This window comes from Aureimonas flava (assembly GCF_003583935.1).
Lineage (GTDB): Bacteria > Pseudomonadota > Alphaproteobacteria > Rhizobiales > Rhizobiaceae > Aureimonas > Aureimonas flava.
On the sequence record NZ_QYRN01000001.1, the window covers coordinates 223301 to 279422 of the forward strand.

General features: G+C 69.4%; 53 protein-coding genes, 2 tRNA genes and 1 pseudogene (2 of these 56 cut by a window edge). 40 read left to right on the top strand and 16 right to left on the bottom strand.

What is annotated here, in order from left to right; translation table 11 throughout:
• The 6 genes from D3218_RS01110 to rnhA form a co-directional block, all read left to right on the top strand.
• Positions 1–27, top strand: partial view of a cytochrome c oxidase assembly protein gene (locus D3218_RS01110; protein WP_119538053.1) — the 3' portion only. 585 nt of this gene lie to the left of the window's left edge; the window shows 27 of its 612 coding nt (coding positions 586–612); the start codon falls outside the window, past its left edge; its stop codon occupies positions 25–27.
• 110 nt (positions 28–137) lie between these two features.
• The gene (locus D3218_RS01115) at positions 138–1016 is read left to right on the top strand and encodes a cytochrome c oxidase subunit 3 (protein WP_119538054.1); all 879 of its coding nucleotides are present in this window, start codon (positions 138–140) and stop codon (positions 1014–1016) included.
• Between the two features lie 72 nt (positions 1017–1088).
• Positions 1089–1898 (top strand): SURF1 family protein, encoded by an 810-nt coding sequence (locus D3218_RS01120; RefSeq protein ID WP_245414870.1) that lies wholly within the window; start codon positions 1089–1091, stop codon positions 1896–1898.
• The gene (gene ispH, locus D3218_RS01125) at positions 1861–2994 is read left to right on the top strand and encodes a 4-hydroxy-3-methylbut-2-enyl diphosphate reductase (RefSeq protein ID WP_119538056.1); all 1134 of its coding nucleotides are present in this window, start codon (positions 1861–1863) and stop codon (positions 2992–2994) included. The genes D3218_RS01120 and ispH overlap by 38 nt, the downstream gene beginning before the upstream one ends.
• A gap of 1 nt (position 2995) precedes the next feature.
• Positions 2996–3976 (top strand): homoserine kinase, encoded by a 981-nt coding sequence (locus D3218_RS01130; RefSeq protein WP_119538057.1) that lies wholly within the window; start codon positions 2996–2998, stop codon positions 3974–3976.
• The gene (gene rnhA / locus D3218_RS01135) at positions 3973–4440 is read left to right on the top strand and encodes a ribonuclease HI (RefSeq protein ID WP_119538058.1); all 468 of its coding nucleotides are present in this window, start codon (positions 3973–3975) and stop codon (positions 4438–4440) included. The genes D3218_RS01130 and rnhA overlap by 4 nt, the downstream gene beginning before the upstream one ends.
• Positions 4441–4443: 3 nt before the next feature.
• Here the strand turns inward: rnhA and D3218_RS01140 are convergent, their stop codons facing one another.
• Both D3218_RS01140 and D3218_RS01145 read right to left on the bottom strand, forming a co-directional pair.
• Complete coding sequence (locus D3218_RS01140; protein WP_119538059.1) at positions 4444–4929, bottom strand: peroxiredoxin; 486 nt, start codon at positions 4927–4929, stop codon at positions 4444–4446.
• 43 nt (positions 4930–4972) lie between these two features.
• Positions 4973–5755 (bottom strand): protein-disulfide reductase DsbD domain-containing protein, encoded by a 783-nt coding sequence (locus D3218_RS01145; RefSeq protein ID WP_168990378.1) that lies wholly within the window; start codon positions 5753–5755, stop codon positions 4973–4975.
• An 87-nt stretch (positions 5756–5842) separates the two neighbouring features.
• On the opposite strand from D3218_RS01145, the gene D3218_RS01150 reads away from it, so the two are divergent.
• Positions 5843–6439 (top strand): YqgE/AlgH family protein, encoded by a 597-nt coding sequence (locus D3218_RS01150; protein ID WP_245414872.1) that lies wholly within the window; start codon positions 5843–5845, stop codon positions 6437–6439.
• 19 nt (positions 6440–6458) lie between these two features.
• Here the strand turns inward: D3218_RS01150 and D3218_RS01155 are convergent, their stop codons facing one another.
• The 4 genes from D3218_RS01155 to thrC are packed head-to-tail and all read right to left on the bottom strand — an operon-like array spanning position 6459 to position 12724.
• A complete protein-coding gene (locus D3218_RS01155) occupies positions 6459–9350 on the bottom strand; it encodes an EAL domain-containing protein (protein WP_119538061.1) in 2892 nt (963 codons plus the stop codon).
• A 38-nt stretch (positions 9351–9388) separates the two neighbouring features.
• The gene (locus tag D3218_RS01160; protein WP_119538062.1) at positions 9389–9997 is read right to left on the bottom strand and encodes a GNAT family N-acetyltransferase; all 609 of its coding nucleotides are present in this window, start codon (positions 9995–9997) and stop codon (positions 9389–9391) included.
• 16 nt (positions 9998–10013) lie between these two features.
• Positions 10014–11318: a M16 family metallopeptidase gene (locus D3218_RS01165; RefSeq protein WP_119538063.1), complete on the bottom strand. Its 1305-nt coding sequence runs from the start codon at positions 11316–11318 to the stop codon at positions 10014–10016.
• Positions 11315–12724 (bottom strand): threonine synthase, encoded by a 1410-nt coding sequence (thrC, locus tag D3218_RS01170; protein ID WP_119538459.1) that lies wholly within the window; start codon positions 12722–12724, stop codon positions 11315–11317. The genes D3218_RS01165 and thrC overlap by 4 nt, the downstream gene beginning before the upstream one ends.
• A gap of 122 nt (positions 12725–12846) precedes the next feature.
• On the opposite strand from thrC, the gene D3218_RS01175 reads away from it, so the two are divergent.
• Positions 12847–13404: a hypothetical protein gene (locus tag D3218_RS01175; RefSeq protein ID WP_119538064.1), complete on the top strand. Its 558-nt coding sequence runs from the start codon at positions 12847–12849 to the stop codon at positions 13402–13404.
• A gap of 4 nt (positions 13405–13408) precedes the next feature.
• On the opposite strand, the gene D3218_RS01180 is transcribed toward D3218_RS01175, so the two are convergent.
• Complete coding sequence (locus tag D3218_RS01180; protein WP_119538460.1) at positions 13409–14098, bottom strand: HAD family hydrolase; 690 nt, start codon at positions 14096–14098, stop codon at positions 13409–13411.
• Between the two features lie 158 nt (positions 14099–14256).
• On the opposite strand from D3218_RS01180, the gene D3218_RS01185 reads away from it, so the two are divergent.
• Complete coding sequence (locus D3218_RS01185; protein WP_119538065.1) at positions 14257–15402, top strand: site-specific DNA-methyltransferase; 1146 nt, start codon at positions 14257–14259, stop codon at positions 15400–15402.
• Here D3218_RS01185 and mutY read toward each other — a convergent pair.
• Positions 15378–16559, bottom strand: a complete 1182-nt coding sequence (gene mutY, locus D3218_RS01190) for an A/G-specific adenine glycosylase (protein ID WP_245414873.1) — start codon at positions 16557–16559, stop codon at positions 15378–15380. The genes D3218_RS01185 and mutY overlap by 25 nt on opposite strands.
• On the opposite strand from mutY, the gene D3218_RS01195 reads away from it, so the two are divergent.
• The 6 genes from D3218_RS01195 (at position 16543) to D3218_RS01220 (ending at position 23666) form a co-directional block, all read left to right on the top strand.
• Positions 16543–17286 carry a glycosyltransferase family 25 protein gene (locus D3218_RS01195; protein WP_119538066.1) on the top strand — a complete coding sequence of 248 codons (744 nt, stop codon included), beginning with the start codon at positions 16543–16545 and terminating at the stop codon, positions 17284–17286. The genes mutY and D3218_RS01195 overlap by 17 nt on opposite strands.
• Entirely contained in the window at positions 17283–18509 is a 1227-nt protein-coding gene (locus D3218_RS01200; protein WP_119538067.1) for an O-antigen ligase family protein, read from the top strand. The genes D3218_RS01195 and D3218_RS01200 overlap by 4 nt, the downstream gene beginning before the upstream one ends.
• Positions 18506–19060, top strand: a complete 555-nt coding sequence (locus D3218_RS01205) for a DUF721 domain-containing protein (RefSeq protein ID WP_119538068.1) — start codon at positions 18506–18508, stop codon at positions 19058–19060. The genes D3218_RS01200 and D3218_RS01205 overlap by 4 nt, the downstream gene beginning before the upstream one ends.
• Positions 19061–19182: 122 nt before the next feature.
• A complete protein-coding gene (locus tag D3218_RS01210; RefSeq protein WP_119538069.1) occupies positions 19183–19926 on the top strand; it encodes a DsbA family protein in 744 nt (247 codons plus the stop codon).
• Positions 19927–20062: 136 nt separating this feature from the next.
• Entirely contained in the window at positions 20063–22741 is a 2679-nt protein-coding gene (gene ppdK / locus D3218_RS01215; RefSeq protein WP_119538070.1) for a pyruvate, phosphate dikinase, read from the top strand.
• 79 nt (positions 22742–22820) lie between these two features.
• On the top strand, positions 22821–23666 hold the full coding sequence (locus D3218_RS01220; RefSeq protein WP_136625029.1) for a DUF1499 domain-containing protein: 846 nt from the start codon (positions 22821–22823) through the stop codon (positions 23664–23666).
• A gap of 7 nt (positions 23667–23673) precedes the next feature.
• Here D3218_RS01220 and D3218_RS01225 read toward each other — a convergent pair whose 3' ends face one another.
• Positions 23674–24579 carry an MBL fold metallo-hydrolase gene (locus D3218_RS01225; protein WP_119538072.1) on the bottom strand — a complete coding sequence of 302 codons (906 nt, stop codon included), beginning with the start codon at positions 24577–24579 and terminating at the stop codon, positions 23674–23676.
• A gap of 78 nt (positions 24580–24657) precedes the next feature.
• On the opposite strand from D3218_RS01225, the pseudogene trhO reads away from it, so the two are divergent.
• Together trhO and D3218_RS01235 are read left to right on the top strand one after the other, a co-directional pair.
• Positions 24658–25290, top strand: a pseudogene (gene trhO, locus D3218_RS01230) (oxygen-dependent tRNA uridine(34) hydroxylase TrhO); the annotation flags it as partial.
• Positions 25291–25630: 340 nt separating this feature from the next.
• Positions 25631–26029, top strand: coding sequence for a hypothetical protein (locus D3218_RS01235; protein WP_136625030.1), 399 nt, complete (start codon positions 25631–25633; stop codon positions 26027–26029).
• A gap of 79 nt (positions 26030–26108) precedes the next feature.
• Here the strand turns inward: D3218_RS01235 and D3218_RS01240 are convergent, their stop codons facing one another.
• Together D3218_RS01240 and D3218_RS01245 are read right to left on the bottom strand one after the other, a co-directional pair.
• Complete coding sequence (locus D3218_RS01240) at positions 26109–27905, bottom strand: DEAD/DEAH box helicase (RefSeq protein ID WP_119538075.1); 1797 nt, start codon at positions 27903–27905, stop codon at positions 26109–26111.
• 197 nt (positions 27906–28102) lie between these two features.
• Positions 28103–28408: a hypothetical protein gene (locus D3218_RS01245; protein ID WP_245414874.1), complete on the bottom strand. Its 306-nt coding sequence runs from the start codon at positions 28406–28408 to the stop codon at positions 28103–28105.
• A 166-nt stretch (positions 28409–28574) separates the two neighbouring features.
• On the opposite strand from D3218_RS01245, the gene D3218_RS01250 reads away from it, so the two are divergent.
• Positions 28575–28649 (top strand) — tRNA-Asn (locus D3218_RS01250).
• 132 nt (positions 28650–28781) lie between these two features.
• On the opposite strand, the gene D3218_RS01255 is transcribed toward D3218_RS01250, so the two are convergent.
• Positions 28782–28940 (bottom strand): DUF3563 family protein, encoded by a 159-nt coding sequence (locus tag D3218_RS01255; RefSeq protein WP_119538076.1) that lies wholly within the window; start codon positions 28938–28940, stop codon positions 28782–28784.
• 249 nt (positions 28941–29189) lie between these two features.
• Between D3218_RS01255 and D3218_RS20215 the strand changes: the two genes are divergently transcribed.
• The gene (locus D3218_RS20215) at positions 29190–29312 is read left to right on the top strand and encodes a hypothetical protein (RefSeq protein ID WP_280959952.1); all 123 of its coding nucleotides are present in this window, start codon (positions 29190–29192) and stop codon (positions 29310–29312) included.
• Positions 29313–29322: 10 nt separating this feature from the next.
• Here D3218_RS20215 and D3218_RS01260 read toward each other — a convergent pair whose 3' ends face one another.
• Complete coding sequence (locus tag D3218_RS01260; protein WP_168990379.1) at positions 29323–29706, bottom strand: response regulator; 384 nt, start codon at positions 29704–29706, stop codon at positions 29323–29325.
• Positions 29707–29878: 172 nt separating this feature from the next.
• On the opposite strand from D3218_RS01260, the gene D3218_RS01265 reads away from it, so the two are divergent.
• From D3218_RS01265 to D3218_RS01295, 7 genes are all read left to right on the top strand, one after another.
• Positions 29879–29952, top strand: a tRNA-Cys gene (locus tag D3218_RS01265).
• 138 nt (positions 29953–30090) lie between these two features.
• Positions 30091–30741, top strand: a complete 651-nt coding sequence (locus D3218_RS01270; protein WP_119538078.1) for a protein-L-isoaspartate O-methyltransferase family protein — start codon at positions 30091–30093, stop codon at positions 30739–30741.
• 293 nt (positions 30742–31034) lie between these two features.
• Complete coding sequence (locus D3218_RS01275) at positions 31035–32405, top strand: TolC family outer membrane protein (RefSeq protein ID WP_119538463.1); 1371 nt, start codon at positions 31035–31037, stop codon at positions 32403–32405.
• Positions 32406–32559: 154 nt separating this feature from the next.
• A complete protein-coding gene (locus D3218_RS01280; RefSeq protein WP_119538079.1) occupies positions 32560–33408 on the top strand; it encodes a PopZ family protein in 849 nt (282 codons plus the stop codon).
• A 173-nt stretch (positions 33409–33581) separates the two neighbouring features.
• Positions 33582–36353 carry a valine--tRNA ligase gene (locus tag D3218_RS01285; RefSeq protein ID WP_119538080.1) on the top strand — a complete coding sequence of 924 codons (2772 nt, stop codon included), beginning with the start codon at positions 33582–33584 and terminating at the stop codon, positions 36351–36353.
• A 303-nt stretch (positions 36354–36656) separates the two neighbouring features.
• Positions 36657–38009: a long-chain fatty acid transporter gene (locus tag D3218_RS01290; protein ID WP_119538081.1), complete on the top strand. Its 1353-nt coding sequence runs from the start codon at positions 36657–36659 to the stop codon at positions 38007–38009.
• A 359-nt stretch (positions 38010–38368) separates the two neighbouring features.
• Entirely contained in the window at positions 38369–39181 is an 813-nt protein-coding gene (locus D3218_RS01295; protein WP_119538082.1) for a tetratricopeptide repeat protein, read from the top strand.
• A gap of 3 nt (positions 39182–39184) precedes the next feature.
• Here D3218_RS01295 and xth read toward each other — a convergent pair whose 3' ends face one another.
• Positions 39185–39979 carry an exodeoxyribonuclease III gene (gene xth, locus D3218_RS01300; RefSeq protein WP_119538083.1) on the bottom strand — a complete coding sequence of 265 codons (795 nt, stop codon included), beginning with the start codon at positions 39977–39979 and terminating at the stop codon, positions 39185–39187.
• 58 nt (positions 39980–40037) lie between these two features.
• Positions 40038–40379 (bottom strand): iron-sulfur cluster insertion protein ErpA, encoded by a 342-nt coding sequence (erpA, locus tag D3218_RS01305; protein ID WP_119538084.1) that lies wholly within the window; start codon positions 40377–40379, stop codon positions 40038–40040.
• A 137-nt stretch (positions 40380–40516) separates the two neighbouring features.
• On the opposite strand from erpA, the gene D3218_RS01310 reads away from it, so the two are divergent.
• The 12 genes from D3218_RS01310 (at position 40517) to D3218_RS01365 (ending at position 53255) form a co-directional block, all read left to right on the top strand.
• Positions 40517–41731, top strand: a complete 1215-nt coding sequence (locus D3218_RS01310; protein WP_119538085.1) for a deoxyguanosinetriphosphate triphosphohydrolase — start codon at positions 40517–40519, stop codon at positions 41729–41731.
• Between the two features lie 90 nt (positions 41732–41821).
• Positions 41822–43573 carry an arginine--tRNA ligase gene (argS, locus tag D3218_RS01315; protein ID WP_119538086.1) on the top strand — a complete coding sequence of 584 codons (1752 nt, stop codon included), beginning with the start codon at positions 41822–41824 and terminating at the stop codon, positions 43571–43573.
• 97 nt (positions 43574–43670) lie between these two features.
• A complete protein-coding gene (locus D3218_RS01320; protein WP_119538087.1) occupies positions 43671–45191 on the top strand; it encodes an SPOR domain-containing protein in 1521 nt (506 codons plus the stop codon).
• 110 nt (positions 45192–45301) lie between these two features.
• Complete coding sequence (gene nagZ, locus D3218_RS01325) at positions 45302–46327, top strand: beta-N-acetylhexosaminidase (protein ID WP_119538088.1); 1026 nt, start codon at positions 45302–45304, stop codon at positions 46325–46327.
• A gap of 73 nt (positions 46328–46400) precedes the next feature.
• On the top strand, positions 46401–47519 hold the full coding sequence (locus tag D3218_RS01330; protein WP_425359278.1) for an ABC transporter ATP-binding protein: 1119 nt from the start codon (positions 46401–46403) through the stop codon (positions 47517–47519).
• Between the two features lie 38 nt (positions 47520–47557).
• Positions 47558–47788: a twin-arginine translocase TatA/TatE family subunit gene (locus tag D3218_RS01335; RefSeq protein WP_119538090.1), complete on the top strand. Its 231-nt coding sequence runs from the start codon at positions 47558–47560 to the stop codon at positions 47786–47788.
• 47 nt (positions 47789–47835) lie between these two features.
• Positions 47836–48357 (top strand): Sec-independent protein translocase protein TatB, encoded by a 522-nt coding sequence (tatB, locus tag D3218_RS01340; protein WP_119538091.1) that lies wholly within the window; start codon positions 47836–47838, stop codon positions 48355–48357.
• The gene (gene tatC, locus D3218_RS01345; protein WP_119538092.1) at positions 48354–49166 is read left to right on the top strand and encodes a twin-arginine translocase subunit TatC; all 813 of its coding nucleotides are present in this window, start codon (positions 48354–48356) and stop codon (positions 49164–49166) included. Before tatB ends, tatC begins: the two co-directional genes overlap by 4 nt.
• A gap of 39 nt (positions 49167–49205) precedes the next feature.
• Positions 49206–50489: a serine--tRNA ligase gene (serS, locus tag D3218_RS01350; RefSeq protein WP_119538093.1), complete on the top strand. Its 1284-nt coding sequence runs from the start codon at positions 49206–49208 to the stop codon at positions 50487–50489.
• A gap of 4 nt (positions 50490–50493) precedes the next feature.
• Complete coding sequence (gene surE, locus D3218_RS01355) at positions 50494–51255, top strand: 5'/3'-nucleotidase SurE (RefSeq protein ID WP_119538094.1); 762 nt, start codon at positions 50494–50496, stop codon at positions 51253–51255.
• A 13-nt stretch (positions 51256–51268) separates the two neighbouring features.
• Entirely contained in the window at positions 51269–51910 is a 642-nt protein-coding gene (locus tag D3218_RS01360) for a protein-L-isoaspartate(D-aspartate) O-methyltransferase (protein WP_168990380.1), read from the top strand.
• 154 nt (positions 51911–52064) lie between these two features.
• A complete protein-coding gene (locus D3218_RS01365; protein WP_245414875.1) occupies positions 52065–53255 on the top strand; it encodes a M23 family metallopeptidase in 1191 nt (396 codons plus the stop codon).
• Positions 53256–53322: 67 nt separating this feature from the next.
• On the opposite strand, the gene D3218_RS01370 is transcribed toward D3218_RS01365, so the two are convergent.
• The gene (locus D3218_RS01370) at positions 53323–54132 is read right to left on the bottom strand and encodes an ATP-binding protein (RefSeq protein ID WP_119538464.1); all 810 of its coding nucleotides are present in this window, start codon (positions 54130–54132) and stop codon (positions 53323–53325) included.
• A 207-nt stretch (positions 54133–54339) separates the two neighbouring features.
• On the opposite strand from D3218_RS01370, the gene yajC reads away from it, so the two are divergent.
• Positions 54340–54681 (top strand): preprotein translocase subunit YajC, encoded by a 342-nt coding sequence (gene yajC / locus D3218_RS01375; protein ID WP_119538097.1) that lies wholly within the window; start codon positions 54340–54342, stop codon positions 54679–54681.
• 121 nt (positions 54682–54802) lie between these two features.
• Positions 54803–56122, top strand: partial view of a protein translocase subunit SecD gene (secD, locus tag D3218_RS01380; RefSeq protein ID WP_119538098.1) — the 5' portion only. The gene runs 1269 nt beyond the window's last position; 1320 of the gene's 2589 nt are visible here — the first part of the coding sequence; the start codon lies at positions 54803–54805; the stop codon falls past the right edge of the window.

Sequence of the window (56122 nt, forward strand, 5' to 3'; positions counted from 1 at the left end):
GACGCGGGCGCGGCGCAGGGGCTATGACGAAACCGCCGGAACGTCGGGGGACGGAACGGCGGCGGACAACGGGAATTTGACATCCAGCCGCATAGGCTGCCCAAATCCGGGGCGATGCGGGACAAGTGGGACGGACCATGGCTGACACGCATATCAAGCATCACGACTACCACGTCATCGAGCCCAGCCCTTGGCCGTTCGTCGCCTCCGTCGGCGCGTTCTTCCTCCTGTTCGGCGCGGTGGGCCTGTTCCGCTTCGTGGCGGGAACGCCGTTCAACATCTTCGGCATGAATCTCGCGACGCCGTGGATCTTCGCGATCGGTCTCGCCATCGTCCTCTACACGATGTTCGCCTGGTGGTCGGACACGATCAAGGAAAGCCACGAGGGGCACCACACGCCCGTCGTGTCGCTGCACCTGCGCTACGGCATGATCATGTTCATCGCCTCCGAGGTGATGTTCTTCGTGGCGTGGTTCTGGGCCTTCTTCGACGCCAGCCTGTTCCCGCACGAGGCGGTGCAGGCGGCTCGCGTCCAGGCGCTGGGCGGCCAGTGGCCGCCGGTCGGCATCGCGGTGATCGACCCGCTGCACCTGCCGCTCTTCAACACGATCACGCTGCTCCTGTCCGGCACAACCGCGACCTGGGCGCACCATGCGATGCTGGAGAACGACCGCAAGTCGCTGATCACCGGGCTCGCGCTGACCGTCGCCCTCGGCGCGATCTTCTCCTACGTCCAGTTCTATGAATACGCCCATGCCCCGTTCGCCTTCTCCGGGTCGATCTACGGCGCGACCTTCTTCATGGCGACGGGCTTCCACGGCTTCCACGTCTTCGTCGGCGTAATCTTCCTCGCCGTCTGCCTGCTGCGCGCGATCCGGGGCCATTTCACCCCGTCCAAGCACTTCGGCTTCGAGGCTGCCGCCTGGTACTGGCATTTCGTCGACGTGGTGTGGCTCTTCCTGTTCTTCGCCGTCTACGTGTGGGGCGGCTGGGGCGCCGAGATCCACCACGGCTGACGCGCCGTCGGGACGGAAACCGAAAAGCGGCCGCGACCCGGCCGCTTTTTTCGTTGAAGGGGACATGCACGGGTGGACAAAACGGCGATGGGCGCGGGCGAGGCGGCGGACGGAGATGAAGGCGGAGCGGCCCGCCCGCTGACGCGCGGCCGCATCGCGGCCGTGGTCGTCCTGTGCCTCGCAGGCATCGCGATCCTCGTGTCGCTCGGCACCTGGCAGGTCGAGCGGCTGTTCTGGAAGCGCGACCTGATCGCCACCATCGACGCGCGCATTCACGCGGCCCCCGTCGACGTGTCCGACCTCGCACGACGCGCGGCCGCCGGCGAGGACATCGACTACGTGCCGGTGCGCGCCACGGGGCGGTTCCTGCACGACGGCGAGCGCTACTTCCTCGCCACGCGAGAGGGCGAGGCCGGCTGGCACGTCCTGACGCCGCTTGCGCTCGAGGACGGCTCCGTCGTCTTCGTGAACCGCGGCTTCGTGCCCTACGAGCGCAAGGACAAGGCGACGCGCGCGGGCGGCAATCCGCCCGGCGACGTCACGGTGGCGGGGCTCGCACGGGCGGCCCCGACCGCCAAGCCGAACTGGTTCGTGCCCGACAACGACCCGGCGAAGAACGCGTTCTTCTGGCGCAGCGTGCCCGAGATGGCGCAAGGGCTCGACCTCCCGGCCGGCAGCCGTCTCCTGCCGTTCCTGATCGACGCGGGCGAGGGGCAGGTCGGGCCCGAGGCGCCGATCGGCGGCACCACCGTGATCGACATTCCCAACAGCCATCTGGAATACGCGATCACCTGGTTCAGCCTGGCCTTCGCCCTTCTGGTGATCTTCGTCCTCTTCCTGGTTCATGTCTTCCGGCTGCGGGGTGCGGGGCGCCAGGGGTGAGGCGCCAGGGTTGACAGGGGCCCCCCCGATCCCTTCATTCGCGCCGAATGCTTCCCTGGAGACGACGTTGACAGCGATCGAGGACAAGCCGCCCCTCACGATCCGCCTGTGCGAGCCGCGCGGCTTCTGCGCCGGCGTCGACCGCGCGATCCAGATCGTGGTGCTGGCGCTGAAGCGCTACGGCGCGCCGGTCTATGTCCGCCACGAGATCGTGCACAACAAATTCGTGGTGGACGGGCTTCGGGACATGGGCGCGGTCTTCGTGAAGGAACTCGACGCCATCCCGGACGACGGCCAGCCGGTCGTGTTCTCCGCCCATGGCGTGCCGAAGACCGTGCCGGCCGAGGCCGAGCGGCGCGAGTTGCTCTATCTCGATGCGACCTGTCCGCTGGTCTCCAAGGTCCACAAGCAGGCTCTCCGCCACATGCGGCTCGGACGGCAGGTGCTGCTGATCGGCCATCGCGGCCATCCCGAGGTCGTCGGGACGATGGGCCAGCTTCCCGAGGGCGCCGTGACGCTGATCGAGACGGAGGAGGACGTCGCCGCCTTCGATCCGCCCGATCCCGCCGCGCTCGGCTTCGTGACCCAGACAACGCTTTCGGTCGAGGACACGGCGGGCATCATCGAGGCGCTGCAGCTGAAGTTCCCGGCGATGCAGGCCCCGTCCTCGGAATCGATCTGCTACGCCACCACCAACCGTCAGGACGCCGTGAAGGCCTCGGCGTCCGGCGCCGACCTCTTCCTGATCGTCGGCGCGCCCAACTCCTCCAACTCCCGCAGGCTGGTGGAGGTCGCCGAGCGCGCCGGCGCTCGCCGCGCGCTGTTGGTGCAGGGGCGACAGGACGTCCCGATCGATACGATCGCGCCGGGATCGGTGATCGGCATGTCGGCCGGTGCCTCGGCGCCCGAGGTGCTGACCGACGAGATCATCGCCGCGCTGCGAGAGCGCTTCGCGGTGCGCATCGAGCTGGTCCAGACCGCGATCGAGAACGAGAACTTCCCCGTGATGCGCGCCCTGCGCGACGTGCCGCTGACCTCGGCCGACATGGCCTTCGTCAATGGCGACCGGCCGCTCCCCAACGTGAGGCAGGGCTGAGATGGCCGTATACACCGACGTCCTCGAGGGCGATCTCGCCGCGTTCCTGTCGCGCTACGACGTGGGGCGTCTCCTCAGCTACAAGGGCATCGCCGAGGGGGTCGAGAACTCCAACTTCCTCGTGCGCACCGAGGGCGGCACCTTCATCCTGACGCTATACGAGAAGCGCGTGGACCGCGCCGATCTGCCGTTCTTCATCGGGCTTCTGGAACACTTGGCCGCACGCGGCCTGTCCTGCCCGCTTCCCGTGCAGCCGCGCGACGGGCGCACGCTCGGCGAGCTCGCCGGGCGACCGGCCGCGCTCTTCACCTTCCTGGAGGGCATGTGGACCCGGCGGCCCGCGGCCGACCACTGCCGCGACGTCGGTCGCGCGCTCGCCGACCTCCACGCCAAGTCGGCGGATTTCGCCATGTCGCGCGCCAACGCGCTGTCGGTCGCGGGCTGGCGTCCGCTGTTCCGGGGCTGCGGCGCCGAGGCGGACAAGGTGTCCGACGGGCTGAACGCGGAGATCGCCGCCGAACTCGCCCATCTGGAGGCGAACTGGCCGTCGGATCTGCCGCGCGGCGTCATCCACGCCGATCTCTTCCCGGACAACGTCTTCTTCCTGAGGGGCGAGCTGTCCGGGCTGATCGACTTCTATTTCGCCTGCAACGACATCCTCGTTTACGACCTCGCGATCTGCCTGTGCGCCTGGTGCTTCGAGCTGGACGGGGCGTTCAACGTGACCAAGGGGCGCGCGATGATCGAGGGTTACGACGGCGCGCGGCCGCTGTCCGACGCCGAGCTGGCGGCCTTGCCGCTCCTGGCGCGGGGTGCCTCGCTGCGCTTCCTGCTGACGCGGCTCTACGACTGGATCCACATCCCCGACACGTCCTTCGTGACCAAGAAGGACCCGCGCGAGTATCTGCGGAAGAACCGCTTCCATCGCGGGGTGGCCTCGGTGGCGGACTACGGCTTCCAGAAGCGCGGGGCGGCGGCATGAGCGAGGCGACGAAGGTCGACATCTTCACGGACGGCGCCTGTTCGGGCAATCCCGGCCCGGGCGGCTGGGGCGCCATCCTGCGCTTCGGCGAGACGGAGAAGGAGCTGTCCGGCGGGGAGGCGATGACGACCAACAACCGGATGGAGCTACTGGCGGCGATCGAGGGCCTCGGCGCGCTCAAGCGCGGCTGCTCGGTGCATCTGCATTCGGACTCGCAGTACCTGCGCGACGGGATCACCAAATGGATCCACGGCTGGAAGCGCAACGGCTGGCGCACGGCGGACAAGAAGCCCGTGAAGAACGCCGAGCTGTGGCAGCGGCTCGACGCGGAGCGGCAGCGCCACGAGGTGACGTTCCATTGGGTGCGCGGCCATGCCGGCCACGTGGAGAACGAGCGGGCCGACGCGCTGGCGCGCGCCGGCATGGAGCCCTTCAAGCGAGCGCGCCGGCCGGTCGCCGGCTGAGGCTCAGAGCTGCGCGAGCAGGGCCTCGGCCGACGACGCGTCGGCCTGGCCCGGCGCGGCCTCGACGTTGAGCTGGCGCACCACGCCGTCCTCCACCAGCATCGAGTAGCGCTTGGAGCGCAGGCCGAGGCCTCCGGCCGACAGGTCGGCATCGAGGCCGACGGCCTTCGCGAACTCGCCGTTTCCGTCGGACAGGAACAGGATGCGGTCGCCCGCCTCGGTGGCTTTCTTCCAGGCCTTCATGACGTGGACGTCGTTGACCGCGACCACGGCGATCGTATCGACGCCCTTGGCGCGTAGCGCCTCGTTGTTTTCCAGAAAACCCGGCAGGTGGTTCATCGTGCAGGTGGGCGTGAAGGCGCCCGGCACGGCGAACAGAACCACGCGCTTGCCCGAGAAGACGTCGCCCGTGGTGGCGGTGGTCGGGCCGTCCTCGCCGGGCACGCGGAAGGAGGCGTCCGGCAGGCGCTCGCCGATGGAGATGGTCATGGGGCAATCCCTTCTTGTCGGGACCGATGGCGCCGGCTGCGACTCAGCGCGGCGCGACCGGTACGGCGCGGGATAGTTGCGCGCTCTCGCCCGCCGTCAACAGGATATCGACGCGCGCGGCGTCCGGCGCGTTCGGTGGGCGGGAGAGGACGGGAAGGGAAAGCTCCTCCGCCCCGTCGCTCCCCTCCGTCACCGGCGGTCCGAACGCCCAACCGTCGCCCGCCGAAACGAAGGCATCGAGCGGGACGCCGCCGGCCCCGTGGGCGAGAGCGAAGCGGAGCGAGCCGCCGTCTGCGCTCCAGCGCGCGGCCGTCGGAGCAAGCAGCCCGGTTTCCGCGGGCGCGGTGCTCTCGGCGCGCGCCACCAACGCCCGGTCCGACAGCCGGTCGCTCGGCAGCGCCTCGAGCACCGCCTGGAGCGGCACGCACAGCTCCCGGCATATGCCGAGGAACGCGTCGAGCCGCAGCGTCGGGGCGGGGGTGTCCGCCCGGGCATGGATCGCGAACTCCACCGGCGCGTCGTAGCCGACGCTCTGCGCCTCGCCCTCCGCGAAGCGGATGGGCACGGGAAACGAAACGGTGGGGTCCGACACGCCCTCGCTGGCGGAGAAGTCCAGTCGCGGCGCAAGCCCGACCGGTCCGGGCGCGATCCAGTAGGTCTTCCAACCCGGATCGAGATCGAGGGCGAGCGCCGCCCGCATCCGGCCGTCCGCGTCCGGCAGCAGCGCCACGAGACGCAGCGTCACCCCGTCTGCGACGAACGTGTCCGTTCCCGCGAGGGCGGCGGGCGGAGGCGCGACGACCGCCGCAAGCGCGGCGGCAACCATCAACGCACGTCGGCCGGCGGCTCGAACGCCGACGCAGGTGCAAATCCGCCGTGACATGTCTATCTTCCTCCTATGGACCTGAAAAACATGCGTAGCCAATCCGACGACGACGCGCCCTCGCTGGAAGGGCATTTCCTGATCGCGATGCCGGGCATGCACGACGAGCGCTTCGCTCGTAGCGTGGTCTACGTCTGCGCGCATTCGCCGAACGGGGCGATGGGGTTCATCATCAACAAGGCGCAGCCCCTGAGCTTCGCCACGCTTCTCAAGCAGCTCGAGATCGTGGAGGACACCGACGAGATACGGCTCCCGCAGAAGGGGCGCGAGGTCTCGGTGTGCAACGGCGGGCCGGTGGAGCAGGGGCGGGGCTTCGTTCTCCATTCCGACGACTACGATTCGGACTCCACGGTCGAGGTGGACGACGGCATCTCGCTGACCCCGACGCTCGACATCCTCAAGGCCATCTCGCGGGGCGAAGGTCCTTCGAGCGCGATCATGGTGCTCGGCTATGCCGGATGGAGCGCCGGACAGCTCGAATCGGAAATCGCCGCCAACGGGTGGCTCACCTGCGCGGCGGACCTCGAGATCGTCTTCGCCAACGAACTCGATGCCAAGTACTCGCGCGCGCTGGCGATCCTCGGCGTCGATCCCGCGTTCCTGGCCACCGACGCCGGCCACGCCTGAACGGACGCGCGGCGCGCCGTCAGGCGGAGCCGCGCTTTCCCGCCCGCTCCTGAAGCCGGCGGCGCGCTTCTTCGGCGGTCAGCGGCTGCCCGTACATGAAGCTCTGGGCATATTCGCAGTTGAGCTTGCGCAGTTGCGCCGCGTCGGTGTCGTTGTCGACGCCTTCCGCCACCACGGCCAGCCCCAGCTCGTGCGCCATGGTCACGATCGAATGCACCAGGATGGAACGCTGCGGCACCTGGTCGCCGCGCAGGAACGACTGGTCGATCTTCAGCGTGTCGAACGGGAAGCGCATCAGGTAGGAGAGGGACGAATAGCCCGTCCCGAAGTCGTCCAGCGACAAGCCGACGCCCATCTCCTTCAGCCGCTCCAGAAGCTTGGCGGACCGCTCCGGGTTGTCCATGACGAGCGATTCCGTCAGCTCCAGCTTCAGCGTCTCCGGCGCGAGATGGTATCGCTTCAGGATCTGCCGCACGTCGTTGAGGAGATCCTGACGGATCAACTGCCGGCTGGAGATGTTGACCGAACAGAACAGCTTGGACTGGCCGGGCAGGCGCTGCCAGTCGGCAAGGCGGCGCGCCGCCTCGTCGAGCGCGAACTGGCCGAGCTGGACGATCAGGCCGGTGCTTTCCGCGAGCGGGATGAACTCGGTCGGCGAGACGAAGCCGCGCTTGGCGTGATTCCACCGCATCAGAGCCTCGAAGCCGGCGATCTCGCCGGTCGCGAGCTTCACGATGGGCTGGAACACCAGCGACAGCTCGTTGCGTCCGAAGGCGCGCCGCAGATCGGATTCCAGCTCCACGCGCCCGGAGCTGTAGGTTTTGAAGGCCGAGCGGAAGGGCTCGATGCGGTCGCCGCCCATCCGCTTGGCCTGGTACATGGCGAGCTCGGCCTCGCGCAGCACCTCGTCCGCACCCGCGCCCTCGGTCCAGCCGGTGAGGCCGACCGACGCCGTCAGGATGATGTCCTGGTTCGCGAAGGTGATCGGCGCGCGCACGGCGTCGCGCAGCGTCTCGGCGAAGGCGGCGACGGCCGCCACATCGCTTTCCGACATCAGGATCACGCCGAACTGGTCGCTCGACAGGCGGGCGAGCGAATCCTGCGGCCGCAGCACGCGCTTGAGCCGACGCCCGACGGTCAGGAGGATCGTGTCGCCCGTGGCCATGCCGAAATCGTCGTTGACCTGCTTGAACCGGTCGATATCCACCATGAACAGCGTCGGGCGCACGTCCTGCCGCGTCGCGGCGAGGCAGGAGATCGAGTCCAGCCGGTCGATGAAGAGCTCGCGGTTGGGCAGGCCCGTGAGCTGGTCGTGGAGCGCGTCGTGCAGGAGGCGCTCCTCGGCCTTCTTGCGCTCGGTCACGTCCTTGAGCGTGCCGACGCAGCGCACGACCTCGCCGTTGCTGCCGAGGACGGGGCGCGCCTGAAGGCTCATCCAGTGGTAATGGCCGTCGCCGCCCCGCACGCGGAAGTCCTGCGCGATGCGGCCCCGGCGATGCTCCAGGATCGTGTCGAGCGTGATCTTGAACCGGTCCCGGTCGTCGGGATGGAGGATCGGCAGCCAGTCGCGCGCCGGTCCGTTCATCGCCGACACGGGCATGCCGTCGAGCCCTTCCGTGTCGCAGCCGGCGAAGATGCGGTCGCGCGTCACGTCCCAGTCCCAGATCGCGTCGCCGGTTCCGGCCAGCGCCAGCGAGCGCCGCTCCATGTCCGACAGAAGGCCGCCGGCGAAGGATCCGCCCGCGAAGGCGTGCTGCATCACGGTGAAGCCGATCAGGAGCACGATCAGGACGAGACCGCCGCCCAGCGCGGGCTGGATGATGTCGTTGTCGATCCGTCCGGTGACGGTGAGCCAGCCGGCCGCGATCCAGACCACGATCAGCAGCCATGTCGGGATCAGCATGATGGCGCGGTCGAAGCGCATGGCCGACAGGTAGAGGATCAGGATCAGCCCGAAGCCCGCCGCGGCCGTCATCGACATGCGCGCGATGCCCGCCGCCATCGGCGGATCAAAGGCCGCCAGGACGCCGAGCGCACCCAGGCCCATGAGCCAGATCGCCGTAAAGGCCGACAGGATGCCGTGCCACCGGTTGAGGTTTAGGTAGGCGTAGAGGAACACCACGAGCGTGAAGGCGAGGGCGACCTCCGTGCCCGCGCGCCAGATCCGCTCCTGGCCCGGCACGATGGGCACGAGCTTCTGCCAGAAGTCGAAGTCGATGCAGATATAGGCCAGCACGGCCCAGGCGAGGGCGGCGGTGGCGGGAAACATCGGCGATCCCTTCACCACGAAGAGGATCGTCAGGAACACGGCCAGAAGGCCCGCGATGCCCAGAACGATGCCTCGATACAGGGTGAAGGCGTTGACCGTGTCCTTGTAGGCGTTCGGCTCCCACAGGCGAATCTCGGGCAGGCGGTCCGACGAGAGCTCAGCCACGAAGGTGATGATCGCGCCGGGATCGAGCGTGACCAGGAAGACGTCGGCTTCCGGGCTGTCCTGCCGGTCCAGCGCGAAACCCTCGGATGGGGTGATCGCCGCGATCCGCTGCGATCCGAGGTCCGGCCACAGGAAGCCGGAATTGGCGAGCCGGAAGTGCGGCGCCACGACGATGCGGTCGATCTGTTCGTCGGTGTTGTTGGCGAGCGCGAAGACGGCCCAGTCGCCCGACGGCTGCGGCGCGGTCGATTCGACCTCGATGCGCCGGACGATCCCGTCCGCGCCCGGCACGGTGGAGACCTGGAAGTTCTTGCCCCGGTCGCGGAAGATCTCCACCGCCGGCTCCAGGTCGATGGCGATGTCCTCGCGCCCGATCGAGACCGGCGAGAGCGCGTAGCCCGGCGTCGCCGCCAGCGATCCGATCAGGACGGCCAGCAGGAACAGGACTTGGCGTGCGAGGCGGAGACTGTGCGGCATCGAGCGCGTTCGGGCCTTTGTTCGCGGACGGTGGTCGGTCAGGTGGCGGACGGTGGGGCGCGGCCCGGCGCCCGATCCTCGGCCAGAAGCGAGTAGAGCAGGTGATCCTCCCAGACACCGGCGATTTTGAGGTACTGGCGAAGGTGACCTTCGCGCGAGAAGCCGGACTTCTCCAGAAGGCGGATCGAAGCCGCATTGCGCGGCAGGCATGCGGCCTCCAGACGGTGGAGGCGCAGCACGTCGAAGGCGAAACCCGAGACGGCGTGCACCGCCTGCGACATCACCCCGCGTCCGGCGAAGGGCTGGCCCATCCAGTAGCCCATCGTCCCGGTCTGGGCGACGCCCCGTTGGATGCGACCGAGCGTGAGCCCTCCCATCAGCACCGCCCCCTCCCGATCGAAGACGAAGTAGGTGTAGCCGGTCCTCTGCCGCGCATCCAGTCGGTAGCGGCGCAACCGGAGGCGGTAGGACGGGCGGCCGAGCTCGTCGTCGTTCCAGCTCGGCTCCCAGGGCGTCAGGAAGGCGCGGCTGCGCCCTCGCAGCTCCCGCCAGGCCTCGTAGTCCACGCCGCGCGGCGCGCGAAGAAGGATGCCAGGACCCGTCAGGACAGGCTGGGTCGAGGGCTGAACCCAGTCGAGGAACGCCATGGAGGCCCAGTCGTCCTCAGGACGAAACCAACGTGCGGGGAGGCGGCGGCACGCTCGCGCCGGAGGCGCGGGAGGCGATCTCGCCCACGTCGGGAAGGCGGGAGATCGGGCCGATCGCCGCGAGCGTCGGCGTGGTGCCGAGGAAGGTCCTGCCGGCAAGGTCGGTGAGGCGGTCCGCGTCGATGGCCGCCAGCCGGTCCAGGAGTTCGCCGTTCTCCAGCACGGAGCCCTTGAACATGAGCTGGCGGGCGATCTGTCCGGCGCGCGACGCGGGGCTCTCCTGGCTCATCAGGAGGCTGGAGCGCATCTGCGCGCGGGCGCGGTTCACCTCCTTCTCGGTGATGCCCTCGGTCGCGCGCACCAGCTCGGAGACGATCACCGGCGCGAGCTCGGCCATCTCCTCCTCGCCGGTCGCGGCGTGGACGCCGAAGATGCCGGTGTCCGAGAAGCTCCAGTGGAAGGCGGAGATCGCGTAGCACAGGCCGCGCGTCTCGCGGATCTCCTGGAAGAGGCGCGAGGACATGCCGCCGCCCAGGATGATCGACAGGACCTGCGCGGCGTAGAAGTCGCGCTGGTAGTAGGGGCGGCCGGGAAAGCCGAGCACCATCTGCGCGTCGGCGAGATCGCGGTCCTCGCGGAACTCGCCGCCGGTGTAGACGGCCGGCTCGCGCCGATGCACGGATTCCGGTGCCGAGGCGGAGCCGAAGGCAACCTCGACCCGGCGGACGATATCCTCGTGCGACACGGCGCCGGCGGCCGAAACCACCATCTGTTCGGGCGCGTAGTGCCGCCTCAGGTAGTCGCGGATCTGCCCGGGCGTGAAGCTGCTGACGCTCTCGCGCGTGCCGAGGATCGGACGGCCGAGAATCTGGTCCCGGTAGGCCGCGCCCTGGAAATGGTCGAAGACGATGTCGTCCGGCGTATCCTCGGCGGCGCCGATCTCCTGGAGGATGACGTGCTGCTCGCGCGCGAGTTCCTCCTCGTCGAACCGCGAGTCGATCAGGATGTCGGTCAGGATGTCGAGCGCGAGCGGAACGTCGTCCTTCATCACCCGCGCGTAGTAGGCGGTCGTCTCGACGCTGGTGGAGGCGTTCAGCTCGCCCCCCACGTCCTCGATCTCCTCGGCGATCCGGCGTGCGCTTCGCCGGTTCGTGCCCTTGAAGGCCATGTGCTCGAGAAGATGGGCGATGCCGTGTTCGCCCTCCGCCTCGTCGCGGGCCCCCGCCTTGACCCAGACGCCGAGCGCCGCGCTTTCCAGCGTCGGCATGTTCTCGGTGGCGATGGTCAGCCCGTTGGAAAGCCGGGTGATCTCAACGCTCATGCAGCGGCCCCGAGACGCACGGCGCGGCTGCGCTCGCGGATGAAGGCCTGGAGCGCGCCGAGATCGTTCGGCAGGATGTCGAAGCGCTCGCCCTTGGTCATCAGGTCGGCATGGCTCGGGGGCAGGGCCGGCTCGGTGCCGCAGGCGGCCTTCACGGCGGCCGGAAACTTGGCCGGATGCGCGGTGCCCAGCGAGATCATCGCCACGTCTCCGAGCCGCTTCTCGGCCACCGAGACGGCCACGGCCGTATGCGGGTCGAGAAGATAGGCGGTGGTGGCGAGCTGGTCGCGGATCGTCTCGGCGGTCTCGCTCTCGCCGGTGCGTCCCGCGTCGAACTCGGCACGGATCGCCTGCAGGATGTCGTCCGGCAGGGTGAAGGCGCGCGACTGCTGGAGCTGCTGCATCAACCGGCGGATCACGTCGGCGTCGCGCCCGCCCGCCTCGAACAGGAGGCGCTCGAAGTTGGACGAGATCTCGATATCCATCGACGGCGACATGGTGGCGTGGACGCCCTCCATCTCGTAGCGCCCGGTGCGCAGCGTTCGCTCCAGGATGTCGTTCTCGTTGGTCGCCACGATCAGGCGCTCGATCGGCAAGCCCATGCGCTTGGCCGCGAAGCCGGCGAAGATATCGCCGAAATTGCCGGTGGGCACGGTGAAGGACACCGCGCGCCCCGGCGCGCCGACGCTCGCGGCGGCGGTGAAGTAGTAGACGATCTGGGCCATGATGCGGGCCCAGTTGATGGAGTTGACGCCCGACAGCGCGCTCTCGCGCCGGAACGCGGCGTCGTTGAACATCGCCTTCACCAGCGCCTGGCAGTCGTCGAACGTGCCCTCGACGGCGACGGCGTGGACGTTGGGCGAACCGGCCGTGGTCATCTGCCGCTGCTGGACGGGCGAGACGCGGCCCTTCGGGAACAGAATGAACATGTCCGTCCGGTCGCTGGCGGCGAAGGCGGCGATCGCCGCGCCGCCGGTGTCGCCGGACGTCGCGCCGACCACCGTCGCGCGCTGGCCGCGCTGCGCCAGAACATGGTCCATCAGCCGCGCCAGGAGCTGCATCGCCACGTCCTTGAAGGCGAGCGTCGGTCCGTGGAACAGCTCCAGCACGAAATGCCGCTCGCCGATCTGCACCAGCGGGGCCACGGCCGGATGGCGGAACGTCGCATAGGCGTCGCGCACCATGCGCTCCAGCGCCTCGGGGGCGATCTCGTCGCCTACGAAGGGCTTCAGAATCTCGAGCGCGACCTCGGCATAGGGGCGCCCGGCGAATGCGGCGATGGTCTCGGGCGGGATCTGCGGCCAGGTCTCGGGAACATAGAGGCCGCCGTCGCTGGCAAGTCCGGCGAGGAGAACGTCGGCGAACCCGAGGATCGGGGCTTCGCCCCGCGTACTGACATATCTCACGACCACTCCCAACGGTTCGGTCCGGCGACCCGTGGGCGGAGCGTTTTCGCGGCCCGCCCGGTCGAAACCCGCGTAGGGGCCTGATATAGAACGGCTCGACACGGTATGGGAAGAACCGCCGCATGCATATGTCCAAGCAGACCTTCGCCCGCAACGCCGCCGGCATCGTCCTCGCGGCCCTGGCGCTCGGCGCCTGCAGCACCTCCGGCGGGGGCGGCACCGTCCCCGCGCCGTCGCCCGCGCAGCAGGCCGCCAGCGCGGGGACGGTGCCCGACTACTGCCCGCAGGTGAGCCTACGCGAGGGCACCGCGATCCTGCGCCGGGGCTCGGGCGACGCCCTCCAGTACATCGCCTCGATCGCCTCCACCACGCGCTCCTGCCGCGTGCGCGACAGGCAGCTCTACATGGAGGTCGGTATCGCCGGGCGCGTGGTTCCCGGCCCGGCGGCGCGGCCCGGTTCGGTCCAGCTTCCGATCCGCGTGGCGATCCTGGACTCGGGCAAGCTGGTCTACAGCCAGCTCGGCCAGCAGCCGGTCTCGACCGATCCGGCGGGCGGGCCCAAGGAATTCCGCTATGTCGACCGGGCGATCCGCATCGCCGTGCCGCAGGGCCGCTCGCTGGTGGTCTATGCCGGGTTCGACGAGGGGCCGCAGGGCGGCAAGAGCCGCCCCGGCTCCTGAGCGCTCAGGCGCGTTCCCACTCGGCGAGGGCCTCGACCACCGCCGGAAACTCCGACAGGCGCCGGATCACCGTTTCGGCGCCTGCCTCGGTCAGCGAGTTGGCATGGCCGGGATAGGTATGCCCCCCGCCCACGAAGCCGACGACGCGGCACCCCGCAGCCACCGCCGCTGCGACGCCGTGGACCGAATCCTCAAGGACGACCGTCTCGCCCGGCGCGGCATCCAGCTCGCGGCAGCCGTGCAGGTAGACGTCCGGGGCCGGCTTGGTCCTGCCGCTGCCGACCTCGCGCGCCGAGAACACATAGGGACGGAACCGGTCCCAGAGCTTCACGCGCTCCAGCGTGAGCATCAGCTTCAACCGGTCCGTGCTGGAGTTGGAACAGATCGCACGCGGCAGGTCGATGCGGTCCAGCATCTCGTGGACGCCCGCGATCGGCTCCAGCTCGGCGGCGAGGCGCTGGTCGAGCGCCACCCTCTGGCGGGCGTTGTAGTCCTCCGGCAGGCGGATGCCGGCTTCTTCCTGCAGCAGTTCGGCGATCCGGTCCTGCGTCAGCCCGGCGAACCGTTCGGCGATCTCGGTCGGCGAGATGTCGTAGCCGACCTCCTTCAGCATGGTCGAATCGACCTTGGCCGAGATGATCTCGGAATCCACGAGGACGCCGTCGCAATCGAACAGCACGAGGGAAAGAGGCATGGAGCTGTCCTCCGGCAGAAGGAAACGGAAGGAATAGGAGAGACGGCGACCGGGTAGCACGCGGCCGATGCGCTGACCACCCGCACGGACTTCACCGATCATTAAGCTCGTTCGGTAACCATGAAGGTCGTATCCGAGTAGCGAGTTCAGGTGGCCCGATGTCGAAACTGCAGACCGTTCGTCGTCTTCCCGTCGAGCAGGACCGGTCGCCCGTTGCGCCCGAGTGGTTAAACACCATCATCAAGGGAGACTGCGTTTCGCGCATGGCCGCGCTGCCGGAGAAGTCGGTGGACGCGATCTTCGCCGACCCGCCCTACAACCTTCAGCTCGGTGGCGACCTCCATCGGCCCGACCAGTCGAAGGTCGACGCCGTCGATGACGCGTGGGACCAGTTCGAGAGCTTCGCGGCCTACGACGCCTTCACGCGCGCCTGGCTGCTCGCGGCGCGGCGGCTGCTCAAGCCCAACGGCACGATCTGGGTGATCGGCTCCTACCACAACATCTTCCGCGTCGGCGCGATCATGCAGGATCTCGGGTTCTGGATCCTCAACGACGTCGTGTGGCGCAAGACCAACCCGATGCCGAACTTCCGGGGCCGCCGCTTCCAGAACGCCCACGAGACCATGATCTGGGCTTCCAAGAGCGCCGATGCCAAGGCCTACACGTTCAATTACGACGCGATGAAGGCCGCCAACGACGACACGCAGATGCGCTCCGACTGGCTGTTTCCGATCTGCTCGGGCGGCGAGCGGCTGAAGGACGGCGAGGGGCAGAAGGTCCATCCGACCCAGAAGCCCGAGGCGTTGCTCGCCCGCGTGGTCATGTCCTCCACGCGGCCGGGCGACACGATCCTCGATCCGTTCTTCGGCACCGGTACCACGGGCGCCGTGGCCAAGCGGCTCGGCCGCAACTTCGTCGGCATCGAGCGGCAGGACGACTACATCGAGGCCGCGACCGACCGCATCCTGTCCGTGGAGCCGCTCGACGCGGACGTGCTGCGCATCTCCGCCGGCAAGCGGGCGGAGCCGCGCGTGCCCTTCGCCACCCTTGTGGAGGCGGGGCTCGTGGCGCCCGGCGCCGAGCTCACCGACGCCAAGGGACGCTGGCAGGCCAGCGTGCGCGCCGACGGCACGATCGCCTTCGGCGGCGAGGCGGCCTCGATCCATCGGATCGGCGCAAAGGTCCAGGGGCTCGAGGCCTGCAACGGCTGGACATTCTGGCACGTGCGCGAGAACGGCCGGCTGCGGGTGATCGACGAGCTGCGCCAGATCGTGCGCGATCAGATGGCCGCCGCGCCCGCCTGATCGGCCGCGGCGCGTTCCAGCACCTTGCGCATGAGCGTCGGCAGGGCTTCGCCGTCCAGCGTGGACGGCGAAGCCCACCATCCGTCGATGCCCGGATCGGCGCCGGCTTCCGCGGTCCAGACCTCCAGGGTCAGGTCGAAATGCGTGAAGCCGTGGCGCACGAAACCGACGAGGCGCCAGTCGGCCGCCACGGGCGCGGCCTCCGCGCCCGTGGCGCCGTCGGCGCGCGAACTCCAGTCTGTGGTCGGCGGCTCGCTCATGCCGCCCAGCATGCCCGACGGGGGGCGCCTTCGCAGCCAGACCGCCCCGTCGCCCGTCCGCCGCAGCACGAAGGCGGCGCCCTCGCGGGCGGGCTTCGCGCCCTTGGCCGCCTTCACCGGAAAGAGTTCCTGTCGCCCCTGCCGGCGCGCCTTGCAACCCTCCCCGACAGGACAGAGCACGCAAGCGGGCCGTCGCGGCGTGCAGATCGTGGCGCCCAGATCCATCATCGCCTGCGCGAAGTCGCCCGGACGCTTGGCGGGCGTCAGGTCCTGAACCAGCGCGCGGATCGGGCGGCGGGCGGCGGGCAGGGGCGTCTCGATGCAGGCGATGCGCGTGGCGATGCGTTCGATGTTGCCGTCCACCACGGCCACCGGCTCGTCGAAGGCGATCGCCGCGATGGCGGCCGAGGTGTATTCGCCGACGCCGGGAAGGCTCCTCAGCTCGGCGGCGGTCTCCGGGAAGCGGCCGCCGCGTTGCGAAGCGACGTCGCGGGCGCAGGCCAGGAGGTTCCGCGCGCGGGCGTAGTAGCCGAGGCCAGCCCAGGCGCCCATCACCTCCGCGTCGGCCGCGCCGGCCAGCGCCTCCACCGTCGGCCACCTCTCGGTGAATGATGCGAAATACCCCTTCACCGCCGCCACGGTAGTCTGCTGGAGCATGATCTCCGACATCCACACGCGATAGGGATCGGGCCGGATACCGGCCGCGAGATCGGCGGGGGACACGCGCCAGGGCAGGACGCGCGCGTGTCGGTCGTACCAGGCCAGCAGCGCCTCGGCGAAGCGTCCGTCCGACCGTTCGGGTTGACTTCCCTCCGGGCCGCGTCCATCCAACCGCCCTTCCGGGCCTTCGGCGCCCCTGGTTCGGGCCGGCATCGTGCGCATGGATTTCTTCGTCATCAATCTCGACCGGTCGCCGGAGCGTCTGGCGGACATCCGTGCCGACATGGCCGCCGAGGGCATCGACCTGATACGGATCGCGGGCGTCGATGGGAAGACGATCCCGGAGGACGAGCGTCCGTTGCTCGACCTTCCGGCCTTCCTCCGACGCCATGGCAAGCGTCCGGTGCCGGGTGAATACGGCTGCTACCTGAGCCACCTCCAGGCCATCGAGGCGATCGCGGCGGGCGGGGCCGAGATGGGCGTCGTGTTCGAGGACGACGTCCGCCCCCGGCCCGGCATGGCGGCCGTGCTGCGGGCGCTCGCCGAGCGCGACGACTGGGACGTGGTGCGTTTCGCCCATCACCGACGGCCTTGGCGGCGCCGGCTTCGCGCCTTGCCCGAAGGGCGTCGCCTTTCCGCCGCTCTCTTCGGGCCGACAGGCAGCGCGGCGGCCTACATGGTGCGTCGATCCGCCGCCGCGAAGCTGGCGAGGGCGCTGCGTCCGATGTCCCTCCCGTTCGACGTCGCGCTGGAGCGCGGCTGGGCCAACGAGGTGCGCACCCTCGACGTCTGGCCCGATCTCGTCGCCTTCGCGGCCCGGTCGAAGACCAGCCAGATCGAGGTCGGCGGGCGCTACGGGGCCCGCAAGCTCAAGCCCTGGCGCCGGCTTCCGACCCTTCTGTTCCGCACGTCCGAACTCGTGCGTCGCGTCACCTATGCGCTTGGCGCGGGACGCCGGCGATGACGGTGCTCGGCCTGCTGCTGCGCCGCCGCCGCTGGGATCCCGCGATCCTCGGGGCGGGCACCTTGTGCCTGTCGCTGCTCGTCTCGGCGGGCAAGGCGGCCTTCCTGCTGTTCGCCGTCTGCGGGCTCTATCTCGCGATCACCCGCCCCCGCACCCTGCGCGGCGCGCCTGTCGTCTTCATGGGCGTCCTGGCGGGATGGGCGCTCTGGCAGATCGGACTCAGCCTCGCGCGCGGCGAGCCGATGGACGGAAACCGTGTCCTGTCCTACGCGGCCCTGGAGTTCGCCTGCGCCCTCTTGCCGCTCGGCCTAGGGCTGGTGCGTCATCCGGCGCGGGCGCTCGCGTTGGGCGGGCGCGTCGGGATGCTCGCGCTGGTCGTCCTGTCCACGGCCGAATACGCGGTGACGGGCGCGCGGGTCGGCCTCGGCAAGAACGAGGCGATCTTCGCCTTCGTGGTCGGGGCCATCGCCATCCTCGCGCGTCTTCCGACCGGCGGCGGTCCGCGCTTTCTGCCGGACGGGCGCTTCTGGACCTACCTTGCGGCTGTGCCGATCGCCCTCAGCGGCACGCGCGCCGCCATGCTGCTCTTCGTCATCACCGCGATCCTCGACCTGCGGGGCGCGCTGCCGCACCTTCGCGCTCGCAAGGGGCGTGTGGCGGTCGCCGTGGTCGGCGGGCTCGTGGCCGCGATGCTGGCGGCGGTGCCTGTGGGCGGCTTCCTGGCCGATCGGATGGAAGCGGGCGTCGCGGAGATGGAGGCCTACGAGGCGACGGGCCTCGCGGTCGGCTCGGTGGACATACGGCTGGCCATGTGGTCGTCGGCGCTGCGCGTCCTCGCCGAGCACCCGTTCATAGGCGTCGGCGGCATGGAGCGCATGGCGCGGGTCGCCGACGAGGCTGGGCCCAATGCGGGCGAGGTCCTACGCTACCAGCACCTGCACAACCTCGTCCTGGACGAGGCGCTGTCGAGTGGCCTGATCGGCCTCGCCCTCATGGGCGGCGCGATGGCGGCCTTCCTCGCAGGCGCGCTCGGCCGTTCGGTCGATCCGCTGGTGCGCGATGCGTCCCTGGCCCTGGTGCTCTTCACCTTCGTGTTCGGCCTGTTTCACGGCGTGCTGTTGAACGAGTGGATGGTGCTCGTCATCTTCTCCGGCATGGGCATCATCCTCGTGGAGCTGCGGCGTTCGCGCCCGTTCGGAGAACGGTCCGGAGGCGCGACGTGACATCGCCGACCGGCAAGCCCCCTGCTGGGAAGCCGGCCGGCAGGCCGCCGAGGCGCGCGGCCCGTCCGATCGGCGATCTCGTGTCGCGGCTGGTGGAGCCCGTGGTGGCCCGCAAGGCCGGCATGTCGCTCGACCTCCTCGGGGCCTGGCCCGAGATCGTCGGGCCGAGGCTGGAGGAGGGGTGCCGGCCCGAGAAGCTGGTCTGGCCCAAGGGATACGGCGACGAGACGTCGGAGCCCGCGACGCTGGTGATCGCCTGCGAGGGCGCCTTCGCCCTCCGGCTCCAGCACGAGGTCCAGACGATCCTCTCGCGCGTCAACGACTTCTTCGGCTATCGCGCCGTGTCGAAGGTCAAGATCGTGCAACGGGCGGTGCGCATCGTGCGCCCGAGCCGAAAGCCGGCCGTCGCGCCGCTGGACGCCACGCATCGCGAGACCATCCGGGACGCCACGTCCCGGATCGAGAGCGACCGGCTCCGCGAGGCGCTGGAGCGGCTTGGCGAAACCGTGATCGGCCGCAACGCCGCCGCCCGCGACCCGCGGCGGCGCTGAGGCGGCTCCGCGGGGCGATCGCCGCGTCCAACCTCCATCCTGCCCGTTGGATCGCCACATTTCCTCGCCTACGTGGCATAAGCGAACGCGAATCGTGGCTTCTGCGAAAGGCTGATCTCTTCATGCTCGTTCCTTCGAACCGGTCCCGTATCCTTCCTCGAGGCGCCCGCGCGCTGGTCGCCGGCCTGTTGACGGCGGGGATCGCGCTCGGCGGCGCGGCGCCCGCCTTCGCCCAGGCCGAGACCGCCGCCCCCGCCGCCGCGGCGCCCGCGGCCGCGCAGACCAACCCTTCCGCCGCCACCGCGCCGGCCCCCGAGGGCACGGTGGACGTGTCGAAGCTGATGGCGCCGCAGGCGCTTCCCGACATCATCGTCGGCAACGCCGACGCGCCGGTGACGATCGTGGAATACGCGTCGATGACGTGCAGCCACTGCCGCGACTTCCATTCGGAGACCTATCCGAAGATCAAGGCCGACTACATCGACACCGGCAAGGCGAAGCTCATCCTGCGCGAGTTCCCGTTCGATCCGCGCGCGCTGGGCGCCTTCATGCTGGCGCGCTGCGCAGGCGACGACAAGCGCACCGCGATGGTCGACGTGCTGTTCGACCAGCAGCGCGAATGGGCCGCCGCGGAAAACGCGTCCGCCGCGCTCCTGAAGATCGCGCAGCTCGCCGGAATGACTCAGGACCAGTTCGCCGCCTGCCTCAAGGACACCGAGCTCCAGGGCAAGGTGGTCGCGGTGCAGACCGCCGGCCAGAACGATTTCGGCGTGAACGCGACGCCCACCTTCTTCGTCAACGGGGACAAGTATTCCGGCGCCCTGTCGGCCGACGAAATGGCGGCGGTGATCGAGAAGCATCTGTAATCGCTCGCATTGGGGCGCGGGACATACCCGCCCCGCGCCCCGAAGTTTTGCGCCGCAGCAATTGGCGCAGGCGCAACAATGACATATGTCTGGCGCGATCGGTTCTTCGCTTCCAGCCCAACGGCGCCCGTTTCCCATGGCCAAGAGACTGTTCACGTTCATGCGTGGCGCTGCGGATCGCACGGCGGACCCGGCGGAGGCGCTTGGCCTGAAGGGCTCGAACCTCGCACTCCTCGCCTCGCTGGACCTGCCGGTGCCGCCGGGCTTCACCATCTCGACCTCGGCCTGGCGCGAGGCGGAGAGCGCCGAGGGGCTCCCGGCCGCGCTGCGCAACGAGGTGCTGGCCGCCATCGAATGGCTGGAAGGGGTGACCGGGCGCACGCTGGACGGCGCGCAGAAGCCGCTTCTCCTCGCCGTTCGCGCCAGCGCCCGCTCGGTGATGCCGGGCCTTGCCGACACAGTGCTCGACCTCGGCCTCAATAGCCGGACGGTGGAACTCCTGGCGCGCGAGCTCGGCGACGTCGGCTTCGCCTTCCGGGCCTATCGGCGCTTCATCGAGAGCTACTGCAGCCTGATCCACGCCGTCGATTCCGTGGATTTCGAGGAGCTGGCGGAGACCGAGCGCGCCCGCGCGGGCTGGCAGGGCGACGAGCCCCATTCGCTGGTGGACTGGCGCGCGCTCATCGCCGCCTACCTCCGCTTCATCGAGGACGAGGTCGGCAGCCCGATGCCGCAGACGCCCCTGGAGCAGCTCTACCAAGTGATCGAGGCGAGCTTCGCAAGCTGGCGCGGCCCGGTGGCGCGTGCCTTCCGCCTGGCGCACGGCATCGCCGAGAATGCCGGCGTCGCGATCACGGTGCATTCCATGATCTTCAACGAGCGCGGCGAGAAGTCCGGCACGGGTCGTGCGCTGTCGCGCGACCTGAAGACCGGCCGTCCGCGCCTGACCGGCGAGTTCGTGTTCGGCAACCGGGACGGGGCGGGACCGGCCGGCGTCACCGAGCCGCTGAACCTCGAACGCGTCGAGGCGGAACCCGACCTCTTTCCCGCCGATCCCGCGGCGCTGACCGAATACGTGCGCCGGATCGAGGCGCATATGGGCGACGCCACGGAGGTCGACTTCATGGTCGGCGACGGGGAGCTCTTCTTCCTCCAGTCGCGCATCGCCCGGCGCAACGTGGCCGAGGCGATCCGCGTCGCGGTGGAGATGGTCCGCGAGGGACAGATCGCCGAGGAGGACGCGCTGCTTCGCATCGAGCCGTCCTCGCTCGACCAGCTCCTCCACCCGACCATCGAGCGCGGCGAGGAGGTGCTGGTCGTCGCCAAGGGCATGCCGGCATCGCCGGGGGCGGCCAGCGGCGAGATCGTGTTCTCGTCCGAGCGGGCGATCGCCGTCGCCGCCGAGGGGCGCAAGACGATCCTGGTGCGCAACGAGACGCTGCCGGAGGACGTCCACGGAATGCACGTGACCGAGGGGGTGCTGACCGTGCGCGGCGGCACCACCAGCCACGCGGCCGTGGTGGCGCGCGGCATCGGCAAGCCCTGCGTGACCGGCGCCAGCGCGATCCGCATCAACCAGGAGGCCGGCACCGTGACGGCCATGGGGCGGACGCTGCGGGCCGGCGACCAGATCACCATCGACGGCACGTCGGGGGAGGTCATCCTCGGCTCGCCCAAGCTCAAGCGACCCTCGCTGACCGGCGACTTCGCCACGCTGATGGCCTTCGCCGACCGGGCTCGGCGCATGGAGGTGCGCACCAACGCCGAGACGCCGGCCGAGGCGCGTGCCGCCCGCGCGTTCGGCGCCGAGGGCATCGGCCTGTGCCGCACCGAGCATATGTTCTTCGAGGGCGAGCGCATCTCGATGATGCGCGAGATGATCCTCGCCTCCGACGAGGCGGGACGCCGGGCGGCGCTGGAACGCCTCCTGCCGATCCAGCGGTCGGACTTCGTCGAGCTGTTCGAGATCATGGCCGGCATGCCTGTGACCATCCGATTGCTCGACCCGCCGCTGCACGAGTTCCTGCCGAAAGGCGAGCAGGAGATCGCCGAAACGGCCGTGATGCTCAGCATGAGCCCGGCCGTGGTGGCGGAACGGATCGAGGCGCTGCACGAGTTCAACCCGATGCTCGGCCATCGCGGCTGCCGGCTCGCCATCTCGCATCCCGAGATCGTGGAGATGCAGGCGCGCGCGATCTTCGAGGCGGCGATCGAGGCCGGCGAGCGCAAGGGCAAGGCCGTGGTCCCGGAGATCATGGTGCCGCTGGTCGGTCTGCGCCGCGAGCTCGACTTCGTGAAGGCGCGCGTCGAGCGCATCGCCGACCTCGTGAAGCAGGAGCGCGGCAAGAGCGTCGACTATCTGGTGGGCACGATGATCGAGCTGCCGCGCGCCATCGTGCGCGCCGACACGATCGCCGAGGTCGCCGATTTCTTCTCCTTCGGCACAAACGACCTGACGCAGACCGTCTACGGCATCTCGCGCGACGACGCGGCGAACTTCCTGTCCAATTACGAGCGCCAGGGCATCATCGAGCGCGACCCGTTCCAGTCGCTGGACATCGAGGGCGTGGGCGAGCTGATCGCGATGGGCGTCGAGAAGGCGCGGCGCACCCGGCCCGACATCTCGCTCGGCGTCTGCGGCGAGCAAGGCGGCGATCCCAATTCCATCGCCTTCTTCGAGCGCACGGGCCTCGACTACGTCTCGTGCTCGCCGTACCGCGTGCCCATCGCGCGGCTGGCCGCCGCGCAGGCGGCGATCCGCTTCGAGCGGGCCCTGCGCGCCGCCGCCGCGCCCAAGACACGCGGGCGCCACTGAGCGAGCAGCGTCGGCCTATGTCGCCGGCGCTCGGCTCGCGCTATCCTCGGGGCGCAGAAAGAAGCGGGAGCGAAACGCGTTGGCCGGACACTACATCAGGACGCGGGCACATTCGGCCGGTTTCGCCTGGAGCATGGCGGCCTTCTCGCTGGTCCTCATCCCGGTCGGCGTCGCGCTGTTTCGGCTCAAGCTGCTCGACCTCGACGACCTGTCCTGGACGCTCGTCCTGGCGGGCGGGCTGGCGTCGTTGGCGCTGCTCCTGGCGCTGGCGGCGATCGCCGAGGTCTGGCGCAGGGGAGCGATCGGCGGCGGACGGGCTGTCGCGGCGTTCGTGGTGGCCGCCGTCGTGCTCCTTCCCTTCGCGGGCGCCGCCTATCTCTACCGATCGTTTCCCGATGGCGCGAGCGCGCAGACCGCCGGGCTGGCGGATGCCGCCCTCGGGCCCATGGCGCCCGCGACCGGCGCGACCGACCCCGTGGTGCCCGGCCGCGACTACCAGGCCACGGCCTCCATGGTCTACGACGCGGCCCGCGCGACGCTCGAGCAGCAGGGCATCGAGATCACCGGCGTCCAGAGCAGCCTGACCCCGCCGCGCGACAGCGACGATCTCGGCGTCAGCGGCACGGTGCTCGTCCCAATCCCGACGCTGCGCGGCAGCACGGCCTCCGAGCCGCCGGACAGGTTCGCCATGAAGGACGCGCGCGAATACACCATCCAGGCCATCGCCTACGCGCCGGTCTTCGGCTTCCCGAGCGACGTGACCATCCGCATCACGGAGGAGGGGGCGCAGACCTTCATCGACATGCGCTCCGCCTCGCGCGATCTCGATCGCGACCTCGGCCAGAACCGGCGCATCATCGTCGCCTTCCTGAACGGCGTGGACGAGGCGATGCGGGCCGCCGAGGGGATCGTGCCCGACGAGTGAGTGGCCGTCAGATCGGGGCGAAGCGACCGGCAAGGCCGAACGTACCCTCGACCGCCACCAGCCGGCGTTCCACGAGGCTTTCCAGATGCGCCAGGACGGACAGGCCGGCCGCGCCGTGCAGCCGCCGGTCCGTCGTGTGGTAGATTGACGCGACGATCTCGGGCACGGTCGACAGGCCTGAGCGGACCTTTTCCAGGATCGCGCTTTCGCGCATGCGCCGATGGGCGCGCAGGGCCCTGACGAAGGTCGCCGGGGTCTCGACCGAGCCGCCGTGGCCGGGCAGGTAGCGCCGGTCGGAGCGAGCGGCGAGGCGGTCGAGCGAGCGCAGATAGTCGGCCATCGACCCGTCCGGCGGTGCCACGACGCTGGTGGCCCAGGCCATCACGTGGTCGCCCGAGAACAGGATGCCCCGGTCCTCCAGGGCGAAGGCCATGTGGTTGAAGGTGTGGCCGGGCGTGTGGATGCCGCGCAGCACGGTTTCGCCCAGCCGCAGTTCCGCGCCGTCGTCTAGCACGATGTCCGGCCGGAAGGCGAAGTCCGATGCCGCGTCCAGCGGGTTGACCTCGCCCTCAGCGAGCGGGCGCGAGATGCGATGCGGCCCCTGCGCCACGAGCGGCGCCGCGGTTTCCCGCGCAAGGCGCGGCGCCAGTGCGGAATGGTCGAGATGGGTATGCGTGACCAGGACAGCGTCGACCGGCCGCCCGCCGACGGCGGACAGGATGGCGGCCAGATGCGACGCCGTCTCCGGCCCCGGATCGATCACCACGAGCCGGTCGTGCCCGACGAGATACGTGTTGGTTCCGTGGAAGGTCATCGGCCCGGCGTTGGGCGCGGTGAGGCGGAGGATCCCCGGTTCGACCGGCACGGCTTCGCCGTGATGCGGCGCGAATCGCTTGTCGAAGTCGAGGCTCATCGTGGGTTCCGTTCCAGAGCGGGCCGGCACGCCGGCGCGGCTTGGCCATCCGTCCGGCTTCGCGATATAGCGGCGTCCATGACCTGGACCATTGCCGCACTCTACCGCTTCGTGTCCATCGCCGATCCGGCAGCCCTGCGCTCGGCTCTGCTGGACCTCTGCACGCGCGAGCGCGTGGTCGGCACGATCCTGATCGCAACGGAGGGCGTCAACGGCACGATCGCGGGACCGGCCGAAGGGATCGAGGCGGTGCTGGACCATCTGGACCGCGACCTCGCGATCCGTCTCGGCGAGGTGAAGTTCTCGGAAGCCGCCGAGCGGCCGTTCGCGCGGCTGCGGATCCGGGTGCGGCCTGAAATCATCACCATGCGCGCGCCGGAAGCCGATCCCACCCGCCTCGTCGGCACCTATGTCGAGCCGGCGGACTGGAACGCGTTGATCCGCGACCCGGACACGCTCGTCCTCGATACGCGCAACGGCTACGAGACGCGGGTTGGAACCTTCGCCGGCGCGGTGGATCCGGGCATCGACACGTTCACCGAGTTCAAGGACTTCGCGGAGCGCGAGCTCGACCCCGCCCGCCATCGGCGCATCGCGATGTTCTGTACCGGCGGCATCCGATGCGAGAAGGCGTCGAGCTACCTTCTGGCGAGCGGCTTCGAGGACGTACGCCACCTCAGGGGCGGCATCCTGAAGTATCTCGAAACCGTCCCGCCGGAGCAGAGCCTATGGGAGGGCGACTGCTACGTCTTCGACAATCGCACCGCCGTCGGAGCCTCGGTGCGACCCGCGAACTGGACGGCCTGTTTCGGCTGCGGCAGTCCGCTGTCGGCGGAGGAGCGCGAGGACACGCGTTTCGAGGAGGGCGTTTCCTGTCCGCATTGTGCGCCGCACCTTACCGAAGAGCGTCGATCCAGCCTCCGCCAACGGCATCTTCAGATGATGAGTGCCCAAACCCTCAAGACTAACGCCGGATGAATCTTCACCGCATTGCAACATATTTCGTGTTGAAGCGTTTCGATCCAACACCCTCCATTCGCGGAGACTCGTGGTGCAAGCGTTTCGCAATCGAAAACTACACCTCGCGGGTCTCGCGGGCGTCAGCCTCACGGCGTCCGCCCTGCTGATCCGTGAGATCGACGCCAGCGGCGTGTATGGGCCCGCCGGCACGGCGGACACCCTGATCGAGGATATGCGATCCAATCTCCCGACGCCGCAGGCCGACGGGTCGATCCTGGAAGGGGTGGCGTTCGATGGCCGAAAGGTCAGCCTCGAATTCGTCGCCGACGAGCGGGTCGACCTCCATCTTCTGCGCGACAGCGAGCGGAGCAAGCGCTGCGGCGTCTGGCGCTCGGCCTTTCGCCGGGGCGAGGTGGAGGAGGTCGAGTATCGCTACCGGCAGGGCGGCGCGGCGTCTTCTGCGCATCTGAACGCCGCGAACTGCGGCTGACCGGCCCGCGCCAGGCTCACTTCGCCCGTGGGCCGGTGACACCGCCGGCGGGCGAGGCCAGCCGGCGGTGCGGATCGTTTCACTCGGGCCGGCGCGGTTTGCCGGGACCCTTGCCCTTGAACTTTTTCGGGCCCTTGCGCGGCGCCTCACCGTCGTTGCGGCGGGCGAACGCCTTTTGCGCACGGGGCGGGCGGCCGGCCTTGCCGCCCTCGTCGCGGTCGCGACCGGCGGGCGGCGCGCCGCCCTCCAGGCGCGTCACCGTGATGTCGTCGTCGCTGCCCTGCGCCGCCGTGCCGAAGCGTTCCGCCGCGTCGGCGCGGATCTCGACCTTGGTTTCCTTGTCGAAGATCCGGATGGCGCCGATATCGTCGCGCGTTACCTTGCCCCGGCGGCAGAGGAGAGGCAGCAGCCACTTCGGATCGGCGTTGTTGCGGCGCCCGATGTCGAGATGGAACCACACGGCCGGCCCGATCGCATGCCGCCCGCCGCCGTCCTCCTTCTGGCCTTCGCGCCTCGGCTTCGCCTCGCCGGCCGTCTTGCGGCCCGACTTGTCGTCGCGCCCGGGGCCCGGATCGTAGATGTCCTCCGGCGCCGGCAGCTTCTGGCGATAGAGCCGAGCGAAGGCGGAGGCGATGTCCATCGCGGAAAAGCGTTCGAGCAGCGCCCCGGCTGTCGCCAGGTCGTCGTCGCCCGCTTCCTCCGAGAACAGCGCATCGGTCAGCAGCCGCTCGCGGTCCAGGGCGCGGATCTCGTCGGCCGAGGGCGGGGCGCTCCAGACCGGACGGATCTTCGCTTCCGTCAGGAGCCGGTCCGCCTTGCGGCGTCGCGACAGGGGCACGAGCAGGACCGAGACGCCCTTGCGACCCGCGCGGCCCGTTCGTCCGCTGCGGTGCTGCAGGGTCTCTGCATCGTTAGGCAGTTCCGCGTGGATCACCAGTCCGAGATTGGGCAGGTCGATGCCGCGCGCCGCGACGTCGGTGGCCACGCAGACGCGCGAACGGACGTCGCGCAGAGCCTGGAGCGCCTGGTTGCGCTCCGCCTGACCGAGTTCGCCCGAGAGCGACACCGCGCCGAAGCCCCGATCCAGAAGCCCCGTGTGGAGATGGCGGACCTGCTCACGCGTGTTGCAGAAGACGATCGCCGTGGGCGACTCGGCCTGCCGCAGGAGGTTCACCACCGCGTGCTCGATCTCGGTCGGGGCGACGCGGATGGCGCGGTACTCGATGTCGGAGTGGCTCGAGCTCTGGTTGGCGACCTCGATCCGCATCGCGTTCGACTGGTAGCGCCGCGTCAGCGCCACGATGGGCTTGGGCAGCGTCGCCGAGAACAGGAGCGTCCGCCGCTCGGCGGGCGTGGCTTCCAGGATGAACTCGAGATCCTCGCGGAAACCAAGATTCAGCATCTCGTCGGCCTCGTCCAGCACGACGACCCGAAGGTCCTGGCTGCGCAGGTTGCCGCGCTCCAGATGGTCGCGCAGGCGGCCCGGCGTGCCGACCACGAGATGCGCGCCACGCGCCAGCGCCCGCTGCTCGGTGCGTGCGTCCATGCCGCCGACGCAGGTCACGATGCGGGCCCCGGCCTCGGCGAAGAGCCAGGCGAGCTCGTCGCTCACCTGGAGCGCCAGCTCGCGGGTCGGCGCGATCACGAGGGCGAGAGGATCGCCGGCTTCGGGCAGCGTGTCGCGGCCGGCCAGCAGCGTCTCGCCCATGGCGATACCGTAGGCCACGGTCTTGCCGGAGCCGGTCTGCGCCGACACCAGGAGATCGCGGTCGGCGGCGGCGGCCTCCGCGACGCTTCGCTGCACGGGGGTCGGGTCGCGGTATTCGCGGGCGTCGAGAGCCCGGGCCAGGGCCGGGTGGATGGGAGGAAAGGCCAAGCGGATCGTCCTTGGAATGTTCGGCCCTTGCGGGCGCGGCCTTCGCGTCGGGAGCGATGCCGATGGGGAATGGGCCCTGGTGCCGGATGGAACGGCCGCCGACGGGCGCGAGAAACGGAAAGAACGGCGGCTCGCGATTGCGAGGCCACCGTTCGAATGCCTACGCTATAGAAGCTTGGGCGGCGAAAGGCGAGAGGTCAGCGCGGCTCGCCGACCGCCTTCCTGCGCTTGCGCCGCCGGCCCCAGCGCACGTCCGCCCTGCGGCGCCAACGCCGGACGAACGCGAGGTCGATCGACAGGATCACCAGGCCGAGCGGCAGCATCCAGATGCCCAGCACGGGAAGAAAGCTGAGGCAGCCGCCGATGATGAAGGCGATGCCGATGCCCATGCGCGCCATGCGATTGGCCGGAAGGCGGAACGTGCGTCCGAACAGATGAACCGTGTGTCCACGCAGCCGGAAGAATTCACGCCGCTTCGCTGCCGTCTCGTCCACGCCGCCCATCTGTCGTCCGTTGCTTCGCCATCGCGCAGGGATGTGAGGGCTCGTGGCCTGCGGGACAACCAAGACCAGAGCGAGGCACGGAAGATTTTTTTGCCGAATACGGCGGGGCCACTTGGCAAATCGCCGGGCCGTGGGTATACGCACCCTCGTTCGCAGGGCGAACTTTTCCCCGGTAGCTCAGTGGTAGAGCAATCGACTGTTAATCGATCGGTCGCTGGTTCGAATCCGGCCCGGGGAGCCATCAGCCACTCCACAGACATCCGATGCAGTCGACGGTTTCGAGCCGTCCTCCCGTCCAGGCGTCCGAATGTCGGGCGACCGGGCCGTCATAACGTGGTGTTCGGAACGGCCCGGTGCGATCGGGCCACCGTCGTCAGAACCGGTGGCGATGCTGGCGGAAGCGGCCGGCGTCGATCTCGCGCTCGCGACGCTCGAGGTCCGCGATGGAGGTCGACTCGTTCAGGTAGGCGAGGGCGCGGTCTTCGGGGCTCGGGGCGCTGAAGACGGAGCGCAGGCGACGGGCGATACTCATTGTCATGTCCTTGTTCTGTCGGTCACCACCACAAGATGATCGCCCGCGGCTCATGTTGCAATGCAACATAACGCAGGGCCGCTATGCGATTCGCGCAAGTCCGTCCGGCGCTCCGGCGCGTCGAATGCGATAATTTATGGAAAATTGACGACATTCCCGATTTCCGAGGATTGCGACGGGGGTCCGCGCCCGTAAACTCGATGCCAACGGACGTTCCGCTAAGAAGGACGCCGAACGGGGAGCGAAGCGATGAATCGACCGAAAGGGCCGCTCGGCGCGGCGCAGGGTATAACCCTCGGATGCCTCCTCTCGGGCGCGATCTGGCTCGCGGGACTCAACGTGCTCCTCCTGAGCCAGGGCATCCGCTTCTAGGCGCTTCCGGTCAGGCGGAGCGGCGAGACGCGTCCGCCGCGAGGGGAAGCGATCCGAGGGCTTCGAGAACTTGCGTGAGGTCGCTCGGCTTCGCGAAGACCGGCACGTCGCGGAACCGTGCCGCCACGAGCGACGGGTCGTAGGCCGTCAGGAACACGAAGGGCACCCCGCGGCGGGCCAGGTCGTAAGCGACCGGATAGCTCATCTCGCCCCCGAGGTTCACATCCAGAAGGGCCGCATCGATGCCCGGCACGCGGGCGATCAAGGCGATCGCCTCCTCGATCGTGCCTGCGGGGCCGACCACGGTGGCGCCGGCGTCCTCCAGGCGCTCGGCGAGGGGCTGTGCGATCAGGGCGTCGTCTTCGACCAGCAGGATCTGTTTGTTCTGAAGCATGGGACCGTCTTGTGTTTCGGGCGCCACGAAGGGCGCATCATCGCCGGGGCAACGCCGCCGAACGCCATCGGTTCGACGCGGGAACGCCCTTTCGATGCGCGGACACATTTTCAGAATGGGATTTTCGGGACTTGCGCAAAGGCCTGCCTGCCAGTAGGTAGCGGCCCGTTGGGGCCTCGTGGCGGAGTGGTTACGCAGAGGACTGCAAATCCTTGCACGCCGGTTCGATTCCGGCCGAGGCCTCCACCGTCGCACTTGGTTTCGCGAACTCCCCCGCCATCCCTTTTCCCCATCGGCGCCCAGGCGGCGCATCCACGCACGGGCGCTTGTCAGGTGCGGAGGCGGCGAATATGGGATGGACAAGCAATCGATCCGAGGCCTGACATGGATTTCGCCGCCGCACGCGTGAAGATGGTCGACAACCAGATTCGCACGACCGACGTGACGTCGCACGAGACGCTTCGCGCCTTCCTGAACGTGCCGCGCGAGGTCTTCGTGCCGGAGGAACGCAAGGCGCTCGCCTACATCGACAGCGAGGTCCCGCTCGGCAACGGCCGGTTCCTGATCTCGCCCTCGCCGCTGGCCAAGATGATCCAGCTCGCGCAGGTCGGCCCGCAGGATGTCGTGCTGGATGTCGGGTGCGGCACGGGATATTCCTCGGCCGTTCTCGCCCATCTCGCCGGCTCGATCGTCGCGCTGGAGGAGGACGCCGACCTCGCCGGACGCGCGAACGCCGCCTTCGACGCGCTCGGCATCGTCAACGCGGCGGTCGTGACGGGTCCGCTGAAGGACGGGTGGTCGGGCGAGGCGCCCTACGATGTCATCCTGTTCGAGGGCTCGGTGGAAGCCCTGCCCAAGACCCATCTCGACCAGTTGAAGGATCGCGGCCGCCTGGTGGTGGTCGAGCGGTCCGGGGCGTCGGGCATGGCGAAGCTCTACACCAAGGAGGACGGGATCGTCTCCGATCGCTTCGCCTTCAACTGCCACATCCCGGCCCTGCCGGGATTTGCCAAGCCGCGCGAGTTCGTCTTCTGAAGCGACGACGGCGCCGGGCGTCCGGCGGCGCGGGGCGGCGGCGTTCGTCGCCCACGATCGGCCGTTACATTCGCCAAGTGTTTTAGTCGCGCCACACCCCGCATCCAAAAGCCGAAGGCGACGGATCGTCAGGCTGGTGTTCGGTCTCCGTTCGGTACATGTCCTAGTCGATAAGGTTCGGGCGAGGTTTGTCTGCACCTGTCGCGTGCCGGTGTGTTGGGCATGCGTCCGATTTCGGAGAATGCACTTTGCGCAAGAAGACGTGGATCATCGCCTCTCTCTCGGCGCTCCTGATGGCGACGAGCGCCGGTACCGCGAGTGCCGACACCTTGCGCGAGGCCCTGGCGAAGGCCTACGCCAACAACCAGAGCCTGAACGCCGCACGCGCGCAGCTTCGGGCCACCGACGAGAACGTCACCCAGGCACGCGCCGGGCTCCGGCCGACGGTGCAGGGCGTGGCGACGGCCCAGGGCGCGCTTTCGCGCACAACCTACGGCGACAACCTGACCAAGGAACGGAGCCGGACCGGCGCCCTCAGCGGCGGCATCCAGCTCAACCAGACCCTGTTCGACGGGTTCCAGACGCCCAACAACGTCAACGCCGCGCAGGCGCAGGTGCGCGCCGCCCAGAAGAACCTCGACAACACGGTCCAGGATACGCTGCTCAACACGGTGACCGTGTACATGAACGTTCGCCGCGATCGCGAGGTGGCGGCCTTCCGGCGCCAGAGCCTCGCCTTCCTGAACGAGCAGGTGCGCGCGGCCCAGGCGCGGTTCGACGTGGGCGAGGGCACCCGCACCGACGTGGCGCAGGCGCAGGCCGAGCAAGCCCTCGCCACGGCGCTTCTCAACACGGCCCTGTCGCAGGTGGCCAGCAGCGAGGCGCAGTATCTCGGTGTGATCGGCGATCCGCCCGGCAACCTCGAGGCCGGAACCCCGCCCAACCGCAGCAGCATCCCGTCCACCGTGTCCGAGGCGCTGCGCGTGTCGCAGGAGCAGCATCCGGCGATCCAGGCGACCAAGTTCGCCGTGGACGCGGCCTCGTTCCAGGTGAAGTCGGCCGAAGGCCAGCGCCTGCCGACACTGGCGATCACCGGGGAGGTGGAGAACACCTACGCCCTGTCCGACCAGGACCCGAACAATCTCCCGGGCGTCGACGTCCTGACGCAGAACGAGGTGTCCGGTACGGTCGCCGCGCAGCTCACCGTTCCGATCTATCAGGGGGGCATCGTCTCCTCGCGCGTGCGCCAGGCGAAGGAAGTCCTGTCGCAGCGGCGCATCGAGGTCGATGGCGTGCGCGACGAGGTGCGCTCGGCCGTCGCCAGCGCCTGGGCCCAACGGCAGGCCGCCGAGGCCAACGTCCAGGGCTATCGTGCGCAGGTCTCGGCCGCCCAACTCGCCCTCAACGGCGTGGTGGAGGAGCGCAACGTCGGCCAGCGCACGACGCTGGACGTTCTCAACGCGCAGTCGGACGTCATCACCGCCCAGATCCTTCTGGCCGGCGCGCAGCGCGATTCGATCGTGGCCGCCTACACCCTGGCGTCCGCCGTCGGCAGCCTGCTGCCTGACCGCCTGGCGCTGGCGGTGGACCGCTACGAGCCGGAGGAGCACTACCAGGCCGTGCAGGACAAGTGGTACGGGCTGCGCACGCCGGACGGGCGCTGAACGCGCCGTCCTCCTCGCCCGAGGCCGCATTAAAAATTCGTTTATAAGGCGCCCTACGCACATGCGGGGGATTCCGGCGGGTCGCCGGAGGGTCTAGGCTGGTCTGAGATTCGCGTCGGGTGGCGGCCGCGAATCCAGATCGGGTGCGGATTTCATGAGCAAAGCCAGCGTCGCGCAGGAACCGTCGATGGACGAGATCCTGGCATCCATTCGGCGAATCATCGAGACCGGCGACGAGAAGGCGGCCGGCAGCGCGAGCCGAGAGGCCGCGGTGGGCGCCGCGAGGCAGATCCCCGCCTTTCTGGCCGGATCGCCGCTGAAGGCTGTGGCCGAGCGCCGGGCGGACGAGCCCTCCGCTTCCTCCGAACCCGTGCGCCTTCACCCGGAGCCGATGGCCGGTGCTGCTTTCCCGGGCGCGACGGGCGGCGACGTCGATATGCTGACGGCCGAGCTCGAGACGGAACTCGCCGCGACCTGGGCGCATATCGAGGCCGATCGCGAGCCCGCCGCCGCCGCCGCCGGCGCGACCCTTCAGGGCAACCGCAATACGAACGCAAGGAGCGATGCGATGAGCAGCGATCCCGATACGCGTGCCTTCCCGGATCCGGCCGAAGCCTATGCCCCGCATGACGGCACGGAGCAGCACGCGACCGCGTCCGCCGGGGCAACCCATCCCACAACCAGCTACGAGGCTCCGATGGAGCGCAGCGCCTTCGAGCCTGCCAACACCGACGCGCGGGCCTCGGAAGAGGCCGCGACGTCGCGCTACGGCGACACGCCCCCGCCGCTGGTTTCCCCCGCGACGGGCCAGCTCGTCGGAGCATCGTTCAACGAGCTCGCCGAGGCGATCCGGCAAGGCGAGCTGCGCTCGCTGGAGGCGATGGCGCAGGAGATGCTCCAGCCCATGCTGCGCGACTGGCTGGACGACAACCTTCCCAAGATGGTGGAGCGGCTGATCCGCGAGGAGATCGAGCGCCTGGCGCGAGGTGGTCCCAAGCGCTGAGCCCGGCTCGGGCGAGGCCGCCCACGGCACGACGCAGAGGGCGCGCTCTGAGAGGAGGGCGCCCTTCGGCCGTTTGGGCATGCGGTTCGCCCCGGCAACGTCTCGTTTCGTTGACATCGCGGGCATCTTCCACGAAACCCGGTCGCGATTTCGACCGATCTGGATGTCCGCCCATGGAGAAGACCTACGACGCCGCTGCGATCGAGCCCCGCGTGGCCGATCGCTGGGAGGCCGCCGACGCGTTTCGCGCCGGGGCGGGCGCGAAGCCCGGCGCCGATCCGTTCTCCATCGTGATCCCGCCGCCCAACGTCACCGGGTCGCTGCACATCGGCCACGCGCTGAACAACACGCTGCAGGACATCCTGGTCCGTCATCGCCGGATGCTCGGGCAGAACGTCCTTTGGCAGCCGGGCCTCGACCATGCGGGCATCGCGACGCAGATGGTGGTCGAACGCCAGCTCGCCGAGCGCAAGGAGCCCGGCCGCCGGGCGATGGGCCGCGAGGCCTTCATCGAGCGGGTGTGGCAATGGAAGGGCGAGTCGGGCGGCGCGATCCTCGGGCAGCTTCGGCGCCTCGGCGCCTCCTGCGATTGGTCCCGCGAGCGGTTCACCATGGACGACGGCCTGTCGCGCGCGGTGCGGCGGGTGTTCGTGCAGCTCCATCGCGAGGGCCTGATCTACCGCGACAAGCGGTTGGTGAACTGGGACCCGAAGCTGCTCACGGCGATCTCCGACATCGAGGTCGAGCAGCGCGAGGTCCGCGGGCACCTCTGGCATTTCCGCTATCCGGTCGAAGGGCGGACCTACGATCCGGCGAACCCGGAGACCTTCATCACGGTCGCGACGACGCGGCCGGAAACCATGCTGGGGGATTCGGGCGTCGCCGTGAACGGGGCGGACGAGCGCTATGCCGGGCTGGTGGGCAAGACCGTTCGCCTTCCGCTGGTCGGCCGCGTCATCCCCGTGGTCGCCGACGACTACGCCGATCCCGAGGCTGGATCGGGCGCGGTGAAGATCACACCGGCCCACGACTTCAACGACTTCGAGGTCGGCGAGCGGCACGGGCTGGCGCGCATCGCGGTTCTGGCGCCCGACGCCACGATCGCGATCCGCGACAACGCCGAATTCCTGGAAGGCCTCTTCCCGGCCGACGGCGAGCGCGCGGTCGCGATGTTCGAGGGCCTGGATCGCTTCGCCGCGCGCAAGCTGCTGGTCGACTGGATGGACGGGGAGGGCTACCTCGCAAAGATCGACGACCACGTCCACATGGTGCCGCACGGCGACCGCGGCGGCGTGCCGATCGAGCCGTTCCTGACGGACCAGTGGTACGTCGACACCAAGACCCTGGCGCAGCCGGCGATCGCCAGCGTGCGCGAGGGCCGCACGACCTTCGTGCCGCGCAACTGGGACAAGACCTACTTCGACTGGATGGAGAACATCCAGCCGTGGTGCATCTCGCGCCAGCTCTGGTGGGGTCACCAGATCCCGGCCTGGTACGGGCCGGACGGCGCGGTGTTCGTGGACGAGGACGAGGAGGCGGTCGCCGGCGCGGCGCTCGCCCACTACGTCACCAACGGCACGCTGACCGACGCGAAGGCGCGCGAGATGGCGGAAAGCGGCTCGCTCTTCGACGGCTTCCTGCGGCGCGACGAGGACGTGCTCGACACCTGGTTCTCGTCGGCCCTCTGGCCCTTCTCGACGCTGGGCTGGCCCGACCGCACGCCGGAACTCGCGACCTACTACCCGACCAGCGTCCTCGTCTCGGGCTTCGACATCATCTTCTTCTGGGTCGCCCGGATGATGATGATGGGGTTGCACTTCACCGGCCAGGAGCCCTTCGGCACGGTCTACATGCACGCTCTCGTTCGCGACAAGAACGGGGCCAAGATGTCGAAGTCGAAGGGCAACGTGGTCGATCCGCTCGACCTGATCGACGAGTTCGGCGCCGACGCGCTGCGCTTCACGCTGGCCATCATGGCGGCCCAGGGGCGCGACGTGAAGCTCGATCCGCAGCGGATCGGCGGCTACCGCAACTTCGGCACCAAGCTCTGGAACGCCACGCGCTTCGCCGAGATGAACGGCGCCCAACACAATGTGCCCGTGGATCCCGCAGCGCTGTCGCTGCCGCTGAACCGCTGGCTGATGAGCGAGCTGGCGACGGCGATCTCGGAAGTGGACGCCGCGCTCGGCTCCTACCGCTTCAACGACGCCGCCGCCGCGATCTACCGCTTCACCTGGAACACGGTCTGCGACTGGTACCTCGAGCTCGCCAAGCCGGTGTTCCTGGGGCAGGACGAGGCCGCCAAGGCTGAGACGCGGCGCGTGACGGGCTTTGTGCTCGACCGGGTCTATGCGCTGCTGCACCCGTTCATGCCCTTCCTGACGGAGGAGCTGTGGGCGGCGACGGCGGGCGAGCGGCCGCGCGCCGGGCTGCTGTGCCACGGCGAGTGGCCGGTGCTGGCCTTCCACGACGAGGAGGCGGCGAGCGACCTGAACTGGCTGGTGGCGCTGGTCGGGGAGATTCGCTCGATTCGCGCCGAGATGAACGTCCCGCCGGGGGCCGAAGCGCCGCTCGTCGCCGTGGGCGTCGACGAGCTCACCCGCGAGCGCCTCGCCCGTCACGACGCTGCGCTCAAGCGTCTGGCGCGCCTGTCCAGCGTCGAGACGGCCGAGGTCGCGCCGCCGCAGTCGGTCCAGTTCGTGCTCGACACGCGCTCCTACGCGCTGCCGCTGGCGGGCATGGTCGACGTCGCGGCCGAGATCGCGCGCCTGTCCAAGGCCGCGGACAAGGCGGCGGCCGAGGTCGGACGGATCGACAAGAAGCTCTCCAACGAGAAGTTCGTGGCCAATGCGCCCGACGAGGTGGTGGCGCAGGAGCGCGAGAAGCGCGAAGCCTATCTCGCCGAGGCTCAGAAGCTCGAAGCCGCTCTCGCCATGCTGCGTTAGGCAGGACGGCGGACCGCCGTTGCCGGAACCTGTAGCGTTCCGGCAACGGTGGCCGAATTCTTCCCTTTACGGAAGAGTTCACAAACTCGTTGCACGGAGCCGAACGAACCCCCCGTCTCAAGTTCGAGTTCCGATCGACTTCGAGCGAATACAATGGACTAGGGGAGAAAATCTCCTCCAGGACTCGAAGCGTAAGCCGCGTCGGGCGGACTTTCGCCAACCTGTCGCCGCGCTTCCGCCCGTATTCCCATGAATGCGGCGCCGTGACACGCTCCCATCACAGAAGACCGGTGGGGGAAAATCATGAGCGGTTTCAAGGCGCGCCTCGCGCAGACGACATTCCTGGTGCTGATCGGGGCGAGCGCGGCCCAGGCGGGCGGCTTCCAGCGCGGCACGGCCGACACGGACGTGCTCTACGACGCCACGCCGGTCACCACGCGGCTCGGCTTCACCTACGTCAATCCCGCGCGCGGCTTCGACCGCGTCGAGGGCGTGTCGGGCGACTTCGGCGACTACACCGGAACCTACGTGATCCCCAGCGCCGCGCTGAAGCTCGGCAACGACACCGTCGCCTGCGTCGGCAACTACGTCGAGGCCTTCGCGGCGGAGGGCGACTACTCCTCGCTGCCGGGCGGCGCGCAGCCCGCCGCATTCCCCGGCGGCTCGCGCGTGCGCGACCTCGAATTCGACTCCGACGAGATCAGCGCGACCTGCCGCCTGAGCTACATGAGCAACGGCATGCGCTTCAGCCTGCTCGGCGGCGTCTTCGGCGAGGACTTCAACTTCAACGGCACCAGCCTCGCCACCCGCAACATCGGCGCGACGCTGCCGGCCAGCCTCCAGGCCGCCCTCGGCGCCTTCGGCGGCCAGCTTCTCCTGCCCGTGGCCCTCACGGCCGACACCAGCGCCGACTTCAAGCCCGGCTTCCGAATCGGCGCCGCGTTCGAGATTCCCGCGATCGCCCTGCGCGCGCAGGTGCTCTATCGCTCCGAGGTCGAGCACGACGATATTCTCGGCACCGGAACGCTGCTTGCCGCCAACGACGCCTTCGTGCAGCTCGCCGACGGGCGCCAGCTCTCCATCCCCACCGCCGCGGCCTTCCTCGCGCAGCAAGGCATCAATGTGCCGCCGTCGCTGATCGCGGCCCTGCCGACCGGGGGCACCGTGCTGGCCAGCAACCTGCCGGCCTCCCTCAACACGGCGACCAGCCCGCAGAGCCTCTACATCAACGCCCAGACGGGCATTGCCGAGGGCACGCTGCTCCTGGGCTCGTTCCGCTGGACGGACTGGAGCACCAACCGGGCCGTGGTCACGACCGTCGCGGGTAACTCCAACGTCAGCCCCTACTACTGGGACGACGGCTACACGGCGACCATCGGCATCGGCCGGGCCTTCAACGAGAACGTGTCGGGCAGCATCTCGATCGGCTACGACAGCGGCGTCTCGACTGGCGCGGAGACGACCTATACCGACCTCTACACCCTGTCGGGCGGCCTCGCGCTCAAGAACAACGACTGGGCCGAACTGCGCGTCGGCGGGCTGATCGGCTACTGGACCGACGGCGAGCAGCGCCGCACGAGCGGCGCCCTCTTCGACGCGGATGTGGGCGACGACTGGGTCTACGCCGCCAACGTGTCGCTCAAGCTGACCTTCTGAACCCTTTGAAAACGCGGACGGCGGCGCCGGCCCCTGGGCTGCGCCGCCGTCTGCTTGTCGGAGCGTCGGCAATGTGTGGGGCGGCGGCAACACTATTGCAGCCAAGCATCGCCTATAACCGGCACCGAGGGGAAATGCCGTGCTGCCGCCATAAAGGCGGACCACCCACGTCCTCGAAGAACGGGGACGGAATTCTCAGGGCATGATGGCGCGAGCTGTTTTTCCGAACCTCGACGTGGGGGGACGGATCATGAAGACGACAATCGATCGAAAGGGGCCGCCGTGCTCGGCGGGTCGTCGGGTCCGTTATCCGGCATCCGCGGTTCCCGCCGCACCCGTTTGCGTTGTGACACACGACGATGTCGCGTTCTAACGCCGTCCGCGCTGCCTGCTTCCTCTCTGTTCTGGCCGTTTGCGGCCCGTCGCTGGCGTTGGATCCGACCGCCGCTCCGACGACCACGTCCTCATCCAGCCCGCGCGACGTCTTCTCCCTGGGGTTCGCCGCCTACAAGCGCGGCGAGACGGCTGCCGCCATCGACGCCCTCCAGCATGCGGCCGAACTCGGCCATGCCGGGGCGCGCTGGAAGCTCGGGCAGATGTACGCCGAGGGCGACGGGGTGGTGGAGAACGACTTCGAAGCCTTCAAGATGTTCGAGCAGATCGTGCGCGACCAGGAGGACGACACCGCCGCTTCGCCCAACGCGCCCTACGTCGTCAGCGCGGTGCTGGCGCTTGCCGAGTATCTGCGCTCCGGCATCACGGGAACGCCGGTCAAGGCGGACGCCGCACAGGCGCGCCAGCTCTACACCCATGCCGCGACCTACTTCGGCGACGCGCGGGCGCAGTTCGAGCTGGGCCGGATGCTGCTGGCAGGCGAGGGCGGCCGCGCCAACCCTCGCCAGGCCGCGCGCTGGCTGAAGCTTTCCGCCCACAAGGGCTACACCAAGGCCGAGGCGCTGCTCGGCTACCTGATCTTCGACGGCGACGCGATCTCCATGCGCGCCGAGCCGGGGCGCGGGCTGGCCATGCTCACGCGGGCCTACAAGACCGCGTCGGTCAAGGACCGCGAGTGGATCCGCCCGCTGCAGGAAGAGGCGTTCTCCCTGTCGTCCGAGGACGACCGCAAGACGGCGATCGCCTTTGCCGACAGCGCGGGAGCCCCCGCGCAATAGCCCTCAGCGCAGCGCCGTCGGGTCGATCTCCACGACCACCGGCACGTGGTCGGAGGGCTTTTCCCAGCCGCGCACATGCTTGTCGATTGCCACCGAGCGAAGCGCCGCCGCGGCTTCGGGCGACAGGGCGACGTGGTCGATCCGGATACCGTTGTCCTTCTGCCAGGCACCCGCCTGATAGTCCCAGAACGTGTAGACGCCCGCCTGATCGCACGCCGCGCGCACCGCGTCCGTCATGCCGAGATTGAGGAGACGTCGATAGGCCGACCGGCTTTCCGGCTGGTACAGGGCGTCGTCCACCCAGGCGGCCGGGTTCTTCGCGTCCTCGGGCTGGGGAATCACGTTGTAGTCGCCCGCCAGCACGAACGGCGTCTCGTTCGCGAGCCGGCGGCGGGCATGCGCTTCGAGACGCTCCATCCAGCCGAGCTTGTAGGTGAACTTCTCCGTGCCGAGCGGATTGCCGTTCGGCAGGTAGAGCGAGGCGAATCGCAGGCGCCGCGCCCCGACCTCCCAGACACCTTCGATGAACCGCGCCTGCTCGTCGGAGGCATCGCCCGGCAGACCGCGCTCCACGACGGCCGGCGGCTCGCGAGACAGGAGCGCCACGCCGTTGAAGCCCTTTTGGCCGTGCGTCTCCACATGCCACCCACGCGCCTCGAGCTCCGCACGCGGGAAGCCCTCGTCCACGCTCTTGATCTCCTGCAGGCCGACGATGTCGGGCATCCGCTCGTCGAGCCAGGCAAGGAGCGTGTCGATCCGTGCCTTGACGCCGTTGATGTTCCAGGTGGCGAGCAGCATGGGCCTTGTCCGAACGGAGGAGGGTGACCGACGCCATGCCCTCCGCCGCCCGCGTCTGTCAAATCGCGAACGAGGTCCCGCAGCCGCAGGAGGCCGTCGCGTTCGGATTGCGGATCTGGAAGGACTGGCCCATCAGGTCGTCCACGAAATCCACCACCGATCCGTCGAGATAGGCGAGGGATGTCTGGTCGACGATGACGCGGGCGCCGTCCTTCTCGATCACGAGGTCGTCGCCGTCGCTTTCGTGCGTCAGGTCGAACTTGTAGGAAAAGCCGGAACAGCCGCCGCCCTCCACGGAGATGCGCAGCGCGTTGTCGGTGTCGCTCCTGGCGAGGATCGCCCGGATCCGGCGGGCGGCCGCCTCGGACACGGTGATGGAGGTGGCGAGCGTGTCGCTCATGGCTGACCCGGCGCCGTTCGTGCGGCGTTCCGGCCTCTTGTTGTTGGGGTCGTGGTGCTAAGGTATGGACGCGCACCGGGAGGGTCAATCTCGCCCCGCCCGCGTCCCGCCCGGGACGCCCATCAGCGCAGGACGGCATGTCGGACTGGACAACCCAAGGCATCGGAACGGGCCACGACGGACTCGCGCCCTATGCCGTGCACGCGGCCGGCTCGCGCGGGCGTCTGGTGCCCGAACCCGACAGCCGCACGCGCACGCCCTTCCAGCGCGACCGCGACCGCATCGTCCATTCCACCGCCTTCCGGCGGCTCAAGCACAAGACGCAGGTCTTCGTGGCCTACGAGGGCGACCACTATCGCACGCGCCTGACCCATACGATCGAGGTCTCGCAGATCGCCCGCGCCTTCGCCCGCGCCCTGCGCCTGGACGAGGACCTGACGGAAGCGATCGCGCTGGTCCACGATTTCGGCCACACGCCCTTCGGCCATGCCGGCGAGCGCGCGCTGGACCGGCGGCTCCAGGCCTTCGGCGGGTTCGATCACAACGCCCAGTCCCTGCGGATCGTCACGGCGTTGGAGCGTCGCTACGCCGAGTTCGACGGGCTGAACCTCACCTTCGAGACGCTGGAAGGGCTGGTCAAGCACAACGGGCCGCTGACCGGGCCACATGCCAAGGCCGGGCACGACGTGCCGCCGCAGATCGCAGCGTTCGACCGGCGCTTCCCGCTGGCGCTCGACCGGTTCGCGAGCCTGGAGGCGCAGGCGGCGGCGATTTCCGACGACATCGCCTACAACACCCACGACCTCGACGACGGGCTGCGGGCCGGGCTTCTGTCGCTGGAGGACCTGGGGCAGCTCGACCTCGCCGGCGACATCCTGCGCGAGGTCCGCGCGCGGCATCCGGGTCTCGACGCGGTGCGCACCGGGCACGAGATCATGCGCCGGCACATCACCCGAATGGTGGAGGACGTGATCGCCACGACGCTTGCGCGGCTCGCGGAGGAAGCGGTCGGCAGCGTCGAGGACGTGCGCGCCGCCACCGGCACGATCGTGGACTTCTCGCCCCGCATGCGTGCGCAGGTCGCGCAGACGCGGGACTTCCTCTTCCGGCGCGTGTATCGGAACCCGATGGTCTTCGGCACCATGGAGCGTGCCGAGCGCGTCGTGGAGGAGCTGTTCGACAGGTTCTGCGAGCGTCCCACCCTGCTGCCGGACGGGTGGAGCGAGGCGGCATCGGGCCTCCCGCCGGAGCGGCTGGCTCGCCATGTGGGCGACTATCTTTCAGGAATGACCGACAGTTTCGCCCTCGCCGAACACCGTCGCCTGTTTGACGATACGGCGGATTTGCGCTAGCGCCGCCGCTCGCAGCGCGCGCCGGATCCACCGTTCCGACACGCGCCGCACCCATCGCGCGGCGACGCGCGCGCCAACTCGGAAACTTCCATGAACATCTTCGCCGACTTCGAGCAGCGCATTCGGGAACGGGTCGAATCGGTTCTGCGCGCTCGCGGAACGGCGGAGACGGACCTGTCGCGCGTCGGCGTCGAGCCGCCGCGCGACCCTTCGCATGGCGACCTGTCCACCAACGCCGCCATGGTGCTGGCCAAACCGCTCGGCGCGAAGCCGCGCGAACTCGCCGACGCCTTCGCCGAGGCCCTGCGCGGGGACGCCGACGTCGAGACGGTCGAGGTGGCGGGACCCGGCTTCATCAACCTGCGCCTGCGCGACGCGTTCTGGACCGACCACCTCCATGCCGTGCTGGCGCGCGGCCTCGACTACGGCCGGGGCGAGCCAACGGGTCATAAGGTCAATGTCGAGTACGTCTCGGCCAACCCGACCGGCCCGCTCCATGTCGGCCATTGCCGAGGCGCGGTGGTGGGCGATGCGATCGCCAACGTCATGGCGTTCGCCGGCAACGACGTATCGAAGGAATACTACATCAACGACGCGGGCGCCCAGATCGAGGTGCTCGCCCGCTCGACCTTCCTGCGCTACCGCGAGGCGTTGGGCGAAGCGATCGGTGAGATCCCGGCGGGCCTGTATCCCGGCGACTACCTGAAGACCGTGGGCGCGGCGCTCGCCATCCGCTACGGGCGCGAGCTCCTCGACCAGGACGAGGCGGAGTGGCTGCCGACGGTGAAGGCCTATGCGATCTCGGCGATGATGATGTCGATCCGCGACGACCTCAAGGCGCTCGACATCGTGCAGGACGTGTTCTTTTCGGAGCGCGCACTGCACGCGGGCGACCCGAGCCGGATCACCACCGCGATCGACGACCTGCGCGCCAAGGGCTTCGTCTACCAGGGCACCCTGCCGCCGCCCAAGGGGCAGGCGCCGGAGGACTGGGAGGATCGCGAGCAGACGCTTCTGCGCTCGACCGACGTGGGCGACGACGTGGACCGTCCGCTAGTGAAGTCGGACGGCGCCTACACCTACTTCGCTGCCGACGTGGCCTATTTCGCCGACAAGTTCGCGCGCGGCTTCCACGAGATGGTCTACGTGCTGGGCGCCGACCATGGAGGCTACGTCAAGCGGCTGGAGGCGGTGGCCAAGGCCGTGGCGGGCGACGAGGCGCATGTCGACGTCGTGCTGTGCCAGCTCGTGAAGCTCTTCCGCAACGGCGAGCCGGTGCGCATGTCGAAGCGGGCGGGCGAGTTCGTCACCCTTGCCGACGTCGTCAACGAGGTGGGCCGCGATCCGGTCCGCTTCATGATGCTGTTCCGCAAGAGCGACGCGCCGTTGGATTTCGACTTCCAGAAGGTGACCGAGCAGTCCAAGGACAATCCGGTCTTCTACGTGCAGTACGCCCATGCCCGTGCCCGTTCGATCATGCGCCAGGCCGAGGGCGAGGGTATCGACACCGCCGCCGTCGCGACGGTGGACGCGCAGACGCTGGCGTTGCTCGGCGACGAGGGCGAGCTGGCGCTGATCCGCAAGCTGGCGGAGTATCCGCGTCTCGTTCAGGCGGCATCGCAGGCGAAGGAGCCGCACCGGCTCGCCTTCTACCTCTACGATCTCGCCTCGGCGTTCCACGGCCAGTACAACCGCGGCAAGGACCACCCCGAGTTACGCTTCGTTAAGGCTAACGATGCGACAACAAGCCTAGCGCGCCTCGGGCTCGTGCAGGCCGTCGCCTTCGTGATCGCCTCCGGTCTCGGACTTGTCGGGGTTCACGCGCCCGAGGAGATGCGCTGAACGGACCACGCTTTGAACAAGTTCGCGCCTTAGAGGCAGGCTTCGTTCGACGGCACGGTCCAGGCGTGCGGATCGTCTTGCGGAGTGGGGTCAGGTCATGAAGGACGCGAAGGGTTTCGGCGGTCGCGGCGCGGTCGAGGGTGGCCGGTATGCCGAGGTGTCCCGCGACGTCGACCCTCCGATGACGTCCGGGCGCGGCCAGGCCTCCGCCTATGGCGGCTTCGAGCCCGTGGAGGTCCGGTCCGACGACTGGGAAAGCTTCACCTATCAGCCGAGCGCCGCCGCGCCTCAGCCTCCCGCGGCGGCCGCCGTGCTGGCCGCGCCGCGCACCGCGGCGCCCGGTGCTCTGCCGCGCGGCATCCGCGGCAGCGGCGACGCGGACCGGCAGATCGACGAGGCGCTTCTCGGCCTCAGCATGCCGGCGCGGCCGCGCAACACCAATCCGGCCGAAACGCAGTCCTTCGCGCCGGCGCGCGATTCCGAGTTCGATCTGGAGCCGCGCCAGCCCATCACGCTGGACGACTTCGACGAGCTGATCAATAGCGAGCTCGCCGCCATGCGCGGGGCGCCCGCCGAGACCGCGCCGCAGGCGGACGACGACTACGCGCTCGGCTACGACGACGCCGATGCGGAAGCCGACTACGAGCCCTACGACGACTATCCGGTGCGCACCCGGTCGCGCCTGCGCGGCGTGATGCTGATGGGCGGCGTGGCGGTGGTGGCCATCGTCGCCGTGGCGGGGGCCGCCACGATGCTGACGGGCGGCACCACGCAGGGCGACGGCTCGATGCTCATCAAGGCCGATGCGGAGCCCTACAAGATCGCCCCGGTGGATCCGGGCGGCAAGACGATCCCCAACCAGAATAAGGCCGTCTACCAGAAGGTGGCCGGCGAGACCACGGCGACCACCGCACCCAAGCAGGACTCGCTCGTGACCGCGATGGAAGAGCCCATCGACATCGCCGAAGAGGAGGACGCGCCGGTGGATTCGCTGCCGGGCGTCGAGGTCGGCGAGCAGATCCCGCTGCCGGGCGAGGAGCCCGTCCGGCAGGCCGAGGCGGCAAAGGATTCCACCGACGGAACGCTGCAGCCGCGCAAGGTGCGCACCCTTTCGGTCCGTCCGGACGGAACGCTGGTGGAGAACGAGATGCCTGCCGAGGGCGGTGCGCTGCTGACGGCCGCGTCCTCGATGCAGACGCACGCCGCGACGCTCGACCCGGTTGCCGGCATCTCGCCGCAGATGCCGTTCGGGCAGGACGAGCCGGACATGACCACGGCCTCCACTGCGGCCCAGGCGCCTGAGCCCGTCGCCGCCGCGCCCACCCCGGAGCCCGAGCCGCAACGTGTGGCCGCCCTCGAAGCGCCGGCTCCGGAAGGGTCGTTCTTCGTGCAGATCGCCTCGCAGCCGTCGCAGGCGGCGGCGCAGGAATCCCTTGCCAACATGGGCAAGCGCTATTCGAGCGTCATCGGCGGACGGAGCCTCGGCATCAAGGCCGCGGAGATTCCCGGCAAGGGAACCTTCTATCGCGTGCGCGTCGCGGCCGGTTCGAGAAGCGAGGCGAACACGCTGTGCGAGAACCTGAAGTCGGCCGGCGGAAGCTGCTTCGTGACGCGCTGACGCTGGCGGCGGCGGCCTCGGTCGCCAGCCTCGCCCCGCGCCGCGCGGCGGGCCCGACCGACGGCCCCATCCGGGAGCGCGACGCTTCCACCCCTGTCAGGAACATGGCGATGAACGGATCGAAGGCCTGGATTTCCGGGTGCATCGGCCAACGGCTGAACGCGGACGAGCGCGCCTTCTTCGCCGACGAACGGCCCTGGGGCTTCATCCTGTTCGGCCGCAACATCGGCGAGCCGTCGCAGGTGCGCGATCTCGTCGCCGAGCTGAAGGACACGCGCGGCGGCGACGACGTGCCGGTCCTGATCGATCAGGAAGGCGGGCGCGTCCAGCGCCTGCGCCCGCCCTTCGCGCCCCGCTTCCCGCCGGCCGCCGAGATCGGGCGTGTCTACGGCGACGACGAGGCGGCCGGCCGCCGCGCCGCCTGGCTCCAGGGGCGGCTGCTGGCCGACGACCTCCTCACGGGCTACGGCATCAACACCAACTGCATTCCCTGCCTCGACCTCCCGTCGCCGGGATCGCACTCGATCATCGGCGACCGGGCCTACGGCGACCGGCCGGCGGTCGTCGCGACGCTCGGCCGCGCTGCCGCGGCGGGGCTGGCGGCCGGCGGCGTGCTGCCGGTGATGAAGCACATCCCCGGCCATGGAAGGGCGGAGGCGGACAGCCATCTGGAGCTGCCGACCGTGCGCGCGAGCCGGGCCGAACTCGAATCGCACGATTTCCAGCCCTTCGCCGAACTGGCCGACCTGCCCGCCGGCATGACGGCGCATATCCGCTTCGAGGCGCTCGACCCCGATCGCCCCGCGACCCTTTCGCCCCGCGTGATCTCCGAGATCATCCGTGGCGCGCTCGGCTTCGGCGGCCTTCTGATGAGCGACGACATGTCGATGAAGGCGCTGCAGGGCGACATGGCCGAGCTCGCCCGCGCGGCGATCGCGGCCGGCTGCGACCTCGCGCTCCACTGCAACGGCGACCTTGCCGAGATGCGCGCCGTGGCCTCCGGCGTGCCGGAACTCGCGGACGAGAGCCTGCGGCGGGCGGAACGCGCCCGAGCGGTGATCCGCGCGGGCGCCACCGTGCCGGCGACGGATGCGATGCGGGCGGAGTTCGCCGAGCTTCTCGCCGCGACCGCTTGAGCGCAGGGGCGCGAGCCGCTACCTCGGATGGGTGAGCGGGGGCTCGGCTCCGCCGGGCGAGCGGATGGCGACGGTGCGAACGGACACGGCAGAGCGACAGCACGACACGACCGCCGCCCCGCTGGGGGCGGATGCCGGCTTCGCCGCCGATCTGGAGTTCCGCGACGTCGGCTTCCGCGCGGGCGGTCGGGCGATCCTGTCGGGCATCGACCTCCAGGTTCCCGCCGGACAAATTCTCTGCCTCCTCGGCCCATCGGGGTCGGGCAAGAGCAGCCTCCTGCGCATCGCGTCGGGCATCGAGCGGCAGACCGAGGGGCGGGTGCTGATCGGGGGCCGGGACGTGGCCGGGCCGGATCGCTTCGTGCCGCCGGAAGGGCGGGGCGTCGGACTGATGTTCCAGGACTTCGCGCTGTTTCCGCACATGTCGCTGATCGACAACGTGCGCTATGGCCTGCGCTCGCTGCCCAAGGGGGCGCAGCGGGAGGTCGCCGTCGCCGCACTCCGGCGCGTGGGTCTGGAGCGGCTCGGCGAGAGCTTTCCGCATCATCTGTCGGGCGGCGAGCAGCAGCGCGTCGCGATGGCGCGGGCACTGGTGCCGCGTCCGCGGGTCCTCCTGATGGACGAGCCCTTCTCCGGTCTCGACAGCCGTCTTCGCGACGAGATGCGCTCGGAGACGGTCGCGATCCTGCGCGAGACGCGGGCGACGGCGATGATCGTCACGCACGACGCGGAGGAGGCGATGCGGCTCGGCGACCGGATCGCCCTTCTGCGCGACGGCCGCCTCGTGCAATGCGGCAGCGCGCGCGAGCTCTACCGTCGCCCGGTCGACCTCTTCGCCGCGTCGTTCTTCTCCGAAATCAACGTCTTGCCGGGTTCGGTGAAGGCGGGTGCGGTGGTCGGTCCGCTGGGCCGCGTCGCAGACTCGCCACGATCGGATGGCACAGAGGTGACCGTCGGACTGCGCCTGGAAGGGGTTCGCGTCTCGCCGGACGAGGGGTCGGTGCGGGCACGTGTCCTTTCGCGGCAGTTCGTCGGCAGGTCTGACCTCCTGTTCCTGGCCGTCGAAGGCGTCGACCGACCGATCCGGGCGCGGATCCGGCCGAACGATCTTCCCGATGGTGTGCACGAGGTCTTCGTATCCGTTGATCCGCAAGAAGCTTTCGTGTTTGAAGGCAAGAGCGGATCGGCTTGAACCGGATCTCGGGCGCGCCGCGCTCATAGGAGACTAGTATGGGTAGCTTCAGCATCTGGCACTGGCTCATCGTTCTGGCGGTGGTGCTGCTCCTCTTCGGCCGTGGCAAGATTCCCGAGCTGATGGGCGACGTCGCCAAGGGCATCAAGAACTTCAAGAAGGGCATGGCGGACGAGGACACCCAGACCGTCCAGGAGCGCCGCACGCTCGAGAGCCGCGACGGCGAGCCGCTGTCGACCGAGACGCCCGTCGAGAAGTCGCGGATCTGAGGCCGCCGGCGGTGCCCGCGCACCGCCGCGCCTGATTCGATACCGCCATGTTCGACATCGGTGGACTTGAACTCCTCGTCATCGCGATCGTGCTGATCGTGGTGGTCGGTCCGAAGGATCTGCCCAGGATGCTTCGGACCTTCGGCCGCGTCACGTCGCAGATGCGGCGCATGGCCGGCGACTTCCGCAAGCAGTTCGACGAGGCCCTCCAGGAGGCCGAACTCGACGATCTGCGCAAGGCGGCCCAGGATGTCCGCTCCCTCGACCCGCGAGCGAGCATCCAGAAGAACCTCAATCCGATCCGGGCCGTGGGCGACGAGATCCGCTCGTCGCTTCGCACCGCGACGGCCGCTCCGGCGCCGCGCGTGCCGGAGGCCGGCGAGCCCGCCGTCCCCGCCGAGCCGCCCGTCGCGCCCGTGATGCCGATGTCGTCCAACCCGAACGGCGCGCCCGTGCCGGACGCGAAGCCGTCGGACACGCCGCCCGCCCCCATGAGCGAGGCGGCCGAGGCGCCGCCCGTGGCCCCTGCCAGACCCGAGGCGTCGGCGCGCGCTGGAGACCTTTCGTGAAGCGTTCGGAAGCCGATATCGAAGCCTCGTCGGCGCCGCTGATCGAGCACCTAATCGAACTGCGGCGCCGCCTGATCTGGGCCATCGCCGGCTTCTTCGGCATGTTCCTGATCTGCTTCTTCTTCGCCAAGCAGATCTTCAACATCCTGGTCGTGCCGTACCAGATCGCGACCTCCTGGGTCGGGGCGGACCCGGCCAGCGTCGAGCTCATCTACACGGCGCCGCAGGAGTACTTCTTCACCCAGGTCAAGGTGGCGGCCTTCGGCGGCTTCTTCCTCGCCTTTCCGCTGATCGCCATCCAGGTCTACAAGTTCGTCGCGCCCGGCCTCTACCGGGACGAGCGATCGGCGTTCATTCCGTTCCTGGTCGCCACGCCGCTCCTGTTCCTGCTCGGGGCGCTGCTGGTCTACTTCTTCTTCACCCCGATGGTGATGTGGTTCTTCCTGTCGATGCAGCAGACGGGCGAGGGAGGTGACGCCGCCATCCTGCTCCTGCCCCGCGTGTCGGAGTACCTGTCCCTCATCATGACGCTGATCGTGGCCTTCGGGCTGGTGTTCCAGCTTCCGGTGATCTGCTCGCTTCTGGTGCGCGCCGGCATGGTCACGGCCGAGAGCCTGGCGGGCAAGCGCAAGTACGCGATCGTGATCGCGTTCATCGCGGCGGCGGTGCTGACACCCCCCGATCCGCTGTCCCAGATCGGCCTTGCGATCCCGGCGATCATTCTCTACGAGGTCTCGATCATCACGGCACGGTTGATCGAAAAGAAGCGAGCCGAGCGCCTGGCGGAAGCGGAAGCGCCCACGGAGTGATCCTCCGGCTCCGGTCCGCCCGGCGCGGACTGGAGAGACATGCTCGACCTCAAATGGATCCGCGAGAACCCGCAACTCCTCGACGAGGCGCTCGAGCGCCGGGGAGCCGGCTCGGCCTCGTCCGAGGTGCGCCGGCTGGACGAGGCGCGGCGCGAGCATCTCAAGGTCCTTCAGGACTGGCAGGGTCGACGCAACGAGGCCTCCAAGGAAATCGGCAAGGCCAAGGCCTCCGGCGACGCCCCGCGCGCCGAGGCCGTGATGGCCGAGATGACAGATCTCAAGGCCCGGATCCAGGACGGCGAGAAGGAGGAGCGCCGGCTCGACGAGGAGTTGAGCGGCTTCCTGGCGACGCTGCCCAACGTACCGCTCGCCGACGTGCCGCGCGGCGCGGACGAGAGCGAGAACGTCGAGGTCCGGCGGTCGGGGCAGAGGCCCGCCTTCACGTTCGAGCCCAAGGAGCACTTCGAGCTCGGCGAGGCGCTCGGGCAGATGGACTTCGACGCCGCCGCTCGCATGTCCGGCTCCCGCTTCACCGTGCTGCGCGGCAAGCTGGCCCGCCTCGAGCGCGCGCTCGGCCAGTTCATGCTGGACGTGCATACGGGCGAGTTCGGCTACGAGGAAGTGTCCCCGCCGCTGCTGGTGCGCGACGACGCGCTGTTCGGCACCGGGCAGCTCCCGAAATTCGCCGAGGACCTCTTCCGCACCAGCGACGGCCGCTGGATGATCCCCACGGCCGAGGTGTCGCTGACCAACCTCGTGCGCGAGCAGATCCTCGACGAGGCCGCCCTGCCGCTGCGCTTCACGGCGCTCACGCCGTCCTTCCGCTCGGAGGCGGGCTCGGCCGGTCGCGACACGCGCGGCATGCTGCGCCAGCACCAGTTCTACAAGGCCGAGCTCGTGTCCGTGAACACGCCGGAGACGTCGCTCGCCGAGCACGAGCGGATGACCCGCGCCGCCGAAAGCGTGCTGGAGCGGCTAGGCCTCCATTTCCGCACGGTGGTCCTGTGCACCGGCGACATGGGCTTCTCGTCGCAGAAGACCTACGACATCGAAGTCTGGCTGCCGGGGCAGAACGCGTTCCGCGAGATCTCGAGCTGTTCCGTCTGCGGCGACTTCCAGGCGCGGCGCATGAACGCGCGGTTCCGCCCGGCCGGCGAGAAGGTGGCGCCGCGTTTCGTCCACACGCTCAACGGTTCGGGCACCGCTGTCGGACGCGCGCTGATCGCGGTGATGGAAAACTACCAGACGGAAACCGGCGAGATACGCGTGCCCGATGTGCTGCGGCCCTATATGGGCGGGCTCGAGATCATCGGCCGGGAGTGAACTGATGCGGATCCTTCTCACCAACGACGACGGGATCCACGCGCCCGGGCTTCGGACGCTGGAGGCGATCGCGCGGCAACTCTCGGACGACGTCTGGACAGTCGCGCCCGAGACGGACCAGAGCGGCCTGTCGCATTCGCTGACGCTGTCGTCGCCCCTCCGGGTACGCCGGGAGGGGGAGCGCCGCTTCGCCGTCACCGGCACACCAACCGACTGCGTCATCATGGCGGCCAAGCACCTGATGCCCGAGGAGCCGGACCTCGTCCTGTCGGGCGTCAACGCCGGCCAGAACGTGTGCGACGACGTGAGCTACTCCGGCACGGTGGCGGGAGCGATCGAGGGCATGATGCTCGGATACCGCTCCATCGCGCTCAGCCAGACCTTCCGTGCCGACGGCGCCCGCGACCTGCAATGGGCGACGGCCGAGCGGCACGGCGCGGAGATCGTCCGCAAGCTCATGGCGGTTTCGGCGCCGGAGGGAACGCTGTTCAACGTCAACTTTCCCGCGGTCGAGCCCGATGCGGTGAAGGGGACCAAGGTCACGCGGCAGGGCAAGCTCGATTACGCGCTCGGCATCGAGGAGCGCCAGGACGGGCGCGGCCTGCCGTATTTCTGGCTGAAGTTCGGCCGCCAGTCGGGGCCCGAGATGGAGGGGTCCGATCTCGCCGCCTTGCGGGACGGCTTCGTGTCCGTGACGCCGCTGCATCTCGACCTCACGCATCACGCGCTGCGCGAGGAGATGCGGTCCGTCTTCTCCGCCGGCTGACCGCCCGATGGAGATGCCGGGCGACAGGGAAGGGCTCGCCGCGCTCCTGATGCGCGTGCGCTCGGAGGATTTCGTCGCCGGTCGGCTGATGGAGGCCGTCGAGGCGATCCCCCGGCGCCTGTTCGTGCCCGACGGGGTGCCGGACCCCTACGGCGAGCACAGCTTTCCGCTGCCCTGCGGGCAGACGATGCCGAGCGCACGGACCGCCGTGCGACTGGCGGCCGCGCTGCGCATCCAGCCCGAGCACCGCGTCCTCGAGATCGGCACCGGCAGCGGCTACGTCACGGCCCTCCTGGCGCGCCTCGCGGTGCAGGTGGTGACGCTCGAGCGTTATCGGACCCTGTCCACCGCCGCGAGCGAGCGCGTGCGCTCCTGCTCGCTCGGCAACGTCACCTTCGTGCAGGACGACGGGCGCGCGGGCTACGCCGAGGCCGCGCCCTTCGACCGGATCGTGGTGCATGGCTCGTTCGAGGAACTGCCCAAGGCCTTCGTGGAGCAGATGGCATCCGGCGCGATGCTGGTCGCCGCGATCGGAGCCGGAGACGGCGTGCAGCAGATCGTCCGGCACCAGAAGCAGGGCAGCCGTTTCGAGCTGACCCCGTTGTTTCCCGTGCGCTTCAAGCCGCTCGACGCCGGAAAAGCCTCCGTCCTGTAAAGGAAATCTTCGCCCGACGCCCTCCGCTTAACCGACGGGTAACATTAACGCGGTTGAATGGGTCAAGGTTGGCGAAGGCATGGGGACTCAAATGCGCACGCACATCATGCGGCTCTTCCGGCAGCGACTGGTTCGCTCTGCCGCGCTTGTTTCGATGGCTTCGATCGCCGCCGGCTGCAGCGCGGACGCGACACGCCTGCAGGACGGCTTCTACACGGGCGCCATTCCGAAGGCCCCGGTGCAGAACACCCAGATGGCTGCCGCTCCGGCCGCGCCGACCTATCAGGCCGCGCCGAGCCAGACCTTCGCCGCCGTGGAGACGCCTGCGGTCAGCCGCTCGTCGCTGCCGCCTCCGCCGGCGTCGTCCTACGGCAACCCGCCGGCCGCTGCCTCGTCCTATCCCGAGCCCGTTCAGTCCGCCGCGTCCGCGCCGGTCGGCCAGCCGCAGGTCGCGCAGACCTCCGTGTCGCGCGCCATGCCCGCCGCGCAGCAGCCTGCCGCCGGCTCGCGCGGCGCCAGCGTCACGGTGGAGTCGGGCGATTCGCTCCTCGGCATCGCCCGCCGCACCGGCGTCAGCGTGGCCGACCTCCGCGCCGCCAACGGGCTGAGCGGCGACAACATCCGCATCGGCCAGACCCTAGTCGTGCCCGGCGGTTCCGCGCCGGCCGCCGCCAACACGCGCGTCGCCTCGCTCGGCGCGCCGCCGACGACGCTGCAGGCGCAGGCCGCCGCCATCCCGGCGCCGCGCGCAGCGCCGGCCAACCGCCCGGTCGCCGCCGCGCCCGCCCACGCGCCGGCCGCGACGGCGCCCGCCCAAGCCGCGGTCGCCCAGCCGCCGAAGGCCGAGCAGCCTGCCGCCGCGCCGAAGGCGGCCGACAGCGCCGTGGCCGTCGCCGCGCCGCCCCAGCCCACCACGATGGCCAAGGAAGAGGCGCGCCAGGAGGCGTCGCTGCCGCCCGCATCGACCGGAATCGACCAGTTCCGCTGGCCGGTCCAGGGTCGCGTCGTGAAGAACTTCGGCGACAAGGTCGGCTCGCGCCGGAACGACGGCCTCAACATCTCCGTGCCGCGCGGCACGCCGATCAAGGCCGCCGAGAACGGCGTGGTCATCTATGCGGGCGAGGGGCTGAAGGAGTTCGGCAAGACCGTGCTCGTGAAGCACGACAACGGCCTTGTGACCGTCTATGGCCACGCCGACGACATCCTGGTCCAGCGCGGCTCCACGGTGAAGCGCGGACAGGAAATCGCGACGGCCGGCATGACCGGCGACGCGGACGCCCCGATGCTGCACTTCGAGGTGCGCAAGGACTCCTCGCCCGTGAACCCGATGACCTACCTGCGCTGATCGCCGGCACGGTCCGTTCGATCCGAGGCCCCGGCGCCAAGCGCCGGGGCCTTTTTCGTCGCCCGGCTCAGATGTCCAGCCGGCGGCCGAGGCGCCCCGCTAGGTCCTGCACGAACTGATAGGCGACCCGGCCGGACCGGTTGCCGCGCGTGGTCGCCCATTCCAGCGCCTCCGCCCGCAGCGCGTCGGCGTCGATCGCAAGGCCCCCTTCGCGGGCGTATCCCGCGACCATGGCCAGGTAGTCGTCCTGCGAGCATTTGTGGAAGCCGAGCCACAGGCCGAAGCGATCGGAAAGCGAGACCTTCTCCTCCACCGCCTCGCCCGGATTGATCGCCGTGGACTGCTCGTTCTCCATCATGTTGCGGGGCAGGAGGTGGCGCCGGTTGGAGGTCGCGTAGAAGAGGACGTTGCTCGGGCGACCCTCCACACCGCCGTCCAGCGCCGCCTTCAGCGACTTGTAGGCCGTGTCGTCGTGGTCGAACGACAGGTCGTCGCAGAAGAGGAGGATCTGGAACGGCTCGGCCCGCAGGACGTGCATCAGCGCCGGCAGATGATCGATGTCCTCTCGGTGGATCTCGATCAGCTTCAACGGCGGGTGCGCCGCGCCCAGATCGCGGTTGGCCCACTCGTGCGCCGCCTTCACCAGCGACGACTTGCCCATGCCCCGTGCGCCCCAGAGAAGGGCGTTGTTGGCGGAAAGTCCTGCGGCGAAGCGGCGGGTGTTCTCCAGGAGGATCTCGCGCGAGCGGTCGATGCCGCGCAGGAGCTCGACCGGGACGCGGTTCACCCGTGGGACGGCCTGCAGCGTGCCCGGCGGCTGGAACACGAAGCAGTCGGCTCGCGCGAGGTCGGCGGCGGACGGGGTCGGGGGCGCCATTCGTTCCAGCGCGTCCGCGATGCGGCGCAGGAGCGCGAGCTGGGTGTCTTCGGTCGCGGTCACAGTCTCGCTATGTCCTTCTGGAGCCGAGGGAACACTGTTCCGCGCACCGCCGGGTCATGTTGCATTCGTGCCGACCGTTCGTATATTGCGGCCGACTTGTGAAGGGCGCGATCGCCCGTTTCCGTTCTGTCGAGGAGTGTGTTGATGTTCGTCACGCCGGCTTTTGCCCAGACCGCCGCCGCAGCCGGGGGGCCGGAGAGCATCCTCATCAGCATCCTGCCCTTCGTCGCGGTCTTCGCGATCATGTACTTCCTGATCATCCGTCCGCAGCGGACCTCCGCCAAGAAGCGCGACGAGATGCTGCGCAACATCCGTCGCGGCGACACGGTGGTGACCGGCGGCGGCATCATCGCCAAGGTGACCAAGGTGATGGACAACGGCGAGCTCGAGGTTCAGATCTCGGAGCAGACCAAGATCCGGGTGCTCCAGTCCATGGTCGCCGACGTGCGCACCAAGGGCGAGCCGGTCGCCGCCAACACGAAATAACCTCTTTCGAGGTTGCATTCCGAAGGCCGGGGCTTCTCGGCCTTCATCACGTCGATCCGCCGTGAGGCGGGGACGGGCGGGGGCGCGAGCCACTCGCCCTTCGCCATGATTCGAGGACGTCATGCTTCACTTCTCCCGCTGGAAAACCGTCCTCATCTGGCTAGCGGTGGTTGCCGGCGTCCTGTTCGCGATGCCGAATCTCCTGACCCAGTCTCAGCGGGACTCGCTGCCGGGCTTCATGCCGCATCGTCCGATGACGCTCGGCCTCGACCTTCAGGGCGGGTCCTACGTCCTCCTCGAAGTGGATCGTGCCTCGCTGGTCAACGACCGGCTCCAGAGCCTTCGCGACGACGTGCAGCTCTCCTTGCGCAACGCGAATGTCGGCTTCGCCAACCTCGCGGAGCGCGACGGCGGGGTGGAGTTCACGCTTCGTGATCCCACGGCGGGCGCGGCGGCCCGCACGGCCCTTCAGAACCTGACATCCCCGATCTCGACCAACCTCCTGGCGGGCGGATCGGTCGCGGAAACGGCGCTCACCGAGCCGCAGCCGGCCACCTTCCGCCTGGCGCCGACGGAGGAGGGGATCAACTACCGCCTCTCGACCGCCGTGGCGCAGTCGATCGAGGTGGTCCGCCGGCGCGTCGACGAGCTTGGCACCACCGAGCCGGTGATCCAGCGCCAGGGCCTCGACCGCATCATGGTCCAGGTGCCCGGCCTCCAGGACCCGGCTCGCCTCAAGGCGCTCCTCAATCAGACCGCGCGGCTGACCTTTCGGCTGGTGGACGTGAACAATTCGGCGGCCGCGGTGCAGGGCGGGCAGCAGCCCGTGCCGGCCGGCTCGGAGCTCCTCCAGACCAACGACAACCCGCCCCAGCCGGTGCTGGTGCAGCGGCAGGTGATGATCTCGGGCGAGAACCTTTCGGACGCCCAGGCCGGCTTCGATCAGCAGACCAACCAGCCGGTGGTCAACATCCGCTTCGATTCGCGCGGCGCGCAGCGTTTCGGCGAGGTGACCCAGCAGAACGTCGGGCGGCCCTTCGCCATCGTCCTGGACGACAAGGTCCTGTCCGCGCCCAACATCCGCGAGCCGATCCTCGGCGGCCAGGCGCAGATCTCGGGCAACTTCACCGTCCAGTCGGCGAACGACCTCGCCGTGCTGCTCCGAGCCGGCGCCCTGCCGGCGACGCTGGACATCATCGAGGAGCGCACGGTCGGACCGGGCCTCGGTGCGGATTCGATCGCCGCCGGCCAGAACGCGGGCATCATCGGCGCCGCATTCGTGGTCGTCTTCATGTTCGTCGCCTACGGCTTCCTCGGCATCATCGCCAACGTGGCGCTGCTCGTGAACGTCGTACTGCTCGTGGCGCTCCTGTCCGTGCTCGGCTCGACGCTGACGCTGCCCGGCATCGCCGGCATCGTGCTCACCATGGGCATGGCGGTC

What these genes read in the sequence shown, in the direction of transcription:
- nagZ (WP_119538088.1), top strand. Translation starts at nt 45,302, where the DNA reads ATGAACGGATCGAAGGCCTGGATTTCCGGGTGCATCGGCCAACGGCTG.
- D3218_RS01275 (WP_119538463.1), top strand. Translation starts at nt 31,035, where the DNA reads ATGGCGACGAGCGCCGGTACCGCGAGTGCCGACACCTTGCGCGAGGCC.
- D3218_RS01320 (WP_119538087.1), top strand. Translation starts at nt 43,671, where the DNA reads ATGAAGGACGCGAAGGGTTTCGGCGGTCGCGGCGCGGTCGAGGGTGGC.
- D3218_RS01365 (WP_245414875.1), top strand. Translation starts at nt 52,065, where the DNA reads ATGGCTTCGATCGCCGCCGGCTGCAGCGCGGACGCGACACGCCTGCAG.
- D3218_RS01245 (WP_245414874.1), bottom strand. Translation starts at nt 28,408, where the DNA reads ATGGGCGGCGTGGACGAGACGGCAGCGAAGCGGCGTGAATTCTTCCGG.
- D3218_RS01130 (WP_119538057.1), top strand. Translation starts at nt 2,996, where the DNA reads ATGGCCGTATACACCGACGTCCTCGAGGGCGATCTCGCCGCGTTCCTG.
- rnhA (WP_119538058.1), top strand. Translation starts at nt 3,973, where the DNA reads ATGAGCGAGGCGACGAAGGTCGACATCTTCACGGACGGCGCCTGTTCG.
- D3218_RS01165 (WP_119538063.1), bottom strand. Translation starts at nt 11,318, where the DNA reads ATGAGCGTTGAGATCACCCGGCTTTCCAACGGGCTGACCATCGCCACC.
- erpA (WP_119538084.1), bottom strand. Translation starts at nt 40,379, where the DNA reads ATGAGCGACACGCTCGCCACCTCCATCACCGTGTCCGAGGCGGCCGCC.
- D3218_RS01185 (WP_119538065.1), top strand. Translation starts at nt 14,257, where the DNA reads ATGTCGAAACTGCAGACCGTTCGTCGTCTTCCCGTCGAGCAGGACCGG.
- D3218_RS01155 (WP_119538061.1), bottom strand. Translation starts at nt 9,350, where the DNA reads ATGCCGCACAGTCTCCGCCTCGCACGCCAAGTCCTGTTCCTGCTGGCC.
- ppdK (WP_119538070.1), top strand. Translation starts at nt 20,063, where the DNA reads ATGGCCAAGAGACTGTTCACGTTCATGCGTGGCGCTGCGGATCGCACG.
- D3218_RS01370 (WP_119538464.1), bottom strand. Translation starts at nt 54,132, where the DNA reads ATGGCGCCCCCGACCCCGTCCGCCGCCGACCTCGCGCGAGCCGACTGC.
- D3218_RS01160 (WP_119538062.1), bottom strand. Translation starts at nt 9,997, where the DNA reads ATGGCGTTCCTCGACTGGGTTCAGCCCTCGACCCAGCCTGTCCTGACG.
- D3218_RS01285 (WP_119538080.1), top strand. Translation starts at nt 33,582, where the DNA reads ATGGAGAAGACCTACGACGCCGCTGCGATCGAGCCCCGCGTGGCCGAT.
- xth (WP_119538083.1), bottom strand. Translation starts at nt 39,979, where the DNA reads ATGCTGCTCGCCACCTGGAACATCAACGGCGTCAAGGCACGGATCGAC.
- serS (WP_119538093.1), top strand. Translation starts at nt 49,206, where the DNA reads ATGCTCGACCTCAAATGGATCCGCGAGAACCCGCAACTCCTCGACGAG.
- D3218_RS01225 (WP_119538072.1), bottom strand. Translation starts at nt 24,579, where the DNA reads ATGAGCCTCGACTTCGACAAGCGATTCGCGCCGCATCACGGCGAAGCC.
- D3218_RS01150 (WP_245414872.1), top strand. Translation starts at nt 5,843, where the DNA reads ATGCGTAGCCAATCCGACGACGACGCGCCCTCGCTGGAAGGGCATTTC.
- D3218_RS01145 (WP_168990378.1), bottom strand. Translation starts at nt 5,755, where the DNA reads ATGGTTGCCGCCGCGCTTGCGGCGGTCGTCGCGCCTCCGCCCGCCGCC.
- yajC (WP_119538097.1), top strand. Translation starts at nt 54,340, where the DNA reads ATGTTCGTCACGCCGGCTTTTGCCCAGACCGCCGCCGCAGCCGGGGGG.
- D3218_RS01290 (WP_119538081.1), top strand. Translation starts at nt 36,657, where the DNA reads ATGAGCGGTTTCAAGGCGCGCCTCGCGCAGACGACATTCCTGGTGCTG.
- D3218_RS01360 (WP_168990380.1), top strand. Translation starts at nt 51,269, where the DNA reads ATGCCGGGCGACAGGGAAGGGCTCGCCGCGCTCCTGATGCGCGTGCGC.
- D3218_RS20215 (WP_280959952.1), top strand. Translation starts at nt 29,190, where the DNA reads ATGAATCGACCGAAAGGGCCGCTCGGCGCGGCGCAGGGTATAACCCTC.
- D3218_RS01210 (WP_119538069.1), top strand. Translation starts at nt 19,183, where the DNA reads ATGCTCGTTCCTTCGAACCGGTCCCGTATCCTTCCTCGAGGCGCCCGC.
- D3218_RS01255 (WP_119538076.1), bottom strand. Translation starts at nt 28,940, where the DNA reads ATGAGTATCGCCCGTCGCCTGCGCTCCGTCTTCAGCGCCCCGAGCCCC.
- D3218_RS01260 (WP_168990379.1), bottom strand. Translation starts at nt 29,706, where the DNA reads ATGCTTCAGAACAAACAGATCCTGCTGGTCGAAGACGACGCCCTGATC.
- ispH (WP_119538056.1), top strand. Translation starts at nt 1,861, where the DNA reads ATGTCTTCCGGCTGCGGGGTGCGGGGCGCCAGGGGTGAGGCGCCAGGG.
- D3218_RS01140 (WP_119538059.1), bottom strand. Translation starts at nt 4,929, where the DNA reads ATGACCATCTCCATCGGCGAGCGCCTGCCGGACGCCTCCTTCCGCGTG.
- surE (WP_119538094.1), top strand. Translation starts at nt 50,494, where the DNA reads ATGCGGATCCTTCTCACCAACGACGACGGGATCCACGCGCCCGGGCTT.
- D3218_RS01115 (WP_119538054.1), top strand. Translation starts at nt 138, where the DNA reads ATGGCTGACACGCATATCAAGCATCACGACTACCACGTCATCGAGCCC.
- D3218_RS01175 (WP_119538064.1), top strand. Translation starts at nt 12,847, where the DNA reads ATGCATATGTCCAAGCAGACCTTCGCCCGCAACGCCGCCGGCATCGTC.
- D3218_RS01335 (WP_119538090.1), top strand. Translation starts at nt 47,558, where the DNA reads ATGGGTAGCTTCAGCATCTGGCACTGGCTCATCGTTCTGGCGGTGGTG.
- D3218_RS01295 (WP_119538082.1), top strand. Translation starts at nt 38,369, where the DNA reads ATGTCGCGTTCTAACGCCGTCCGCGCTGCCTGCTTCCTCTCTGTTCTG.
- D3218_RS01200 (WP_119538067.1), top strand. Translation starts at nt 17,283, where the DNA reads ATGACGGTGCTCGGCCTGCTGCTGCGCCGCCGCCGCTGGGATCCCGCG.
- tatB (WP_119538091.1), top strand. Translation starts at nt 47,836, where the DNA reads ATGTTCGACATCGGTGGACTTGAACTCCTCGTCATCGCGATCGTGCTG.
- D3218_RS01280 (WP_119538079.1), top strand. Translation starts at nt 32,560, where the DNA reads ATGAGCAAAGCCAGCGTCGCGCAGGAACCGTCGATGGACGAGATCCTG.
- D3218_RS01310 (WP_119538085.1), top strand. Translation starts at nt 40,517, where the DNA reads ATGTCGGACTGGACAACCCAAGGCATCGGAACGGGCCACGACGGACTC.
- D3218_RS01180 (WP_119538460.1), bottom strand. Translation starts at nt 14,098, where the DNA reads ATGCCTCTTTCCCTCGTGCTGTTCGATTGCGACGGCGTCCTCGTGGAT.
- mutY (WP_245414873.1), bottom strand. Translation starts at nt 16,559, where the DNA reads ATGACGAAGAAATCCATGCGCACGATGCCGGCCCGAACCAGGGGCGCC.
- D3218_RS01270 (WP_119538078.1), top strand. Translation starts at nt 30,091, where the DNA reads ATGGATTTCGCCGCCGCACGCGTGAAGATGGTCGACAACCAGATTCGC.
- D3218_RS01195 (WP_119538066.1), top strand. Translation starts at nt 16,543, where the DNA reads ATGGATTTCTTCGTCATCAATCTCGACCGGTCGCCGGAGCGTCTGGCG.
- argS (WP_119538086.1), top strand. Translation starts at nt 41,822, where the DNA reads ATGAACATCTTCGCCGACTTCGAGCAGCGCATTCGGGAACGGGTCGAA.